This is a genomic window from Pseudomonas sp. SIMBA_067, from assembly GCF_046534675.1.
In the GTDB taxonomy this organism is placed as follows: domain Bacteria; phylum Pseudomonadota; class Gammaproteobacteria; order Pseudomonadales; family Pseudomonadaceae; genus Aquipseudomonas; species Aquipseudomonas putida.
In genome coordinates, this window is record NZ_JAWRYH010000007.1 from 57672 (window position 1) to 115342 (window position 57671).

35 protein-coding genes and 1 pseudogene (1 of these 36 only partly in view) are annotated in these 57671 nt (G+C 64.3%); 22 read left to right on the forward strand and 14 right to left on the reverse strand.

What is annotated here, in order from left to right:
• The 4 genes from SB765_RS16630 to SB765_RS16645 all read right to left on the reverse strand — a co-directional run.
• A protein-coding gene (locus SB765_RS16630) for an isochorismatase family protein (protein ID WP_410931619.1) crosses the window boundary here: on the reverse strand, positions 1–204 show its beginning. The gene continues 282 nt to the left of window position 1, outside the view; the window shows 204 of its 486 coding nt (coding positions 1–204); its start codon is at positions 202–204; its stop codon lies off the left edge, out of view.
• A 59-nt stretch (positions 205–263) separates the two neighbouring features.
• Positions 264–2750: a TonB-dependent siderophore receptor gene (locus tag SB765_RS16635; protein WP_410931620.1), complete on the reverse strand. Its 2487-nt coding sequence runs from the start codon at positions 2748–2750 to the stop codon at positions 264–266.
• A 176-nt stretch (positions 2751–2926) separates the two neighbouring features.
• Positions 2927–3874, reverse strand: a complete 948-nt coding sequence (locus SB765_RS16640) for a FecR domain-containing protein (protein ID WP_341798285.1) — start codon at positions 3872–3874, stop codon at positions 2927–2929.
• Positions 3875–3877: 3 nt separating this feature from the next.
• On the reverse strand, positions 3878–4387 hold the full coding sequence (locus SB765_RS16645) for a sigma-70 family RNA polymerase sigma factor (protein ID WP_410931700.1): 510 nt from the start codon (positions 4385–4387) through the stop codon (positions 3878–3880).
• Between the two features lie 67 nt (positions 4388–4454).
• Between SB765_RS16645 and SB765_RS16650 the strand changes: the two are divergent.
• A pseudogene (locus tag SB765_RS16650) lies at positions 4455–4561 on the forward strand (IS5/IS1182 family transposase); the annotation flags it as partial.
• Positions 4562–4715: 154 nt separating this feature from the next.
• Complete coding sequence (locus SB765_RS16655; protein WP_341798284.1) at positions 4716–5759, forward strand: RHS repeat-associated core domain-containing protein; 1044 nt, start codon at positions 4716–4718, stop codon at positions 5757–5759.
• A gap of 113 nt (positions 5760–5872) precedes the next feature.
• Here the strand turns inward: SB765_RS16655 and SB765_RS16660 are convergent, their stop codons facing one another.
• Positions 5873–6784: a LysR substrate-binding domain-containing protein gene (locus SB765_RS16660; RefSeq protein WP_341798283.1), complete on the reverse strand. Its 912-nt coding sequence runs from the start codon at positions 6782–6784 to the stop codon at positions 5873–5875.
• Positions 6785–6978: 194 nt separating this feature from the next.
• Between SB765_RS16660 and SB765_RS16665 the strand changes: the two genes are divergently transcribed.
• From SB765_RS16665 to ttdB, 3 genes are read left to right on the forward strand one after another with little or no spacing between them, the layout of a single operon-like run.
• On the forward strand, positions 6979–8310 hold the full coding sequence (locus tag SB765_RS16665) for a dicarboxylate/amino acid:cation symporter (RefSeq protein WP_016500366.1): 1332 nt from the start codon (positions 6979–6981) through the stop codon (positions 8308–8310).
• A 53-nt stretch (positions 8311–8363) separates the two neighbouring features.
• On the forward strand, positions 8364–9263 hold the full coding sequence (gene ttdA, locus SB765_RS16670) for a L(+)-tartrate dehydratase subunit alpha (RefSeq protein WP_016500367.1): 900 nt from the start codon (positions 8364–8366) through the stop codon (positions 9261–9263).
• Complete coding sequence (ttdB, locus tag SB765_RS16675; protein ID WP_003259286.1) at positions 9260–9868, forward strand: L(+)-tartrate dehydratase subunit beta; 609 nt, start codon at positions 9260–9262, stop codon at positions 9866–9868. The genes ttdA and ttdB overlap by 4 nt, the downstream gene beginning before the upstream one ends.
• Before the next feature lie 170 nt (positions 9869–10038).
• Here the strand turns inward: ttdB and SB765_RS16680 are convergent, their stop codons facing one another.
• A complete protein-coding gene (locus SB765_RS16680) occupies positions 10039–11097 on the reverse strand; it encodes a sigma-54 interaction domain-containing protein (RefSeq protein ID WP_341798282.1) in 1059 nt (352 codons plus the stop codon).
• A 292-nt stretch (positions 11098–11389) separates the two neighbouring features.
• Between SB765_RS16680 and SB765_RS16685 the strand changes: the two genes are divergently transcribed.
• The 6 genes from SB765_RS16685 (at position 11390) to SB765_RS16710 (ending at position 20288) form a co-directional block, all read left to right on the forward strand.
• Positions 11390–12463, forward strand: a complete 1074-nt coding sequence (locus tag SB765_RS16685) for an ABC transporter substrate-binding protein (RefSeq protein WP_410931621.1) — start codon at positions 11390–11392, stop codon at positions 12461–12463.
• An 11-nt stretch (positions 12464–12474) separates the two neighbouring features.
• Complete coding sequence (locus SB765_RS16690; RefSeq protein ID WP_174371186.1) at positions 12475–13698, forward strand: lipase family protein; 1224 nt, start codon at positions 12475–12477, stop codon at positions 13696–13698.
• A gap of 12 nt (positions 13699–13710) precedes the next feature.
• A complete protein-coding gene (locus SB765_RS16695) occupies positions 13711–14910 on the forward strand; it encodes an LLM class flavin-dependent oxidoreductase (RefSeq protein WP_341798280.1) in 1200 nt (399 codons plus the stop codon).
• A gap of 4 nt (positions 14911–14914) precedes the next feature.
• Positions 14915–16468, forward strand: a complete 1554-nt coding sequence (locus SB765_RS16700; RefSeq protein ID WP_410931622.1) for an ABC transporter substrate-binding protein — start codon at positions 14915–14917, stop codon at positions 16466–16468.
• Between the two features lie 127 nt (positions 16469–16595).
• Positions 16596–19172: a TonB-dependent receptor gene (locus SB765_RS16705; protein ID WP_410931623.1), complete on the forward strand. Its 2577-nt coding sequence runs from the start codon at positions 16596–16598 to the stop codon at positions 19170–19172.
• A 27-nt stretch (positions 19173–19199) separates the two neighbouring features.
• Positions 19200–20288, forward strand: coding sequence for an LLM class flavin-dependent oxidoreductase (locus SB765_RS16710; RefSeq protein ID WP_410931624.1), 1089 nt, complete (start codon positions 19200–19202; stop codon positions 20286–20288).
• 323 nt (positions 20289–20611) lie between these two features.
• Here SB765_RS16710 and SB765_RS16715 read toward each other — a convergent pair whose 3' ends face one another.
• From SB765_RS16715 to SB765_RS16745, 7 genes are all read right to left on the reverse strand, one after another.
• The gene (locus SB765_RS16715; RefSeq protein WP_410931625.1) at positions 20612–22396 is read right to left on the reverse strand and encodes a dipeptide ABC transporter ATP-binding protein; all 1785 of its coding nucleotides are present in this window, start codon (positions 22394–22396) and stop codon (positions 20612–20614) included.
• Entirely contained in the window at positions 22393–23220 is an 828-nt protein-coding gene (locus SB765_RS16720) for an ABC transporter permease (RefSeq protein WP_341798276.1), read from the reverse strand. The genes SB765_RS16715 and SB765_RS16720 overlap by 4 nt, the downstream gene beginning before the upstream one ends.
• Positions 23213–24289 carry an ABC transporter permease gene (locus SB765_RS16725; protein ID WP_410931626.1) on the reverse strand — a complete coding sequence of 359 codons (1077 nt, stop codon included), beginning with the start codon at positions 24287–24289 and terminating at the stop codon, positions 23213–23215. The genes SB765_RS16720 and SB765_RS16725 overlap by 8 nt, the downstream gene beginning before the upstream one ends.
• A complete protein-coding gene (locus tag SB765_RS16730) occupies positions 24282–25856 on the reverse strand; it encodes an ABC transporter substrate-binding protein (RefSeq protein WP_410931627.1) in 1575 nt (524 codons plus the stop codon). The genes SB765_RS16725 and SB765_RS16730 overlap by 8 nt, the downstream gene beginning before the upstream one ends.
• A 10-nt stretch (positions 25857–25866) precedes the next feature.
• A complete protein-coding gene (locus SB765_RS16735; protein WP_410911216.1) occupies positions 25867–27054 on the reverse strand; it encodes an LLM class flavin-dependent oxidoreductase in 1188 nt (395 codons plus the stop codon).
• A 168-nt stretch (positions 27055–27222) separates the two neighbouring features.
• The gene (locus SB765_RS16740; protein ID WP_410931628.1) at positions 27223–27954 is read right to left on the reverse strand and encodes a class II aldolase/adducin family protein; all 732 of its coding nucleotides are present in this window, start codon (positions 27952–27954) and stop codon (positions 27223–27225) included.
• A gap of 18 nt (positions 27955–27972) precedes the next feature.
• Positions 27973–29034, reverse strand: a complete 1062-nt coding sequence (locus SB765_RS16745; protein ID WP_341798271.1) for an ABC transporter substrate-binding protein — start codon at positions 29032–29034, stop codon at positions 27973–27975.
• Between the two features lie 315 nt (positions 29035–29349).
• Between SB765_RS16745 and SB765_RS16750 the strand changes: the two genes are divergently transcribed.
• The 11 genes from SB765_RS16750 (at position 29350) to SB765_RS16800 (ending at position 45497) form a co-directional block, all read left to right on the forward strand.
• Positions 29350–30582: an acyl-CoA dehydrogenase family protein gene (locus tag SB765_RS16750; RefSeq protein ID WP_410931629.1), complete on the forward strand. Its 1233-nt coding sequence runs from the start codon at positions 29350–29352 to the stop codon at positions 30580–30582.
• A 91-nt stretch (positions 30583–30673) separates the two neighbouring features.
• Entirely contained in the window at positions 30674–32449 is a 1776-nt protein-coding gene (locus tag SB765_RS16755) for an ABC transporter ATP-binding protein (protein WP_410931630.1), read from the forward strand.
• The gene (locus SB765_RS16760; protein ID WP_410931631.1) at positions 32442–34292 is read left to right on the forward strand and encodes an ABC transporter ATP-binding protein; all 1851 of its coding nucleotides are present in this window, start codon (positions 32442–32444) and stop codon (positions 34290–34292) included. Before SB765_RS16755 ends, SB765_RS16760 begins: the two co-directional genes overlap by 8 nt.
• 271 nt (positions 34293–34563) lie before the next feature.
• Entirely contained in the window at positions 34564–35715 is a 1152-nt protein-coding gene (locus SB765_RS16765; RefSeq protein WP_410911218.1) for an LLM class flavin-dependent oxidoreductase, read from the forward strand.
• Between the two features lie 17 nt (positions 35716–35732).
• Entirely contained in the window at positions 35733–36797 is a 1065-nt protein-coding gene (locus SB765_RS16770) for an ABC transporter substrate-binding protein (protein ID WP_341798266.1), read from the forward strand.
• Positions 36794–37852, forward strand: coding sequence for an ABC transporter substrate-binding protein (locus tag SB765_RS16775; protein ID WP_341798265.1), 1059 nt, complete (start codon positions 36794–36796; stop codon positions 37850–37852). The genes SB765_RS16770 and SB765_RS16775 overlap by 4 nt, the downstream gene beginning before the upstream one ends.
• Before the next feature lie 298 nt (positions 37853–38150).
• Complete coding sequence (locus SB765_RS16780) at positions 38151–40394, forward strand: TonB-dependent receptor (RefSeq protein ID WP_410931632.1); 2244 nt, start codon at positions 38151–38153, stop codon at positions 40392–40394.
• Between the two features lie 58 nt (positions 40395–40452).
• Positions 40453–42900, forward strand: coding sequence for a TonB-dependent receptor plug domain-containing protein (locus SB765_RS16785; RefSeq protein ID WP_410931633.1), 2448 nt, complete (start codon positions 40453–40455; stop codon positions 42898–42900).
• 257 nt (positions 42901–43157) lie between these two features.
• Positions 43158–43910 carry an ABC transporter permease gene (locus tag SB765_RS16790; RefSeq protein WP_341798262.1) on the forward strand — a complete coding sequence of 251 codons (753 nt, stop codon included), beginning with the start codon at positions 43158–43160 and terminating at the stop codon, positions 43908–43910.
• A 10-nt stretch (positions 43911–43920) separates the two neighbouring features.
• Entirely contained in the window at positions 43921–44676 is a 756-nt protein-coding gene (locus tag SB765_RS16795) for an ABC transporter permease (protein ID WP_410931634.1), read from the forward strand.
• Positions 44677–44687: 11 nt separating this feature from the next.
• Positions 44688–45497, forward strand: a complete 810-nt coding sequence (locus tag SB765_RS16800; RefSeq protein ID WP_410911222.1) for an ABC transporter ATP-binding protein — start codon at positions 44688–44690, stop codon at positions 45495–45497.
• Between the two features lie 182 nt (positions 45498–45679).
• Here the strand turns inward: SB765_RS16800 and SB765_RS16805 are convergent, their stop codons facing one another.
• Positions 45680–57436: a peroxidase family protein gene (locus SB765_RS16805; RefSeq protein ID WP_410931635.1), complete on the reverse strand. Its 11757-nt coding sequence runs from the start codon at positions 57434–57436 to the stop codon at positions 45680–45682.
• Positions 57437–57671: the final 235 nt, after the last annotated feature.

Consider the following 57671-nt stretch of genomic DNA (forward strand, 5'->3'; position numbering starts at 1 on the left):
CACCTGGTCGGCCTCGACCAGGCTTTCGTCCTCGGCCGCCGGGTGCCAGCCGAGCTGCCGCTCGAACGGCGTGACCTGTTCGTCGTGCAACTCGACCGAGGCAATGGTAGGAATGTTCGCTGACAACCGCCGCAAGCCATCGACCAGCCACTCGGGCGGGCTGAAGGTGGACTGGACATCGACGATGAGCAAAACCTGGCGCATAGCGTTCTCCCGCCATTGGCAAAATGGCGCGGAGTATACCGCGTGGCGCGGGGGCTTGATCACCAGTCGTAGGTCATCTCTACCGACGCAACCCGCTCCTGTCCGTAATAGCAGCCAAACGCATAGTTGCAGTCGGATACGTACTCGCGATCGAAGATGTTTTGCACATTCACGCTGGCCTGCAGGCCGCGCAGGCTTGGGTCGAGCTTGGCAAGGTCGTAGCTGACGGTGGCGTCATACACGGCATAAGCCGGTACTTCGAAGGTATTGGCCGAGTTACCCTGTTTGCGGCCGGTGTAACGTGCGCCGGCGCCAAACGTCAGGCCATTGAGAGTGGCCTGGGTGAAGTGGTAATCCACCCACAATGTGGCAGACACCGGGGCCTGCGCCTCGTTGCGGTTGCCCTGGTCGCCATAGGTGCTCTTGGTATAGAACGAGTCGATGTAGGTGGCAGCGGCCAGTACATCGACATGCTCGATGCTGGATTTGAGTTCTAGCTCCACCCCACGCGAGCGCACCTCGCCATTTTGCGCCTGGTACTGCGGGTACTCGGTATCACCCGTCAGCATGTTCTTCTGTTTCACCTGGAACACCGAAGCCGTGAACAAGGTGCCGTCGACTGGCTGGTACTTCAGCCCCACCTCGTATTGCTCGCCTTCGCTTGGCTCGAACGCCTTGCCGCCGCGCTCGGGCGCTGCCGTGCCCACGGTTGGCAAGAACGACTGGGAATAGCTGACATACGGCGCCAGGCCAAACTCGGTGACATAGGTCAGGCCGATGCGCCCGGTGAACTTGGTGTCGCGTTGGGAGGCAATGCTGTGCGCCAGCAGGTCCTTGTTGTCGACTTCCGCCCAGTCCTGGCGTCCGCCTACCGTCAGGATCCAGTTGTCCAGCTTGATCTGGTCCTGCACGTACAGCCCCGTCTGGCGCAGGGTGTTGTCCCAACGGGTATCCAGCACCGGCGTTACATTGCTGGTGGGGTAGTTGTTCTTGCCATACAGGTCGACCGGCAACACGTTGTAGGCGTTGTAACCATCGTACTTGCGCGAGAAGTGACGGTAGTCCGCGCCGGCCAGCAAAGTGTGCCGCAGTGCGCCCGTGTCAAAGGTGTACTCCAGGTTGTTATCGATGGTGTAGGCGATGTTGTGCTGGCGCCAGTCAAGCTTGACCCGGTTGGCGCGGGTGTAGTCGACCACATCGCCATCCGTCACAAAGCTGCGCAGGTAGAAGCCCTTGTAGCGGTCGCGCACATCGGTGTATCGCGCCGTTGAGCGCCAGGCCAGGTCTTCGTTGAAACGGTGGCTGAAGTCATAGCCAAAAATATACTGGTTGCGCTTGTAATCGTTGTACCGCGAGTCCCCTGAAAAGAAGTCCCGGTCGATATGCTGGCCTGTCGGGCCACGCTTGAGCGAGCCGATCATCGGCAACGTCTGATAATCGGGCAGGCCATCATCACGCTGGATTTGTGCGAGCAGCGTCAGGGACGTGTCTTCGTTTGGCGCCCAGGTCAGGCTCGGCGCCAGCAACAAGCGCTCGCTGTGCGAGTGAGCGACCATCTCGTTGCCTTTGTCAGCAACGCCGACCAGGCGATAGGTAAACGCCTTCTGCTCGTCCAGCGGGCCGCTGGTATCGAAGGCACCGTTGACCCTGTTGTAGCTGCCAGCGCCAAGTTTCACCTGGCTACGCTGCTCGCGGGTGGGGCGCTTGGAGACCATGTTGATCAGCCCGCCCGGCTGGTTTTGCCCGTACAGCACCGAAGAAGGGCCTTTGAGCACTTCGATACGCTCCAGCGTGTAGGGGTCGATCTGAGGTGCGCCCCCAAGGCTACCGGCATACGGCAGGTACGCGCCGTCCAGGTAGAGCGGGGTCGGGGCAAACCCGCGGCTGGTGATTTCGTCGGCAATGCTGTTGCGATCGGTAAAGCCGCCGGTAGCCAGGCCCGGGGTGTAGCGCAGCGCCTGGGTCAGGTTGCGCGCGCCCTGGGCTTGCACTTGGTCGGCGGTGACCACGTTGATGGCCTGGGGGATCTCCAGGATGGGCGTGTCAGTCTTGGTGCCGGTGGCACTGCGGCTGGCAACGTAGCCATTCACCGGCCCATAGGCGGACTCCACGGCCGCGCCGGTCACGCTGGTGGTATCAAGCTGCAGGGTCGAATCGTCACCGACCATGGGCAGCAGCGAGTAGCTGCCATTGGCCTGCTTCAATACCTGCAACCGGTTACCCGCCAGCAACTGGCGCAGGCCGGCATCGGGGCTGTAGCGGCCATGCAGGCCGGGCGACTTCAGCGCCTGCACCGAAGACGGTTCAAAGGACACCGTTACCCCCGCTGCCGAAGCAAATTGGGTAAGCGTCGTGGCCAGCGGGCCGGCGGCGATATCAAACGAAGCTTCAGCCTGGCTTTGCGCAACCGCAGGGCTGGCGACCATCACCGTTGCCAATGGCGCGGCCAGCGCCACACTGAACAATGCGCGATGCACTGCACGCGCCAGTCTGGTTTTGGTCGAGTTGATCAAGAGGATGCGGTTGCAATCGTTGACAGCGAGCATGCGGTTTCCTTTCGCCCTGCGGCAGTTTTTTCATTGCGCTTGGTGCGCGTCTACCTACAAGTCGAACGAGAACGACAATCGATAACCCCCCAGGAAAAAAAATCGCCAGCCTTCAGGCCATGACACTCAATCAAGCATTTTGGGGCCGCGTTGCGGCCCATCGCCGGCATCAGGCTTCAGGCAGCCTCGACGCGCGTCCAGTAGCGGCTGAAGCGACGAATGCGCACAGGCAGCGTGGTGGTCAGGTTTTGCAGGACAATATCGATGTCGCCCAAGTGAAAGGCCCCGGACAGTCGCAACCCGCCCACGGCCTCATCGCAGCCCAGGTACCCGGGCCGATACCGCTGCAGCTCGCTCACCACATCGGCGAGGCGCCAGTCATCCACGATCAACATCTCGCGGGACCAGGCGTCTGCCATCACCGCTAGCGGTGTCACGTTGCCCATCTTTTCGGTGCTGAATTGCAACTGTTGCCCGGCCTCTACCCGCACAGCCGCCATGCTCTGTGCACTGCGCACTTGCACCGCATGCTGCAGCACGCACACCCGCGTAACGTCGGCGTCGCAGCGCACGATAAAACGCGTACCCAGTGCGCGGACACTCCCCTGGCCGGTATGCACGATGAACGGGCGGGATAATGCATCCGATGCGGTCTGCACCAGGATCTCCCCTTTCAGCAACTCAAGTGCGCGCCACTGGCCGTCGTAGCGAATATCAACAGCAGTGTCGGTGTTCAATTGCAACTGGCTGCCATCGTCCAGCCGCAACGAACGCTGCTCGCCAACGCCTGTACGCACGTCGGCCATCAACCGCGCAACGCCGCCATCACGCAACACCACACCGCCTGTCGCGCCCGTGACCAACAACAGCGACAACACCTTGAGCACCTCACGCCGCTTGGCCCTGGCACTGCTTAACGTCGGCCGTGCAATACCGGGTGTGACCTGCGCCAGCTTGCCCTGCAAGCGTGCCAGGCGCTCCCAGGCCTGCAGGTGTCGCGGGTCACTCAACAACCAGCGCTGATGCGCCGCTCGCGTGCTGTCATCCGCTTGGCAGCGCAGCTCGACATACCAGCGTGCGGCAGCCTCCAGGGTATTGCGGTCCAACGGTTCAGCCCCCGCCATCGTTCACGCCTCGGCCAGCATCAGGCAATGGGTCAGCGCCCGCACTGCATGCTTTTTGACGGTAGTGAGCGAAACATCCAGGCGCCGCGCGATTTCCACATAGCTCAGGCCATCGAGCTGGGCCATCAGGAAGATCTCGCGGGGGCGCGTGCCCAGGCCATCGAGTAGCCGATCGATTTCCAGCAGGGTCTCGATAATCAGCAGGCGCGCCTCGGGCGAAACCTCTACCTGCTCGGGCCGTGCCGCGAGGGTTTCCAGGTAGGCCTGCTCCACGGCACGGCGCCGGAACATGTCGATCATCAGGCTGCGGGCCACGCTGCTCAGATAAGCCCGTGGCTGTTGCAGCTCCGCGGCCTTGCGCAGGGTCAGCACCCGTATGAACGTGTCCTGGGCCAGGTCGGCCGCATGCTCCATGCACCCGAGCTTGCTGCGCAGCCATCCGCACAGCCAGGAATGATGGTCCTCGTAGAGCGTGTGCACGGCTTTTTGCAGGGAAGGGTCAGCACAGGACATGGTAGAACCGATCAGGGCGTCTTTAGTAATGACTCTCATTTAACCCGAGTCTGACCGGATTTCGCAAGCCACTGACATCAGCTACGGCCATCCACTGCTTGACGACGTCAGCTTTCCATCGACCAGCGTGGTCGCCCGCGTAAACGCTGTAAGTGGTTGCTTACCGACAAGGGCTAGGACGCCGAGGCGCTAGCCGGGCAACCCATCATCCCCATGCGCTCGATGAAGCGCATCGTACAGATGCCTAGCAGTTCTGCTAGGTAGACAGCGTGGGACAACTGGGCAAGGATAATAGTCAAGTACAGGGAGCTTTCAGGGAGCCCAACCCATGCCGACGAACCCGGATACCGTACTTTCCTTCTACCGTAATGACGCACCGGATCGTCTGACAGCGTGTAGGCCATCGAAGCAGGCGAACATTCAACGCTTTTACCAGAAAAGCCGCCTGGCCACCGAGGTACAAGGCTTGCTGACGCGTTCGATCTTCCAGCACGACGATCAACTGTTGGCCGAGCATCAGAGCCAGGGCGATGGGATTAAATCGACCTTGCTCGCTACCGATCAGCAACGCTCGGGGTTAAATGTACTCGACGCAATGCAGCTTCATACCCTTGTGTACACACCTTATGGCCACCGAACAGCGGAAGGCGACTTACTGAGCATGCTGGGCTTCAATGGAGAATGTCCAGACCCGGTAACCGGGCATTACGTATTGGGTAATGGATACCGAGCGTTTAATCCGGTATTGATGCGTTTCAACAGTCCTGACAGTTGGAGTCCGTTTGGTAATGGGGGGTTAAATTTATATGCGTATTGCCTAGGTGATCCCATTAACTATAGCGACCCAACGGGCCACTCAAAATTTACGGAATTTATAAATACTCTTACCCAGTGGGCAGGTAATGCGGCCGCGAAACTGCGATTATCGTCGAGATCCAGTTCCACTGGCAAAGGGCACATGCAGAGCGATGTCGGACAAAAGCCACTACCTAAACTCGACCATATGCCATGGCATGTTCAGCGTAAAATAATCGGGCAATTGTCTAGCCAAGATGCACTCAGTCTCGCCGGAACCTCCAGATCATTGAAAGCCTCTGTATACCAGGCGTCAGAGGCAAATTTTGCCATTGCGTTTAACCAAGAACCACGTCAAGGCTTGATAAAACACGTTAAAGATAAGCCAAATTCGCCCGTTTTCTATCATCAAATCACCGTAATTGACAAAGCTGGGACCGGCCAATTAATGGGGGTCCTGCCGCGTGAAGCTGTGAATTCAAACTTTTCTCCTAAAACTATTCGAGAGAACTGGCCGCATCCAGAGGCAAGGATTAGAAACGGGAAATTTGTTCGTTTTGGCGGTGTAGTCGTTTAAGCATCGTATTTGATTTAATCAAGCTGTACGAGCATTTCTTGGCAGTATGGGAAACCAAGTTTTTCAGCAAGGCCCAAGAATACTGAGTCGACGGTACGAATGGGTAACCCGGCTCAGTTCCACGCTGCCAAGGTTTCTCCCTGGCAAAAGAACGTTCTCAAGTGCTCGACAAAACACGACACCTTGGCCGACAGGTTCAGGCGCTCCAGGTACACCGCATAGATATCCGCAGGCGGGGTGTGGTAATCACCCAGCACTTCCACCAGCCGCCCACTGCGCAGGTGGTCAGCCAGGTTCCACTCGGCCCGCATCAGGATGCCCTGCCCATCGAGGGCCCAGTTCAGGGCGACCTCGCCATCGTTTGTGCTCAGGCTGCCGCGCACTTTCACCGACTCGCTCTGCTTGCCACGGCTGAGCCGCCAGATGCCGAACGCGGCATCGTTCTGGCGCAACACGATGCAGTTGTGGCTGGCCAGGTCTTTTGGCGCTTCTGGGGTGCCGTGGGCCTCCAGGTAAGCGGGCGCCGCGCACAACCGGCGGCGGTTGGCAGCGATCTTGCGGGCGATCAGACGCGAATCAGGCAGCTCACCAAAGCGGATGGCCACATCGATAGCGTCGTTCGGCAGGGCGATTGGGCGGTCGGTGAGGTGCAACTGCACCTCCACCTCGGGGTAGCGCCTGGCAAACGACGACACTGCCGGCCCCACATGCGTACGACCAAAACCCAGCGGTGCATTGACCCGTAGCAGGCCCTTGGGCTCGGCACGGCTGCTGGAAACCTGGCGCTCCATTTCCTCGATCTCACCCAGTATCCGCCGGGCATTCACCAGGTAGGTCTCGCCCTCGGCGGTAAGGCTGATGCTGCGTGTTGTGCGGTTAAGCAAACGCACACCCAGGCGCTGTTCCAGCTGCGCCAGGCGCTTGGAGACTGCAGGCGGCGTCAGGTTCAGTTCGCGCGCAGTACCCGCCAGGCTGCCCACCCTGATCAGCTGGGTGAAGAACGCCAGCTCCGATACCGGATTCATAATTAACCTGAGGGAAACAATGAGTTGAATTTCATTGTATTACAGCATTTTTGAAAAACCATTACCTTTTGCCCTGCGTGATTAACCACAAAGAAGCTGGGCTTTTCGGCCGCCAAGGCCAGGTGTGACCTGCACCCCACGATCAGCCCGGCCGCCAGATAAATCCGACTCACAACAATAATTCGGAGACGGCAATGGCCAAGCGATTGTTCGGCAAGCTTTATGTACAGGTATTGATCGGCGTAACCCTCGGGGTGCTGATCGGGGTGTTCTGGCCACAGGTGGGCGCAGACTTGAAGCCCATCGGCGACGCCTTCATCAAACTGATCAAGATGGTCTTCGCCCCCATCATCTTCGCCACGGTGGTGCTGGGCATCGCCAAGATGGAAAACATGAAGGAACTCGGCCGCGTGGGTGTGCGTGCGCTGATCTACTTCGAAGTGCTCTCCACCTTTGCCCTGGTACTGGGGTTGGTAGTAGTCAACATCGTACAGCCCGGCCAAGGCATGAACGTCGACCCTGCCACCCTCGACGCCAAGAGCATCTCGACCTACACCGCTGCCGCAGCCGGGAACAGCGGCGGCTTCATCGACTTCATGCTGCATGTGATACCCGGCAGCGTGACCGACGCCTTCGCCAAGAACGAGATCCTGCCGATCCTGCTGTTCAGCACCCTGTTCGGCATCGCCCTCTCGCACCTGGGCCCTCGTGGCAAGCCCATGGTGGATGTGCTGGAGGCGTTCTCCCACGGCATGTTCTTCATCGTCGGCATGATCATGCGTGTAGCCCCGCTGGCAGCCTGCGGCGCCATGGCCTTCACCGTCGGCAAATACGGCCTGGGCTCCATCGTGTCGTTGGGCAAGCTGATGGCAACCATGTACCTGACCTGCTTCCTGTTCGTGGTGATCGTGCTGGGCACCATTGCCAGGTTGTCCGGCTTCAACTTGTGGAAGTTCCTCAAGTACCTGAAGGAAGAGCTGTTCACGGTGCTGGGCACCAGCTCGTCCGAATCGGTGGTGCCACAACTGATGAACAAGCTGGAAAAGGTCGGCGTGTCCAAACCGGTGGTGGGCCTGGTGATCCCCTCGGGCCTTACCTTCAACCCGGATGGCCAGTGCATCTACTACACCATGGCCGCCATCTTCATCGCCCAGGCCACCAACACCCCGTTGACCCTGATGGACCAACTGCTCGTGCTCGGCGTGCTGCTGCTCACCTCCAAGGGCTCCGCAGGGGTGACCGGTTCGGGCTTCATCACCCTGGCCGCAACCCTGGCGACCATGGACAACATCCCGGTGGCCGGCATGGTGCTGCTGCTGGGCGTGGACCGCTTCATGTCCGAGGCCCGCGCCATCACCAACACCATCGGCAATGCCGTCGGCACCGTGGCTATCGCCAACTGGGTCGGTGCACTGGACAAGCAACGCATGGCCCAGGCCCTGGACGGCCAGCTACCGGCAGAACCACAACCCACCGATACCCGCCCTGCCCTTGCACAACTGGAGGCCGGCACGCCCACACCCTGACCTTTCGATAACAGCAAAAAGAACCCGCCTTGTGATGCAGTGAGGAAATAATCATGGACAAAGAAACCGCCGTGTCATCGCTTACCGACGTGATGGCCAAGTTCACCGCCTATATCGGCAAACGCCTGCCCAAAGACGTGAAGGAAAAGACCGCCAAGTTACGCGCCGCCGAAACCAACCCGCTGGCCATCGCCGTGTACGACTCGATGGCCGACAACCAGGAGTACGCCGACAAGCTCAACCGGCCCAGCTGCCAGGATACCGGCGTGATCCAGTACTTCGTCTCGGCTGGGGCGCGCTTCCCGCTGCTGGGTGAAATGGAAAGCATCCTCGAAAACGCCACCAAGGAAGCCACCATCCAGGGGCCGTTGCGCCACAACGCGGTGGAAACCTTCATCGAGAAGAACACCGGCACCAACACCGGCTCGAAAATCCCGTGGCTGGACTGGGAAATCATCCCCGATGCCGACTACGCCATCGTCGATGTGTACATGGCCGGTGGCGGCTGCACCTTGCCAGGTTCGGCCAAGGTGCTGATGCCGGGGCAAGGCTATGAAGGGGTGACCGAGTTCGTTTTCGATGTGATCACCTCTCGCGGGGTCAACGCCTGCCCGCCGTTGCTGGTGGGGGTCGGGGTTTCGACCTCGGTAGAGACAGCAGCACGCCTGTCGAAGAAGGCCATCCTGCGCGAGGTGGACTCCAGCCACCCCAACGAAAGCGCAGCAATGATGGAAAAGCTGCTGGAGGACGGGCTGAACGAAATCGGCATCGGCCCGCAGGGGCTCACCGGCAACAGCAGCGTAATGGGCGTGAACATCGAGTCCTCGGCCCGCCACCCCTCCACCATCGGCGTGGCAGTGTCCACCGGTTGCTGGGCGCACCGCCGCGGCAAGATCCGCATCAACGCCGACCTGACCTACGACATCCTCTCGCACGAAGGGGTAGTACTGTGAAAAAGATCCTGAGCACACCGATCAGCGACGAAGACCTGGCCAACCTCAACGTCGGTGACGTCGTCTACCTCACCGGCCAACTGGTGACCTGCCGTGACGTGGCACACCGGCGCCTCATCGAATTGGGCCGCGAACTGCCGGTTGACCTGCGTGGCGGTGCGATTTTCCATGCAGGCCCCATCGTCAGGAAGAAGGATGATGGCAGCTTCGAGATGGTTTCCATTGGCCCGACCACCAGCATGCGCATGGAAAAGTTCGAGAAGCAGTTCATCGAGCAGACCGGTGTGAAGCTGATTGTCGGCAAAGGTGGCATGGGGCCGGAAACCACCACCGGCTGCCTGGAAAACAAGGCGGTGCATGCGGTGTTCCCGGGCGGTTGCGCAGTGCTGGCAGCAACCCAGGTGGAAGAGATCGAGCGTGCGGAGTGGCAGGACCTGGGCATGCCGGAGACCCTTTGGGTGAACCGTGTTCGCGAGTTCGGGCCGCTGATCATCTCCATCGATACCAAAGGCAACAACCTGTTCGAGCAGAACAAGGCCCGCTTCAACGAGCGTAAAGGGGCAGTGATCGAGAAGATCAACAGCCAGGTGCGCTTCATCAAATAAACCTCGGCTGCTGGCTACGCGGTTCCACCTGACCTGTATTTCAAGGCAAACACAGGCCCGGTAGGAGCAGCCTTGTGCTGCGAAAAGGCCGGTAAAGATCACATAACAGTATGATCCGTACCGGCCTCTTCGCAGCACAAGGCTGCTCCTACAGGGGTGGGCCGCGCCCATTACGCTTTTGTCAGTTCGCCGATCTTCTCCAGCCGCGCCCGCACGATGTTGCGGCTGATGTTCAGCAACCGCCCTGTCTGCAACTGGTTACCGTGGCAGTACCGATACGCCGCCCTGAACACCGTCTCCTCGATATGCTCATACAAATTCGGCACATTCTGCTCGAACAACGCCAGCAACGCGCTTTCCAGGTCAGGCGGTGCCGCGCTCGCTGCCGGCAGATACGCATGCGCCACCGGCGCCGACACCTGTGGCCGCATATCGACCAGGTGCAGGTCCGCCGGCGCCACCACCTGATACCGGCACACCAGCAACGCATGGTGAATGGCATTTTCTAGCTCGCGGATGTTGCCCGGCCAGCTATGCGCCAACAATTTGCGTTCGGCATCCGGGCTCAACGCAGCACGCTCGTAACCCAGGCGTCGGCAATGCTCCTCGATGAAAAACTCCGCCAGCGGCAGGATATCCCCCGGCCGTTCACGCAGCGGCGGCAAGCGAATCGTCGCCACATGCAGGCGGTAGAACAGGTCCTCTCGAAAATGCCCCGCCACCACCGCATCGGCCAGGTTGACGTTGGTCGCCGCCACCAGCCGCACGTTGATCGGGATCGGCGTACGTGAGCCCAGGCGCACCACTTCCCGCTCCTGCAGCACCCGCAGCAACTTCACCTGCATGTTCAGCGGCAGGTCGCCGATTTCATCAAGGAACAACGTGCCGCCATTGGCCGCTTCGAACCAGCCGGCCTTGTTGCTGGTGGCGCCTGTAAACGCGCCTTTCTCGTGGCCGAACAGCTCGCTCTCCACGAGGGTTTCGGCAAAGGCACCGCAGTTCACCGCCACGAATGGCTCACGCCCACGGCGGCTGAGGTGGTGGATATGACGGGCAACCAGCTCCTTGCCGGTGCCGGTTTCGCCGATGATCAGGGTGTTGGCCTCACTGGGCGCCAGGCGCTCGATGCGGCTGAGCAGCTCCTGGGAGCGCGGGTCCTTGAACACGAGCACGGTGGCACGTACCGACTTGGTCAGCTCGCGGGCATTGGGGTGGGTGATCAGCGACATTGGGGCATTCCTGGCAGTTGACGCGCCGGCCCATAGTGCATGAAACAAATTAGATCAAAAAATTATTAATTAATATTTAGATATTCGAATTAAGAATATTGAAATTTTCAGCAACCCATTGCTGCCACAGCAGCAACCCGTCAGCACTCCCTGCCCGTCGATCAGCAGACCTTTCCTCGCACACCAACGTATTCATGGCGGGAGCCCTTGTAAATAGGGGGCTTCAGCCACTTCAAGGCATGCTGGCATGCATTTCGCTCCTGGCCTGTAGAACCTTTGCCTGGAGCTGCACATGAACAATCCCTGGCGTAATGCCCTCGCCCTGCTGGGCGGCCTGTTCCTTAGCCTGGCTGCGCTGGCAGCCGAGCCACCGGCGGCGGTGCGCATCGCCATCGTCGCCTTCACCCAGGGCGGTGCGCCGGTGTTCGGCGGTATCCCCGGGCGGGTGATCGAAGAAGGCTGGCTGGAACAGCAACTGGCCGCCCGCGGCGTGAAACTGCAATGGACCGCCCTGCCCCATGCCGGCGCCGGGCCGCAAATCAACGAAGGCTTCAGCAACGACAGCCTGGACTTTGCCGTACGCGGCGACCTGCCTTCGGTCATCGCTGGTGCCGGCCAGGTGCCGGGCAAGCTGGTGGTACCGGGTGGCAGCGGCAACAACATCTACCTGGTTGTACCGAGCAACTCGACGGTGCGCAGCATCCAGGACCTCAAAGGCAAGCGCCTGGCCTTGCACCGCGGCCGCCCGTGGGAGTTCGCCTTCAGCAATTTCCTGCAAAGCCAGGGCCTGGCACTCAGTGATTTCAAGATCGCCAACCTCAACCCGCAAGTAGGCGCCGCTGCGGTGTCCGCCGGCAAGGTCGACGCCGCCGTGCTGCTCAACGAAGCCTATGCCCTGGAAGACAAAGGCGTGGCGCGCATCCTCTGGTCGACCAAGCAAGGCGCCAACGACTGGCGGCTGGTGTCGGACCTGTGGGGCACTGACCGCTTCGTGCAGCAGCACGCCGACCTGACGCAACTGGTGGCCACCGCCTGGGTGCGCGCGGCTTGGTGGATCTCCCAAGAGCAGAACCGCGACGCCTACTACGGGTTGTCTTCGCGTGCCGGTGTGAGCGAAAGCGTGCTGCGCCGGGACGATCAGGACGACCCGGTCGCGTGGAAGGCACGCTGGGCGCCGAAAAGCGATGCCCAGCTCAAGGCCCACTACGACGCCCTGGGCCAGTACGCCCTTGCCAACCGGCTGATCCGAACGCCCTACGACATCACCAGCGACCTGGCCACGGGCTTTACCCGCCAGGCGCTGATCGACCTGCAACTGACCCACTACTGGCCGTCCCTCGACGCCCAGATCAGCCAACAACCTTGAGAGCCTTACCCATGAAACTGCCTGCTTCGCTCGTCTTCGGCCTCAGCGCCCTGGCCCTGTCCGTCGGTGCCATGGCCGCCGAAACCTACGCGCCCAAACCCGACCCGCAGCAGGGCGATGGCCGTGTGTCGGCCTTCTACACCTGGAGCAAGGCCATCCCCGCCACTCCCGGGAAACTGCTGCGCAGCGAGCCGTTGGACCAGGCGCTTAGCCTGCCCAATGCGGCCAGCGCGCAACGCATTCTCTACACCTCGCTGGATGGCATCGACGGCAAGACCCCGATCGTGGTTTCCGGCGCATTGTTCATACCCAAAGGCAAGGCACCTGCGGGCGGCTGGCCGGTCGCCAGCTGGGGCCACGGCACCGTCGGCGTGGCAGATATCTGCGCGCCGTCCTGGGCTGGCCGCAGCTACCGCGACGTGCAATACCTCAACCGCTGGCTCGATGAAGGCTACGCCATCGTCGCCACCGACTACCAAGGCCTCGGTGTACCGGGCGGCCACCCGCTGCTGAACAACCGCATGGCGGCCTACGGCATTCTCGATGCTGCCAAGGCTGTGGTAGCCGGTGTGCCAGGGCTGGCAGACAAAGTGCTGATCATAGGCCAGTCGCAAGGTGGCGCGGGGGCCTTTGCCGCGGGTGCCTATGCGGCGACCTACGCGCCCAAGCTGGGCGTCAAGGGCAGTATCGGCACGGGGGTGATCTACACCGTGGGCTCGAAGAATGTCGGTGAACAGGACCAGGACAAGGTCGACCCGGCCCTGGCCTATGGCTTCTACACCCTGCTGGCAGCGCAGCAGTACGACCCAAGCATCGACCCGCGCGACTTCTACACCGACAAGGCCTTGCCGCTGTTCGAACAGGCGCGCACCAGCTGCCTGTCAGCCTTGGTCAGCGACGTGGTGGGCACAGGCCTGACCCCGGCCAACGCCAAGAAAGACTATAAGGGCGACCAGCTCAAGCCATGGCTGGCGCAGGTGTCGTACCCGACCCTGAAACTGGCCCAGCCGATCTTCATCGGCACCGGCGCCGAGGACAAGACCCCCGCCGCCGCCACCCAGGTGGCGCTGATGCAGGACGCCTGCAAGGCCGGCTCGGTGGTGCAGGGCCACTTGTACAAGGGCCTGGGCCACAGCGAAACGGTGAATGCCTCGCTGAAGGACTCGATCCCCTTCGCCCGCCAGGTCATCAGCGGCCAGCCAGTTACCCCCAATTGCAGCCCAAGCGTCCAGTAAGGAGGCCAGCCCATGAGCATCGAATTCTTCACCCGCCTGCCCTTGCATGGCGAAACCCAGTTCCTCCCCGGCGACCCACGCAACCGCGGCGACTGGCATGCGGGCGGGGCCAGCACCGGCGCGGTGTCGGGGTTTGCCGTGGGTGATCACTTCACCTATATCGACTACCTCGGTCAAATCGCCCGGGCCGCAGAAATAAACGGCTTTGGCGGCGCGCTGATGGTCAACGCCCCCACCGGCGAAGAGCCATGGACGGTGTGCTCGCTGCTGGCCCGGGAAACCCGCACGCTGAAATTCGTCACCGCGTTCCAGCCCTATCACTACACCCCGTGGGTGGCTGTGCAACAGGCCGCGACCTACCAGCGCGCCACCGGCAACCGCCTGGTGTGGAACATCATCAACGGCGGCTCCGATGCCCTTCAGCGCCAGGTCGGCGACTTTGAAGAGCATGACCAACGCTACGCCCGTGCCACCGAATTCATGGACGTGGTGCGCGGTTATTGGCACAACGAGCAGTTCCACTACGAAGGCACCTACTACCGCGCTGAAGGCGGAGGCCTGCGCGGCCCGCTGAAAAAGGCCGAGCTGCCGCTGATCTGCACCGCTGGCTCGTCAGTGGCAGCGCGCGAGTTCGCCGCCAAGCACGCCGATTTCTACCTGATGCGCGCCGAGCACCCGGACGAGATCGCCGCGCTGATCGCCGACATCCGCGCCCGTGCGCTGAAGTGGGGCCGTACCGACATTCGCTTTGGCCTGTCCATCGACGTGATCGCACGCGAGACCGAAGCAGCCGCGCTGGCCGAGGCCAAGCGCTTCTTCGACGAAGGCGTGGCCAAAGGCACGGTCAAGGCCCGCGCCGCTCACGCGGGCCTGCGCACGGCGCGCAAGCTGAGCTACGAGCACGGCTACAGCGACCAGGACGAGCAGCAGGCCTTCGACGACTTCTTCATCCACCCCAATGTGTGGACCGGTTTCGGTTACATCGGCATCCCGCCGGGCTGCGCACTGGTGGGCAGCTACAGCAACGTGGTGGCGCGTATCCGCGAGTATCACGGCATCGGTGTCGATCTGTTCTTCCTCGCCGGCTACCCGCACCTGGAAGAGGCCTACCGCATCGGCGAGCACATCCTGCCGCACTTCCGTGCGCAGCGCGCAGCCCTTGCCCGCCCGCTAGCCGAACCCGTGCAACTGCACGCCAGCAACGGGGCCTGACGCCATGGCCAAGGACGGTTACCCACTGAGCCGGCGCGGCTTCCTCGGCCACGCCGGCGTGCTGGCGGGCGGGCTGCTGGCTGGCTGCGGCCAGGCCGACAGCCCGCCCCATGCTGCTGCCGACCAGCCCCGCCATGGCGGGCGCCTGCGCCTGGGCATCATCGACGGCAACCAGAGCGGCAACCTCGACGCCCACAAGCCCATTGGCAGCGGCATCGTGCGGGGCTTTGCCCTGTACAGCAAACTGTGGGAATGGGACGAGCAGATGCAGCCGCGCCTGGCCCTGGCCGAGTTCGCCGAGCCCAATGCCGACGCCAGCAGCTGGACCTTGCGGCTGAAACCTGGGCTGGAATTCCACCACGGCAAGACCATCGACGCCGATGACTTGATCTTCTCCATCCGCCGCCTCACCGACCCGCAGCTGGCCTCGCCCTATGCGGCGCTGCTGCACTGGGTGGACCGCGACAACCTGGTCAAGCTGGACGACCGCACCGTGCGCCTGGGCTTTCGCGAAGGGCGCAGCTACCTGCCGCTGCCGGAAACCTGGGTCAACTTCGGCGGCATCGTGCCGGTGGATTACCACCCGGTCACCAACCCGGTCGGTGCCGGGCCGTACAAGCTGAAAAGCTTCACCCCGGGCCAGCGCTCACTGTTCACCCGCTTCGACAACTACTACAAACCTGGCAAGCCCTATGCCGATGAACTGGAGGTCATCGATTTCAAAGACCAGACCGGCCGCCTGGCGGCGTTGCGTGCCGGGCAGATCGACATGGCCAACGTCATGTCCACAGAGCACCTGCAGGTGCTGCAGGCCGACCCACGGCTGCGCCTGCTGAAGTCGGTGAGCGGCAACTGGCTGTCGTTCGACATGAACACCGCCAAGGCGCCGTTCGACGACCCGCGCGTGCGGGAGGCATTCCGCCTGCTGGCCGACCGCGAAGAACTGGTGCGCCGTGCGCTGAATGGCCAGGGCCGGGTAGCCAACGACCTGTATGCACCGTTCGACCCCACCTTCGACCACAGCATCGGCCCGCGCCCCTACGACCCGCTGCGGGCAGCGCAGTTGCTGCGCGAAGCCGGCCATGAACAGTTGCAGGTGGACCTGGTGACCACACCAGGGCCGGGGCTGGCGTCGGCCCTGGTATTGGCCGAGCAGGCCCGACGTATCGGCGTAACCGTCAACGTGCGCCAGGTCGACCTGGCCACCTTCCAGGGCCCGCAGCGCGACGACTGGACCTTGAGCACCGGCGGCAGCATCGGTGCCCCGTACCTGGCCAGTGCCATCCACACCGACGCGCCGTTCGCAGTAGCCAACAAGACCCACTTCCACGACCCCGAATTCAGTGAGGCCTTCCTCGCTGCCATGGCCCAGCCGGACCTGGAACAACGCAAGGCGCTGGTGCACCGCGCGCAACGCATTCAGTACGAGCGCGGCGGCATGCTGATCTGGGGCTTTGCCGACCTGCTCGACAGTGTCAGCACACGTGTGGGTGGTGCACAGGCGGAGCAGTCGCTGTTCAGTACATGGCGGTTCGAGAGCCTGTGGCTCAGAAGTTGACCTGCAGGCCCTCTACCGCCTGTCCCGGCGATAGGGCCGGGACAAACAACACACAAAACAAACCAACCGCAGGCGCGGCTGCGCCCTCGTTTCTCCCACATTCCTGCTATTGAACGAGGCCCAGCCAATGCCACGCGTTACCTTGCTGCCCCCCAAATTCCAGCCCAGCGCACTGGCGCTGGCCATTCTGGCCGCCAGCGCGCCGCTGGCCCACGCCGAAGACACCCAGCTGCAAACCGTCACCGTGCAGGCCGAACAGCCCGATGACGACGCCCTGCCCAGCCGCCCGCCAGCCTCGATCTACGGCGGCCTGGAAGCCAAGGTGCTGGACACCCCGCGCTCGGTCACCCAGATCAACGCCGGGCAACTGGCCAACGACCCGATCCGCAGCTCCGACGACCTGGTCAAGTACGCCCCCGGCATCACCCGCGGCGGTGGCCAGAACGCCGGCATCGCCCCGCAGATGCGCGGGCAGAATACCGAGGTGTTCCAGGATGGCCAGCGCGCCTACGGGGTGCGCCACCCGGCCAACTTCAACGCCTACGAAGGCGCCGACATCGTCGCCGGGCCTTCGTCGGTGACCTACGGCTCGGTCAGCGGCAGTGGCGGCTACGTCAACTACCTGAGCAAGAAGCCCGATTTCAACCGTTTCCGCACCAGGCTCAGCGGCGAAATCGGCAGCTGGATCCCCGATGGTGAATCACGCGATGCCACCAAATTCAGCATCGACAACACCGGCCCGCTGACGGACAACCTGGCTTACCGGGTGAGCATCACCCGCCAGCGCCAGGAAGACTTCTACGACAACGTCGAGAACAACTTCGACGCCTTCTACGGTGCCCTCGCCTGGCGCAACGACAACCTTCGGGTCGACTGGAACGCCGCCTACGATGACTACTACGACTACAACATCACCCACGGCTGGAACCGCGCCACCCAGGACCTGGTAGACCACGGCAAGTACTACGCCGGCCGCGCCACCCCAATCATCCAGAACGGCAACACCTTGTGGTCACCGGTGCTGTCGTCCGGTGCAGCCGACGCCCAGGTGCTCGGCTGGGTGCAGCGCCAGCGCAATGCCCAGGGCCAGTACCCGGTGGTCAACGGCAGCTTCCAGGGCGCGTCGCCCAACACCCAGGCCAACCCCGGCAGCCTGCGTGGCTGGGTCTATGACCCGTCGCTGGCGGGCAACGGCCTGACCTCGTTATCGTCACAAACCGGCCAGCGCGCGCAGGACGAAAACCGTTCGCGGCGCTTTACCACGCAACTGCGCGTCGAAGGCGACCTGACCCCGTCGATCACCGTGGCCAACAGCACCTTCTACCAGCACTCCACCGACACCACCGATGCCGTCGGGGCGTTCCAGGTGCAGGGCAAGGACGACATTTTCGACAACCGCTTCGAGTTCCGCGGCCGTGGCCAATTTCAGCTGGGCGACCTGACCCTGATCGACGACAGCAACACCGGGCTGATCTATCGCCGCGAGCGCAACGAGTCGATCGCCGCCAACAACAGCTTCGGCAGCACCATCAACGCCTATGACCTGACCCTCGACCCTACCTTAAAGAACCCCGGCGACCTGCTCGGCCTGAGCAGCCGCAACCCCGCCGGTGGCAACGCTGCCTGGATCGGCCAACCCGGTATGCCGCAGCTTTCCAGCTACTACGGCTGGCTCAACCTGCCCGCCATGTACCCGGCAGGGCATGGCCTGTATGCCGAATCGGTGGCGCCCTACACCGCCGACAGCACCTGGACCACCAAAACCCTGTTCAGCCAGCACAACCTGCGCCTGGGCGAGCGCGTGGGCCTGAACGTGGGTGCCAGCCGCAGCTGGATCGACGCGCGCATCGAAAACCCCTTCGTGCTGCCCGGCGGCAACCCGCGCAAGGACTCGGACAACTACCGGCTGTTCTCGGTGCAGGTCAGCCCCTATTTCAAACCTACTGAAAACAGCACGCTGTATTACACGTTCGACCGCTCGCTGGCGGTGAATACCGGTTTCTTCACCAACGGCCTGGGCTGGGGCAGCGGCACGGGGGCCAACCAGCTCAACCCGCTCGCCTTCGAGAGCCTGAGCGTGTTGCATGAGGTCGGGTTGAAGGTGGAGGCTGTGCCCGACCAGCTGTTTTTCACCCTGGCTGCCTACAAGCAGGCCCGCGACCAGTCGCCGGACAGCAACAACAACATCGCCCGGCTGATCGTCAAAGGCTGGGAAGCGACCCTGCGCTACCAGGACCAGCACCTGCGCGGCGGCCTCAACCTCAGCCGCATCAGCGCCTACAACGAGTTCACCAGCCAGGCCGGGTTCGCCTCGGCCGGCTTTATCCCCGACAACGGCACCGTATTCGGCGACAACAACAGCCTCAACCAGCGCCCGTCCGGCAAGTTCGATGCGGTGCAGATCCCCGAATACAACGCCGGCGGGTATGTCGACTACCGCTTCGACTCAGGGTTTGGCGTCGAGCTTTCCGGCTGGTGGACCAGCAGTTGGTACCTGAACCTGAGCAAGACGGTGAAAGTGCCGGACGAATACAACCTCGACCTTGCCGTGTACTACCGCCAGCCGCAGTGGGGCGTGACGGTGCGCATGCTCAACGTTACCGACGAGCTGAATTTCGTCAGCGGCCTGGCTGGCTCCACCAACACCTTCCTGCAACCGATGCCGGGCCGCACGCTGCTGGCCCAGGTCGATTACCAGTTCTGATCACCCTCAACCTGAAAGGTCTCAGCCATGTCCATCGAATTTGTCGGCATGATCTTCCCCCGCCAGTGGTCCGAGACCCGTGGCGTACGCACACCGGACTTCGACCTGCCGTTCATCCGTCACCACGCCCGCGCCCATGAGCATGCCGGGTTCGACCGGGTGCTGATCGCCAGCGGCCCTGGTAGCGCCGACAGCCTGCAGATAGCCGCCTATGCTGCCGCGCACACCGAACGCCTGGGTTTCATGATTGCCCACCGCCCGGCCCTGACCGCGCCCACGGTGGCCGCACGGGCATTCGCCACCCTCGACCACACCACCGGCGGCGGGCGCATCCGCCTGCATGCGATCACCGGTATCACCGCCGAGCCGCAAGAGGGGGACACGCTGCTGGACAAGACCGAGCGCTACCGGCGTGCCGACGAATACCTGGAGATTGTCCGTCGCACCTGGACGGCCGAGGATCCGTTCGACTTCGAGGGCCGCTACTTCAATATCAAGGGCGCCTTTTCACCGGTGAAGCCGCTGCAGCAGCCGCATATCCCGATTTCCTTCGGAGGCTCGTCCGACATCGCCTACCAGATCGCCGTCAAGCATGCGGATCTGTATGCCCTGTGGGGTGAGCCGCTGAGCGGCGTCGCCGAACAAATCGGCAAACTCAAGGCTGCCGCCAACGCCGCAGGCGTAGCGGCGCCGAGGGTCAGCCTGTCGGTACGGCTGATCCTGGGTGCCACCGAGGAGCAGGCCTGGCAGCGTGCCGAACAGATCCTCGCGCAGATCAAGGCCAACCCACAGTTTGCAGCGGACAGCCCTTGGCAGAAGCGCATCAAGGGCACCGGCTCCGAACGCCTGTTGGCCGCTGCCGCCCGCGCCGACCGGCATGACCGGGCGTTGTGGATGCCGACGGCGACTGCGGTGGGCGCCTATGGCGATACCACCGCGCTGGTGGGCACGCCGGAGACCGTGGCCCAGGCGCTGCTCGATTATGTCGACCTTGGGGTGACCACGTTTCTCAACCGGGGCTATGACCCGCTGTATGACACGGTGGATTACGGGCGCTGGGTGATTCCAGCGGTGCGCGAGGAAGTTCGGCGGCGCCAGGCCCGGCTTGTGGGGTGAAGGTGGGGGGTATGGCTTTGGGGTGCATCTGGGTTGCCGGGTGCATGCCTTGGGTTGTTTGGCGCCTGTGAGATCGAGCGCCGCCCGCGCGGCGCTTCGCAGCACAAGGCTGCTCCTACATCTGTTTCGGGCCAGTGACGCCTGCACCAACGCGCGCGGCCGCCTTGTTCGTCCGGCACCATATCGAGGTGGACGCAAAGGGGCCGCGCGCCACCTTCACAGGAGAAATTGGCCCGAAACAAATGTAGGAGCAGCCTTGTGCTGCGAAGCGCCGCGCGGGCGGCGCTCGGTCTCACAGGCACTGCATACCCCAAGGCAAGCACCTAGAGGCCAACCCGCAACCTCGGCGAATGCTCCACCAGCGTGCGGGTATAAGCATCCACCGGTCGCCCCAGAACCTGATCGGCAATACCCTGCTCCACCACCCGCCCTTGGCGCAACACCAGCACGCGGTCGGCAATCGCCCGCACCACCCCAAGGTCATGGGTGACGAACAACAAGGTCAGCCCCTCCCCCTGCAGGCGCTGCAGCAAGGCCAGTATCGATGCCTGCACCGACACATCCAGCGCGGAAGTGATCTCGTCACACACCAGCAGCTTCGGCTCGCAGATCAACGCCCGGGCAATCGCCACGCGCTGGCGCTCGCCACCGGACAAGCTATGCGGATACAAGTCGGCCACACGCGCCGGTAGCGACACCCGCTCCAGCACGGCCTCGACCCGCTCGCGCGCTTCACCGCCGCGTACCCCGAAAAAGTGCGCCAACGGCGCGCTGAGCGTTTGCCCGATGGTCTGCCTTGGGTTCAACGCCCGATAGGGGTTCTGGAACACATACTGGATCTGGTGACGCAGCCGGGCATCGCGTTCGCGCGCGGCAAACGCCAAAGGCTCGCCGGCGTAGCTCATTTGCCCCTGAACGTTTTCGCCCAGCCCGGCAATGGCCCTGGCCAGGCTGGTCTTGCCCGAACCCGACTCGCCCACCAGCGCCAGGCACTCACCTTGGCCCACCCGCAAAGACACATCGAACAACACCTGGCGATCGTAAGCTACATCCAGCCCACGGACCTCCAGTAACACCGCTTCGCCCGGCGCAGCAGCAGCCTCGACAGCCACCTCACCCATGGGCAGCGGCTCTCGGTGCGGCACCAGGCAGGCCACCCGATGCCCGCCGTCATGCGTCAGCAAAGACGGCTCGATCACTGAACACTCTGCACGACGCCTGCCGCAGCGCGGCGCAAATGCACAGCCGTCCGGGCGCTGTCCTGGTGCCGGCGCATGCCCGGCAATTGCCTGTAACGGCTGGCGCCGGCCGATGTCGGGAATGGCCGCGAGCAACGCGCGGGTGTAGGGATGCAGCGGTGCGCGGAACAACCCTTCGCGCCCGGCCACTTCCACCAGGCGCCCGGCGTACATCACCATCACCCGGTCGACCAGGTCACGCACCACCGCCAGGTCATGGGTAACGTACAGCGCCGCCACACCTTGGTCACGGCACAGGCGCTTGAGGGTCTGCAGCACATGGGCCTGGGTAGTCACGTCCAGCGCCGTGGTGGGCTCGTCGAGTACGATCAGCTTTGGCCGCAAGACGAACGCCAGCGCCAGCATCACCCGCTGCTGCTGCCCGCCAGACAGTTGATGCGGGAACCGCCGCAGGAAGGCGTCGTCATCGGGCAGCCCCACATCCAGCAGGGTTTGGCCGATGCGCTGGCGCACCGCTTCACGCGACAGCGCAGGCTGGTGCGCCAACAAGGTTTCACGCAGCAAGGCCCGCAGGCGCAGCGCAGGGTTCAGCGCCGTGGCCGGGTCCTGGGCCACGTAGCCGACCAGCCCGCCACGGGCCAGGCGCAAGGCCTCGCCTTCGAGTTCGAGCAGCGACTGCCCGGCCACCACCACTCGCCCGCCAACGATGCGCGCGCCCTGCCGGGCATGGCGCAGCAACGCCGTGGCCAGGGTGGTCTTGCCCGAGCCGGACTCACCCACCAGGCCAACAATTTCGCCTGCCGCAACGCTGAACGACACCTCGGCCAGCACATCGACCTGCCCGGCCAGCTCTACCCGCAGGTCGCTGACTTGCAACACTTCACTGGCCACATCCAACAGCGCGCTCATGGCTGCTTCTCCCCGATCCGGGCACTCGCCCGGCCAATCCCTTCGGCCAGGATGTTGGTGCCATAGGCAAACACCCCGATCAGCAATGCAGGTGCCAGTACGGCCCACGGCTGCACCAGCAGGCCGGCCTGGTTTTCGTTGATCATCAGGCCCCAGTCGGCCGCTGGCGGTGCCACCCCGTAGCCCAGAAAACTCAAGCCGGACAGCATGCCCACCGCCCAGGTCAGCATGTTGCCGAAGTGCACCAGCAGGGGCGTGAGGATGTTCGGCAGGATTTCATGAAAGAGGATGCGCCAACGCGGGTAACCCATCATCTGCGCCGCCTCGACGTACTCCTGCCCGGCCACCGCCACGGCACTGCCACGGGCCAGACGGACCACCCCCGGGGTAAAGGCGATGGCCACGGTCAACACGATCAGCCAAGGTGCACGGCCGAGCATGGACACGATCAGCAGCACCAGGATCAGGTCCGGAAACGCCAGCGATACGTCCGCCGCCCAGCTGATCGCCTGGTCCAGGCGCCTGCGCGAGAACCCGGCCAACAGGCCCAGGCTGCCGCCAACCAGCAATGCGAGGGTGGCTGCTGCCACCGACATCCACAGCACCGACAGGCCGCCGCTGAGCAACCGCGAGAGCAGGTCATGGCCCAGAAAGTCGTGCCCCAACGGTGCCCCGTCAGCCGGTGGGCCGTACACCGGCCCGATCATCGCCGTGGGAGCATGGGGTGCCAGCCAGGGGCCGAAAGCGGCCAGCAGCGCCACCAGCAAGGTGATCACGGCGCCACGGCGCACCTGTGGGTCGGCCAGCCAACGGGATTCAATCATGGGTCGCCTCCTGGGCAGGGGTGCTGCGCACGCGTCGCCACCAGGGCCGAATGCCGCGCCGGATACGGCGGATCATCCGCACCCGGCGCGCCGTGCGCAGCTTGGGAGTGAGCAATACCGTCAACAGGTCGGCCAGCAGGTTGATCAACACCACCGCCAGGGTAATGACCAGCACCGCGCCTTGGACCATCGGCAGGTCGCGCATCTGTATCGCCGCGTTCAATGCAGTGCCGATACCCGGGTAGCTGAAGATCACCTCGGCCAGCAGCGCACCGCCGACCAGGGTGCGCAGGGTCAGTGCCACGCCCTGGATCGCCGGGGTCAAGGCATTGGGCAACGTGTGACGCCAGACGATGCGCCGCTCGGGGACACCCCGCAGGCGCGCGGCGATCACATACTCGGACTCCAGCGCCTCGATCATCGAAGCCCGTACCATACGCGTCAGGTACGGCAGGGCCGTCAGGCTCAGCGCCAGCACCGGCAGCACCAGCGACGGCCACTGCCGCCACAGCGGCAACTGTGGGTCGAGGATCGACACCGCCGGCAGCCAGCCCATGCCCGGCATGGAGAACAGCAGCACCAGGCCGATGGCCAGCAGAAAGCCCGGCGTGGCCTTGAGCAGTATCAGCGTCGACAGGCCCCAGCGGTCCAGCCGGCTGTCACGCCGCAGGGCCAGGCTCACCCCCAGCAGCAGGGCCACCGGCCCCACCAGCGTCAACACCCCGACCAGCAGGGCCAGGGTATGGCCCAACCGGCCGAACAGCAGCTGCGCCACCGGGACCTGTGAGTCCAGCGAAATGCCCAGGTCCCCGCGTAATGCTGCGCCTAGCCAGCGCAGGTACTGCACCAGGATCGGCTGGTCGAGGCCCAGTTGCCGTTGCAGGGTGAGGATGCTTTCCAGCGGCGCATCCGGGCCGAGGATCACCCGTGCCGGGTCCGAAGGCAGCGCCTGGGTGGCGATGAACACCACCAGGCTGATCACCCAGGCGGTCAGCAGCCCGTAACCGAGGCGGCCGATGAACCAGGCCAGCCAGGCCGGCGTGCGTGGCGTGTGTCGAGGATCAGGCATTGGGGTTCAACCAGAGTTCGTCAAAGCGCCAGGATGCGAAAGTGGTCTGTTCCGGGGCAAGCCCGCCAACCTTGGCCGACGCCGCATCGAGCACGTCGGAAAAGCCCCAGATAAGCAACCCGCCACGTTCATGCTGGATGGCCTGGGCTTCGTGAACCAAGGCCGTGCGCCGTGCCAGGTCGGGCTGGGCCAGGGCCTGCTGGAACAGTTCGGTGAAGCGCGGGTCGTGGAAGTTGCTGCGGTTGTAAATGGCCTGCGGTGCATCGTTGTGCAGCGCCGAGGCAAGAAAGCCGCGCGCCGGGGTCGAGCCCGGCGACAGCTGCCATTGCTCGCGTTGCGGGCCGTTGAAGACCGAGCCGTCCACTTGATTGACCTTCACCTGCACCCCGGCCTTCAAGGCCTGCTGGGCAAACACCAGCGCGGCGTTGACGCCAGGCCCTGGCGTGGTGGTCAGTTCCACACGCAAATCGTCCTGCCCCGCCTGGCGCAGCAGCGAGCGGGCCTGGTCCAGGTCGTACGGGCGCTGGGCAATGGCGTGGTTGTAGGTGGGGTCGTGGGGCGAATACAGGTCATTGGCCACCCGTCCAAAGCCATTGAGCCCGCGTGCCACCAGTTCCTGGCGGTCGGCCAGCAGGCGAAATGCCTGGCGTACCCGTACGTCCTGGAACGGCGCCTTGGCCAGGTTCAGGTTAAAGCCGGTGAACGAGGTGCTCGGTGAGGCATACAGGCGCAGCCGTGGGTCGGCCTTGAGCAACGCGCTGTGCTCTGCCTGCACACCACTGGCCACGTCGATCTGACCGGCGCGCAGCGCTGCGGCCCGCGACACCTGGTCCTTGAATTCGATGATTTCCAGTTCATCGGCATAGGGGCGGTTGGGCTTGTAGTAGTTTTCAAAACGGGTGTAGAGCGAGCGCTGCCCAGGTATGAAACTTTTCAGCCGGTATGGCCCCGCGCCCACCGGGTTGGTCACCGGGTGGTAGTCGGTGGGCACGATGCCGCCGAAGCTGATCAACGTTTCGTCCAGCGGGTAGAAGCTTTGCCCGTGCTTGAAACGTATTTCAATAGTGCGCTCGTCCAGTTTGCGCAGGGCCTGCCGATCGATAGCGCCGACCAGCCCGGCGAATGGCGAGGCCAACTGCGGGTCGGTCAGGCGCAGAATCGAGAACAGCATGTCGTCGGCGGTGATGCTTTTGCCGTGGTGAAACTCCAGCCCAGGCTTGAGGCGAATGGTCCAGGCGCTGGCGTCGGCATTCGGCTCGGCGAACTCGGCCAGTGCCAGGCGCGTGCTGACGTCGGCGTTCCATTCCCAGAACTTGGCGTAAAGCGCCCAGCCACGGATGATGCCGCCGCCCACCGGCTTGTGCGCATCAAGGTTGCCGGCCTGGTCGCCATCGATAATGCCCACCCGCAAGCGCCCACCGCGCACCCGCGTACCCGGCAGCGCCGCACTGGCGGCTGCCGGCGCGCCGTTGTCGCAGCCACTGAGCAGCCCGCCGCCGAGCAGCAGGCCGCCGCCAACGGCCAGGCTGTTGCCGAGAAACACCCGGCGCGAAAACAACTCGCTCATCACCCTCTCCTTACGCCGGTTGCGCCACGCCGGGCTTGCTGACTGCGCCCAGGCGCGGCACCTCGAAGCCATGGTCCAGGTCCAGTAGCGGGAACAGCAGGTCTGCCACCCGGTGCGCCTCATCGATCAGCGGGAAGCCTGACAGGATGAATGCCGACGTGCCCTGGGCCTCGTATTCACGAATGCGTTCGGCGACCTGTTCGGCGCTGCCGACCAGGTAAGTGCCGGCTGCAGGGCCGAGGATGTTGAAACCGAACAGGCTGGGGCCCAGCCAGACGTTGGGGTAGATTTCCAGCTCGCGGGCTGTGGGCAGGCGCCCGGCGCGGAGGCTGTCGAGATTGCGCTGGATACGCGGGTCGTCGCTGACGTAGCTCTCGAAGGTTTGCCCGGCAGGCAACTGGCGTTCGATGGCCGCGCGCGCGGTGGCCAGCGAGGTGCGCTGCAACAGGCGCTGTGCATGGGCCCAGGCCTCTTCCTCGGTTTCGCGCACGATCACTTGCAGGCGGGTGCCGTAGGTCAGCTCACGGCCGATCTTCGCCGCCTCGGCCGCCACCCGGCGGAACTTGTCGCCGAGCTTTTGCGGGGTGTCGGCGAAGCTCAGGTACACGTCCAGCAACTGCACCGAATGGGCTACGCCCGGTGCGGAAGTACCGGCACCCCATAGCGGGATGCCGGGCTTTTGCTTGGGTGGGTGCCAACCGCCCAGCGGGTGATGGGCAGCGGCGGGTGCACGGGGTGACAGCTTGACGTAGCGGCCGTCGTAACCCGCCGTTTCGCCGGCGTAGAAGCTTTGAAAAGCGCGCCAGTACTCCAGGCTGAAGTCGTAGCGTTCATCGTGCGGGTAATGTACGCCCAGGGTAGCCAGGCCGGCGTCGTTGCCGTTGACCACGTTGAACAGCAGGCGGCCGTTGGAGAACTGGTCAAAGGTGAGCGCCCATTTGGCCAGCACCGCTGGCGACAGCTCGCCCGGGTGCTGGGCTACCAGAAAGCGCAGGCGCTTGGTGGCGTCGATCAGCGCTGCCGACACGGCCAGGCTTTCGTTGGGGCTGGAGCCGAGCAGCGAGCCGTAGTAGCCCAGGCGGTCCGCGGCGATGGCCAGTTGCTTGAGGTGTTCGAAATCGGTGTGCCAGCGGCCTTCGGGCTCCCAGGGGTAGGGGCCGTCGGGGGTGGTGAGGTACCAGAGTATTTTTACTGCCATGGGGCGGGTCCTTGCTTGGAATGGTTGATCAGGCTGCCAACGCGGTCCTGTAGGAGCAGCCTTGTGCTGCGAAGAGGCCGGTACTACCGATGCAGATGCAGTGCCTGGACTGGCCCTTTCGCAGCACAAGGCTGCTCCTACAGAGTGCGTGGGCGGGCTGAAACGGGGTCAGTTGCGCCGATCGATGCCTGGCACCAAGCCCAGTTCGGTCGCACGGTCGTACAACCCGCTCATCTTCCACTGCTGGGTCAGCACCCCCGGCCCGTAAGGCCGCGACCCGCCCAGGGCATCGGCCAGCAACTGGATCTGCGCCCCCTCCTCCAGCAACAGGATGAACTCCGCCGTGGCCCGCAGCCCCTGCTTGCCCCACACCGTGGCGCCGCCGTTGGCTTCCAGGATTGCCAGGTTGAACGGGTTCTCGGCGATCTTGTCGAGGATGAAGTCCACCTCGGCCTGGCGCCGGTCGATGTACACCGGCAGCTCGCGGGCCAGTTGGTAGCGCTGCACCGGCACGTAGTGGAACGGCAAGGTGCGGTGGGTTTGCGCCCAGGCACCCAGGTACGGGCTGTGCACGTGCGACACGGTGGTGACATCGGCGTGGGTCTGGAACAGCTTGGTGTAACGGCCCAAACCGCCTTTGCCCTTGCCGACGATGACGTTGCCGTCAAAGTCGGTGACGGTGGCCTGCAGCGGCTTGCGGTGGTTCCACGGCCCGCCGTAGTTCACCGACACCAGCAGCTCTTCACCCGGCACACGCTCGATGAAACCGACCGTGCCATTGGCGGTGATGGTGTTGGTTTCGCGAAAGACGCTGAAGGCCGCTTCGGCTTCGGCCACTACCTGGTCGATGAAGGCTTGCAGTTCGGCAGTGACGGGGCGTTCGTTGATCAGTACGGTCATGTTCAATCTCCGGTCAGGTCAGGCGCGGCGTTGGGCCAGCAGTTCATGGGCAGCTTGCAGAGGCCGCGGGTCGACCCAGTCGGCAATGTCGAAATCGGCTTCGAGGAAACCGTGCAGGTACAGGAAGTCTTTTTGTGTGCCGAGGAAGGCCAGGCGCTGTGCGGACAGGTCCGGCGCCAAGGTGGTGTGGAAGTCACCGCGGTAGGCCTCGGCCACGCCCTGGCTGCCCGCGCGGGTTTCGTCTTCGAGAATACGGTTGAGCGCGTCGCGGTTGCCGGCGGCCCATTCGGCGGCACGCAAGGTCTGGGCAAGGAAGCGCACCACCAGGTCGAAATGGTTGTCGAGCAGGCGCTGATGCACGGTGATCGGCCGGGGGGTGCCGTTGTTGATGCGGTGGCGCGGATCGGGCAGCAGGTCGAGGTCGACGCCGACCACCAGGCCCAGCCGGCGTGCGGCGTCGGCTGCTGCCGCGCCCTTCACGTACACGGCATCGACTTCACCGCGCGCCAGGTATTCCAGCCCCGACCATAGCCGCTGCAAGCCCAACGCCGGGGTGGCGGCACTGGCCTGGTCGAGCAAGGCCACTTCCACCAGTTGCACGTCATCTAGGTGCAGCCCCGCCGAGGCCAGGGCGCCTTTGTACCCATGAAGGCTCATGGCCCGGGCAATGCTGCCAGGCCGGCTGTCGCCCCAGGCCGGCAGCGCCAGGCGCTTGCCGCGCAAGTCGGCGGCGCTGCGGATGCCGGAATCCGGGCGGACCAGGATGGTTTGCCATTCCTCGATCCAGGTCAGGCCGATCAGCCGGCTGGGCGAACCGGCCGCACGTGCCGCCAGCGCTGGCACGTTGCCGCCCTCGCGAAACAGCCCGGGCAACTGGTGATCGTAGTGGTGATGGCCTAACTGGCGGGCCTCCTGCAGGGTCGAGACTGGCAAGCCATCGGCAGCGAATTCTTGCTCAAGCCAGCCGAGCTTGTAGGCCAGGCCTGAGGCGGTGGGCACCGGGCAACGCGTGAACCAGATGCGTTCCAGGGCGGATGGGTCGTCTGCCAGGCGTTTTGCTGTGGGGGTTGCGAAGGTCATGGGGTGGCTCCTTGGGCGTCGTGCAAGCACCATTGCAGTGTGCGTGCCAACCGCTGGAGGCCTTGATTTACCTGGGATTGGTTGTTTCGCCAGGTGGTTGGGTGCTTGGCTGGGAGCAGGATTGCGGGCGGGGTGCTGCCAGATCAGCAACATGACTGCTGCTGAGGCAGCAAAATGCTGTGGAAGCCGCGCAGGATGCGGTCTGAGGAGGGGTGGCAAAGATATTGCTCAGGAGGTTGGGACCGCAGCCTCTGTGGGAGCGGGCAAGCCCGCGAAACAGGCGCACTGGCCCTTCAGACAATCCGAGACCCCACCATGAGTGCCATAGAACCCTCCCCCGCCCGTCGGCTGACCAGCGAAGCCGACGCCATCGAAACCGCCCGACAGGTCGCCGCGCACATCGCCGGACTGGCCGCCGACCCGCGCAACAACGGCCAGCTCCCCCATCGCCAGGCCGAGCTGTTGTCCAGCAGCGGCCTGACCGCCATCGCGGTGCCCGCCCAGTTCGGCGGCCTCGGTGCCTCGGTGCAGACCGTGGTCGAAACCGTGCGCCTGATCTCCATCGCCGACGGCGGTGTCGGCCAGTTGCTGCAGATTCACAACGTGATGCTGCGCGGCATCTTTACCGGCTACCCCGATGAAGTACGCGACCGGCTGATTGCCGACGTGCTCGCAGGCAAGCGCTTCGGCAACGCGCTGGCCGAAGTCGGCGGCAAGAACAAGTTCGCCCTCAAGACCCGCGTCGAGCGCCGCGCCGATGGCCAGTGGGTACTCAACGGCAGCAAGTTCTACTCCACAGGCTCCTACCTGGCCGAGTGGATCTCGCTGACCGCCGCCAGCGAAGACGGCGGCGTCGGCGTGCTGCTGCACCGCGACACCCCCGGGCTGACCCTGATCGATGACTGGCAAGCCTTCGGCCAGCAGAACTCGGTAAGCGGTACGGTAAATTTCGACAACATCGTGCTCGATGAGCGCTACCTGACCCGCCGTAGCGGGCCGATGAAACGCACCGGCCTGACCTTCCCGCAGATCCTCCACGCCGCCATCGACACCGGCATCGCCGCTGGCGCCTTGCAGGCGGCTGTCGAGTACCTGCGCGAGCATGCCCGGGCCTGGGTGGAGAGCGGCGTAGAGCGCGCCAGTGACGAGCCGCATGTCATTCGCCAGATCGGTGAGTATGCCGTGGCGCTGCGCGGTGCAGAGTCGGTGCTGCGCGAGGCGGCGCGGGTGTTCGACGAACACGAGCGCGACCCGGAGAACAAGGCGTTGCAGGATGAGCTGATCTTGTCGGTAGCTACCGCCCGTGCGCATTCCGATGCTGCATCGCTGAAGATTTCCAGTGACTTGTTCTCGTTGCTGGGGGCCAGCGCTTCGCTGAGCAAGTGGAACCTCGACCGCTTCTGGCGCAATGCCCGGGTGCACACCACCCACGACCCGATCCGCTGGCGGCTGCATAACGTGGGCAACTACTACCTGAACGGGGCAGACCCAGGGGAGTACACGGCGGTGCTTAATGCCAAGGAGAGCCAGGGCGCTACCCGCCGTTGAATCCATTTGGGGCCGAGGGGCGCGTCGCGCCCCATTCGCGGCACAAGGCCGCTCCTACAAGGGCGGTGTCGCATTCTGATCGAGCATCTACATGAACCACCCGCTTCTTCGGGCATTGGCCATCTACCGCGAAATGCCTTGGCGCTTTGCTCTGGTCGCTGCCTTGTACATTGCCGGCAACCTCGGCCTGGCCTGGCAACAGTGGCTGATCGGCCATGCGGTCGATGATGTCAGCGCCGGCCGCGCCGTGCTGCGCCTGGCCGACAGCAGCCTGGACGCCAGCGTGGCCTGGCACTGGTTGTGGCTGCTGCTGGCCATCGCCCTGGGCCGCGGCCTGCTGCAATACGCCGCCGCCGTGCTGTCGCTGGTGCTAAGCCAGGCCCTGCTCACGCGCCTGCGTGAGCGCATCCTCAGCCAGGTGCAGCGCTTGCATCTGGGCTATCACTGGCACCACGGCATGGGCGAACTGGTCACCCGCACCACCCGCGATGCCGACAAGGTGCGCGACGCGCTGATCACCTTCTGGCGGCAGATCATCGAAACCCCGCTGGTGGTGATCGTCGCGGTGGGCCTGCTGAGTTGGTACGACCCGCTGCTGGGGCTGGTACCACTGCTGCTGACCGGCGCCGGGCTATGGCTGTTCGTGGTGCAGACCGATCGCCTGGTCACCCTCGACCGTGCCGTGGGCGCCGCCTATGACCAGGTCAGCCAGGACCTCGCCGAAGGCATCGGGGGTGTGCGGGTAATCAAGGCATTTGGCCTGGAACAGCAGCGCATTGCCCGCTTCGCCCGACAAGTCGAGGTGTTCACCGGCCATGCCCGCGCTGCCCTTGCCTACGCCAGCTCGCGAATTCCGCTGCCGCAGGCGGTGGTGGCGCTGGGGCATGTGTGGATCCTGGTGTACGGTGCCCATCGCGTGGCGGCCGGCGCGCTGGGTATCGGTGAGCTGGTCACTTCGCTGCTGGTGGCCACCACGCTGGTGTTCCGCATCGAAGGCATTGGCCGGGTGATGCAGACTTTCGCCGATGCCCGCGCCAGTGCCGAACGCATCTGGCAGCTGCTGGACGAACGCCCGGCCATCGTCGGCGGCCATGCCACCCTGCCCGAAGGGCCGTTGGGGCTGAAGCTGAACCAGGTGCAAGTTAGTGCAGCAGAAGCTGGCCGGCCTATCCTGCAAGATTGCTCGCTGACCCTGCTGCCCGGTGAGGTGGTGGCGCTGGTCGGCGCCACAGGCACGGGTAAAAGCCTGCTGGCCAGCCTGCTGCCACGTTTGGCCGATGTACAGCACGGCAGCGTCCAGGTCGGCAGCGATGCTGCAGGTTGGCACGACGTGCGTGACCTCGACCTGGCCGACCTGCGCCGCCGCGTGCAAGTGCTGCCGCAGGAGAGCTTTCTGTTCTCCGACAGCCTGGCGGCCAACCTGCGCCTGGCGGCAGCGCAAGCCAGCGACGCCCAGTTGCGTGAAGGTATGCGCCTGGCCGCCGCTGAGGACGTGCTGGAACGCCTGCCCCACGGCCTCGACACGCCGCTGGGCGACCGCGGCGTGACCCTGTCCGGCGGCCAGCGCCAGCGCCTGTGCCTGGCCCGCGCGCTGCTCGGCGCGCCGGACATCCTCTGCCTCGACGACGCCACCAGCGCCCTGGATGCCCTGGGCGAACGCCAAGTGCTGCACAACATCCGCCGCCTGCACAGCGCCAGCGGCCAAGGCCCGACCTTGCTGCTGATCACCAGTCGCCTCTCCACCCTGCTGCTGGCCGACCGCGTGCTGATGCTGGAAAACGGCCGCATCACTGCCAACGGCAGCCATGCCGAGCTGTGCACGAACAACGCCCGTTACCGCGACTTGCTGGGGATCGACCATGACTGATGCGCAGCACACCCCCGCCAGCGATATCGACATCGAACAACGCCTGGCCCGCCAGGCGCTGGACCGGGGCATGTTCCACCGCTTGCTGCCGCTGTTGCAGCCCATTCGCGGGCAGATCCTTGCCGTGATCGGCATCGAGCTGCTGCTGGTATTTACCGTGTTCCTGCGCCCGTGGTTCGTGCGGGAACTGCTGGACAAGGGCCTGGTGCCCAGCGCCGACCACTGGCTGCTCGACGAGCGCCTGGTACTGTGGTTGGGCCTGGGGCTGGCCGCGAGCTGGCTGGGGCGCTTTCTGCTGGCCGGGGTGTCACAGTTCATTGCCGGGCGCGCAGCGATCGGCGTGCTCAACGCCTTACGGGTGAAAGTGTTCGCCCATGTGCAGGCGCTGTCGGTGAGCTACTTCGACCAGACCCGCGCCGGGCGCATCATTTCCCGTGCCGACCGGGACGTGGATGCGCTGGAGCCCTTGCTGGTGCAGGGCCCGCCCGAGCTGCTCGGCGCCTTGCTGCGCTGCGGCCTGGCAGCGGTAATGCTGTGGCGCATCGACCCCAGCTTCTTCTACAGCCTGGCTGCCACGGTACCGTTGCTGGTCGTGGCCACCTGGCTCTTCAAACGGGTTTCGCAGCGCAATTGGGCCAAGGTGGCCGAGCAGCGCAGCCGCTTCACCGCACACCTGGTGGAAAGTGTGAGCGGGGTGCGGCTGATCCAACAGTGCGGGCAAGAGCAGACCAACCAGGCACGTTACCGACGCCTGCTGGAAGACTTCAACCAGGCGCTGATCCGCGGCAGCCTGCGCGCCGGGTGGTTCGCCCCGTTTACCGCATTGCTCAGCACCGCCGGCATGGCCGTACTGTTGCTGGTGGGTGCTCATGGCCTGGCCGAGGGTAAGGTCAGCGTGGGCCAGGTGGCCGAGAGCCTGTTCTACGTGTTCCTGTTCCTTGGGCCACTGCAAGAGCTGTCGGACCTGTTCGAGCGCTACGCCACCGGCAGCGCTTCAGCCCAGCGCATTTTCCTGCTGCTCGACACCCGCCCACAAGTGCTCGACCCGCCAGCGCCACACGCCCTGACCAAGGCGCGCGGCCAGGTGGACTTCGACGCGGTCGGCTTTGCCTATACCCCGAACAGCTCGCGCCCGGTGATCGACGGGCTCGACCTGCATATCCGCGCAGGTGAAGTGCTGGCCATCGTCGGCCCTTCCGGGCACGGCAAGAGCACCCTGGTGCAGTTACTGACGCGCTTCTACGAAGTGCAGCACGGCGCCGTGAAGCTGGACGGCATCGACCTGCGTGCGCTGGCCCAGCATGACTTACGGCGCAACGTGGGCGTGGTGCTGCAGGACAACGTGCTGTTCAGCGGCAGCATCCTCGACAACCTGCGCCTGGCCGCGCCATCTGCCGACGATGCACAACTGGTGGCCGCAGCCCGTGAGCTGGGTGCCGACGAGGTGCTGGAGCGCCTGCCGCAGCGTTACGAAACCGAAGTCGGCCCACTGGGCGCGCACCTGAGCCATGGCCAGCGCCAGTTGGTGTGCCTGGTGCGGGCCTACCTGGCCGACCCGGCGGTGCTGGTGCTGGACGAAGCCACCTCGGCAGTGGACGTGCACACCGAGCGACGTATCCAGCGCGCGCTGCGCAGGCTGTGCCAGGGGCGGACTGCGATCATCATCGCCCACCGCCTGGCGACCATTCGCGATGCCGACCGGATTGCCGTGGTGAAGCATGGGCGGGTGGTGGAGCAAGGGGCGCATGCCGATCTGATCGGGCGTAATGGCGCCTATGCGGCGCTGTACGACGCGTACCTGCGCAGTGCTGGAGAGGTTGTAACCGAGGGGATCGAAGTCTGACTTGCCGGCCTCTTCGCGGGTAAACCCGCTCCCACAGGATCACCACAGCATTCAATACCTGTGAGGTACCTGTGGGAGCGGGTTCACCCGCGAAGAGGCCGGGCCTGTTCATGCTGCTACCCCAGCATCCATTGCTGCCGCACTGCTGCCACAGCAGCAGCCCTCTGCCCGTCTACTCCTCAAACCCCCGCCCTACAGGCCACGCGCCACGCATGGCACAGCCGTTGCACCGCCGTCCCCATCCGCACAACCTCCCCCTTCAGGAGCCCCCATGACCACCGAATTCTTCTGGCGCCTGCCCTTGGGCACCGATGGCCCACAGCTGTCCACCGACCGCCACAACCGCGGCAACCCCGCGCACCGCCCCGGCAATATCGCCCCCGGCCGCCTGCCCGATGGCCAGGCCGATGGTTTCACCTACATCGACTACATCGCCCAGGTGGCCAAGGCCGCCGAGCTGGCCGGGTTCGAAGGCGCGCTGCTGCCCACCGGCCCGGAGCCTTGGATCGCGGCCGCCGCGCTGGCCCGCGAAACCCGGCGCATCCGCTTCCTGATCGCTTTCCAGGCCACCTGGACCCTGCCCGCCTACGCCGCCCAGCAGGCGGCAATCCTGCAGAACCTCAGCGGTGGCCGGCTGGACTGGAACATCATCACCGGCGGCAACCCGGCCAGCCAACGGTCCAATGGCGACTTCCTGGAGCATGACCTGCGCTACAAGCGCACCGGCGAATTCCTCGACGTGATCCAGGGCCTATGGACACAGGAAAAGTTCTCCTACGAAGGCGATATCTACCGCCTGGAAAACGGCAGCCTGCCGCCGGGCCTGCAACACGAACGCAAACCGGGCGTGTACTTTTCCGGTTTTTCCGACGCGGCGCTAGACGTGGCTGCGCGGCACGCCGATGTGTACCTGAACTGGGCCGAGCCGATCGACAAGCTCAAGCCGCATATCGAACGCGTGCGCGAACTGGCCGACAAACAGGGCCGCACGGTGCGTTTCGGCCTGCGTGTCGACCTGTTCGCCCGCGAGACCGAGGAGCAAGCCTGGCGCGAGCTGCGCCAGCAGTTCGAGCGCCTGGAAGGCAAGGCCAGCGCCAGTGCCAAGGGCTTCGTGACCGGCTCGGACTCTGTCGGCGGTGCACGCCAGGCAGCCTACCACCAAGGCTTGCAGGGCTTCGACGAACTGATCCTGGCACGCAACCTGTGGGCCGGCTTCGCCAAGGCCAAGCCCGGCCCCACCGTGGGTCTGGTGGGTAGCCATCAGAACATCGCCGAACGCCTGGCCGAATACCGCGATGCCGGTTTCAGCACCTTCATCCTCGCCGCCAACCCGCACCTGGAAGAGGCCCTGCGCATCGGCCAGGAAGTGTTGCCGCTGGTGCAGCAGGCTGCCACCACCACCCCTTTGCAGGCCAGCGCCTGAGCCGACCGGAGCTGAACATGAGCCAACCCCTCGATACCCTGTGGTACACCCGTTGTCCGGTGCCCACCGGCCTGGGCATCGCCGTGCAGCAAGGCTGGCTGCAGGAAGACCTGGCCGGCCTCGGCACCCAGGTGCAGTCCCTGCGTGAAGCCGACCAGCAGGCGGTGCGCGAATCGCACTTCGACCACAGCCTGCTCAATTCGGTACGCCACGGCGGCAGCATCCCGGCCATCTGGGCCCGCGCCCAGGGCCGCGACACCCGCGTGATCGGCCTGTCGTGGGCCGATGAGGCGCAGTTGATACTGACCCGCCAAGACAGCGGCATCTACACCGTAAAAGACCTCAAGGGCCGCCGCTTCGGCCTGCCCGACTGGGCCGCCGCACAGATCGACTTCACCCGCGCGCAAGCCCTGCGCGGGCTGGAAAACGCCCTCAAGCTGGCAGGCTTGCAAGTGGGCGACGTGGACCTGGTCAACTACCGCTACGACGGCACCTTCAGCGACCGCCCGGTGCGCAACGTGGCCGGCACGCCGGTGTCCAGCACCCAGAGCGAAGGCCGCAACCTGGAGCTGGCCGGCCTGCTGCGCGGCGAGGTCGATGCAATCTTCCTCAAGGGCGCCAGCGCCGTGCAACTGGCCCACGCCTTTGCCCTGCACACGGTGATCGACACCGGCAGCCACCCCGACCCGCTGATCCGCAGCAACAACGGCACGCCACGCACCCTGGCGGTAGACAGCCACCTGCTGGCGCAGCACCCGCAAGTGGTGCGCACCCTGCTCGGCTCGGTGCTGCGCGCCGAACGCTGGGCCCACCAGCACGCCGACGAAACCCGCCGCTACCTGGCGCGGGAAACCAACAGCAGCGAGTACTGGGTGCAAGTGGCTTACGGCACCGACGCCCACCTGCGCCTGAGCACGCGCCTGGACGAACAGGCCATTGATGCCTTGCAGGACTTTGTCGAGTTCCTCAAGCGCTGGCGCTTCATCCCAGCGCGCTTCGAGGTGCGCGACTGGATCACTCGCCAACCACTGGACCAACTGCTGGCCCCCCTCCACATGGACAGGAAACCCGTTACCCCATGACCAAGCCCCTGGAAACGCTCTGGTACACCCACAGCCCCGTGCCCACCGGCCTCGGCATCGCCGTGCAGTCGGGGCGGCTGGCCGAGGCCTTCACGCCGTTTGGCACCAATATCCAGTCGCTGCGCGAGTCCAGCGAACGCGAGGTGCGCGAAGCCCACTACGACCATCACCTGCAGAACTCGGTGCGCCACGGCGGTAACATCCCGGCAATCTGGGCCTACGCCAGCGGCGTCGAGACCCGCGTGCTGGGGCTGTCGTGGAGTGATGAGGTGCAGTTGATCCTCACCACCGAAGAAAGCGGCGTACGCAGCATTCGCGACCTGAAGAACCGCCGTTTCGGCATACCCAAGTGGGCCAACGTCCAGATCGACTTCACCCGTGCCCAGGCCCTGCGCGGGCTGGAAAACGCCCTGAAGCTCGAAGGCCTGGCGGTGGCCGATGTGGAGCTGGTCGACTACCCCTACGGCGGCACCTACAGCGACGACGCCAAGCAGCACCTGTACGGTGCCGAAGTGAGCCTGGACACCAGCCGCTTCAGCCGCCGCAACAATGAGCTGATCGGCCTGCTGCGGGGCGATATCGACGCCATCTTCCTGAAGGGTGCGCACGCGGTGCACCTGGCCCATGAGTTCGGCCTGCGCGTGGTGGTCGATACCGGCAGCCACCCCGACCCGCTGATCCGCAGCAACAATGGCACCCCGCGCACGCTGACCGTGGACCGGCATTTGCTGGAAAACCACTTCGATGCCAGCCGTACGCTGGTCGACACGGTGCTGCGCACCGAGCAATGGGCCTGGGCCAACCCGGAAGACACTCGGCGCTTTTTGGCGCGCGAACTGAACACCAGCGAGTACTGGGTGGCAGCGGCCTATGGCGACGACGCGCACCGGCGCTTGCGCACCACCCTGGACAGCCGCTCGATCGAGGCGCTGCAGGACTTTACCGAGTTCCTGTTCAGGTGGGGGTTCATTCCACGGCGTTTCGATGTGCGGGAGTGGATTGATTTTCGCGTGCTGGAGAGTGTGATCGGTTCGACTTCGCGGTTGGCGGTTTGAGATTTTTGGGGCTGCTGCGCAGCCCTTTCGCGGCACAAGGCCGCTCCTACAAGGGCCTGGCTTACGCTGAACAATTGTAGGAGCGGCCTTGTGCCGCGAAAGGGCCGCAAAGCGGCCCCAACAATCTCAGCCCCACCACTGCTGCCCCAGCAGCACCCGCCCAGCACCCCACTGCTGCCCAATCTGCAACACCCTCTCAAAAATCGAATAAAATCCTTATATTTCAATGATTTGACAACATGGCACAGTCCCTGCTCTAGCTCTCCCCAACAACGCTTTACATACGGGGAGATCCACCATGCACCAGCTCAATCCACTCGCCCGCCAGATCAGCCTCGCGCTGCTGCTGGCCGGTACCGGCAGCCAGGCCATCGCCGCCAACGAAGTCAATAAAACCGAACCGGCCCTGGAAACCGTCACGGTCACCGCCCAGCACCGCGAGCAGACCTTGCAGGAAGTCCCGGTGGCCGTGTCGGCCATCAAAGGCACCAGCATCACCGCCGATGGCGTGCGCTCGATGGGCGACATCACCACCTTCGTGCCCAACGCCTCGGCCAAGAACCCCGACGGCGACGGCCGCCCGCGTTGGTACATCCGCGGCCTGGGCACCGGCGACACAGGCGCGGCAACGGTCTTCCCGGTGGGCATCTACGCCGATGACGTCTACCTAAACGCCCCCATCGCAGGCGGTGGGCCGCTGTTTGACCTGGAGCGCATCGAAATACTGCGTGGGCCCCAAGGCACCCTGTATGGCAAGAACACCACTGCCGGTGCAGTGAACGTGATCTCGAAGAAGCCCACCTTCGACACCGACGGTTATGGCACTGTCGGCTTTGGCAGCAAGAACGAACGCATCGTCACCGGCGCCATCGGCGGCGCGCTCGTGGACGAAAAACTGGCCGGGCGAGTGGCGCTGTATTCCGAGGAGCGTGACGGCTTCCAGAACAACGACTTCAACGGCAACACCTATGGCGATGTGAACAAGAAAGCCATCCGCCTGCAGTTCCTGGGCCAGCTCAACCCCGACCTGGACGCCCTGCTCAAGGTCCACAGCCGCCAGTTCAAGGGCGACGGCAGCAATGGTTCGCTGCCCGTGGGCCGCTACTACAACGTCGGCTACGAACGCCCGCATGGCCGCGACATCTCGCTGAACGTCAACGAAGACTACCGCCTGGACCACGACGGCGCCTCGCTGACGTTCAACTACTACCTGGGCGACTACACGCTGACCTCGATCAGCGCCTACGACTACATCCGCAACCGCTCCACCAGCGACGCCGACTACACCCCCTACGAGGTCAACGGCGCGTCGATCACCGACAACAGCTACCGCCAATGGTCGCAGGAGTTTCGCCTGGCCTCGCCGGAAGACCGCCCGCTGCACTGGCTGCTGGGTGCGCACTACTTCCACGAAGACCTCGACAGCTCGGCACAGCGGGTGGTCACCCCCGGGCCGACGCCAAACGGTACCGGCTCGAATCAGGTGGGCACCACGGCTTTCCGCGACATGGGCTTTGACCACCGCACCGACAGCTACGCGCTGTTTGGCAACCTGACCTATGACTTCACCGATGACTTCAGCGTCACCGGTGGCCTGCGCTGGACCCAGGAGAAAAAGGACATCGACCTGGACCTGGTGCAGCTTACCCGCGCCACCGCCAACGGTCCGCTGGTCCCGCTGGGTGGCGTGGGCACCAACGGCAATCGCCAGGAAGACAAGACCTGGGAGGCCTGGACCTACGACCTGACGCCCGAGTACCGCATCAACGACAACCTGCGGGTGTTCTTCCGCTACGCCCACGGCTTCCGCTCGGGCGGCTTCAACACCGGGCTGTCGACCAGCCTGGCGCAACTGACCACGGTCGACCCGGAAGAGCTGGATGCCTATGAGCTGGGGCTGAAGTCGGAGTGGTTCGACCGCCGCCTTACCGTCAACGCCAACCTCTTCTACTACGACTACTCCGACATCCAGGTGAACCTGCTGACGGTGAACAATGGCGTGCTCACCACCGCACTGACCAACGGCGCCAAGGGCAAGGTCAAGGGTGCGGAGCTGGAGATCGAAGGCCAGCCGACCGAGCGCCTGCACCTGCGCGCGGCGGTGTCGTTCCTTGACACCGAATACACCGACTTCAAGAACACCAACCCCACCACTGGCGCGGTAACCGGCGATTACAGCGGCAACAGCTTCGTGCGTTCGCCGCGCAACGTGGTGTCGCTGGGTGCCGACTACACCATTGCGCTGGAAGTGGGCGGCAAGCTGGTGGCAGGGGGGGACGTGAGCTTCCGTGACAAGGAGTACTTCCTGGCCGACCGCCAGAGCAGCGCCGACGAAACCCTCAGCCAGCCCCACTACACGTTGGCCAACGCCCGCCTGAGCTGGTTCAGCCACGACGAAAAGCTGAGCGTGACCGGTTTCGTCAACAACCTCACCGACCGCCGCTACCAGGTGCACGGCCGGCCCAACGGTACCGCCGGGCAGTACGTGATCACCTACGGCGACCCGCGCACCGTCGGGTTCAGCGTTACCAGCCGGTTCTAGGTTGCCCTTTCGGCCTTATCGCCGGCACTGCCAATACATCATTCAGCAGGAACACCCCATGCCCCACCACACCCCCTTGGCCAGCGCCATCGCTTTGGCCATCGCCGGCCTGGCCATGCCCGCATTCGCCGCCGAACCCGCCGACCGCCTCGACACCGTGGTTGTGGTCGGCACCCACCGCAGCGACGTCACCGCCCTGCAAAGCGCCGCGCCGGTCGATGTGCTGAGCGGTGAAAAACTCCAGGAAACCGGCGCCAGCGACCTGTCCGCGGCACTCACTGCGCTTTCGCCTTCGTTCAGCTTCCCGCAGTCGCCCCAGGGCGCCTTTGCCGGTTCGATTGCCCAGGGCGCCTCGCTGCGCGGCCTGGCCTCCGACCAGGTGCTGGTGCTGGTGAACGGCAAGCGCCGCCACACCAGCGCCAACGTCACCCGCCAGGGCCTGGTCAACGCCCGTGGCGCGGCGGCCGTGGACCTCAGCCTGATCCCGCTGTCGGCCATCGAACGGGTAGAAATCCTGCGCGATGGTGCGGCCGCCCAGTACGGCTCGGACGCCATTGCCGGGGTGATCAACATCGTGCTCAAGGAGCGCGACGAAGGCGGTAACGCCGGCTACCGCTTCGGCGGCTACAAGAAAGGCGACGGCCTGCAGCGCAAGCTCAGCGGCTGGAAGGGCTTTGCACTGCCCAACGACGGCTTCCTGACCCTGGCCTTCGACGCCGGCAGCCAAGACCCCGCCAGCGATACCCGCGACGACAACCGCCTGTTCTACCCCGGCTCCACCAGCATCGACACCGCGCGCGAGCAGAACAACCGTTACCGCAACTGGCGCTGGGGTTCGGGCAATGTCTCGGACCAGTACAACTTCACCGCCAACGCCGAGATGGGTTTGAGCGAGGGGCTAAGTGCCTACGGTTTTGCCACCTATGCGCACAAGAATACGGATGCCGAGAACTTCTTCGACCCGCCCACCACATTGCGCAACAACTACGGCAGCGTAGCCCTGGCGCGCTACCCGGACGGCCGTCTACCGGTCACCCGCTACGGCCTGGAAGACTTTGCCGTCACCGGTGGCCTGCGCTTCGAGGACCAGGCCCTGGGCAAATTCGACTTGGCGCTGAACTACGGCAATAACCGCGTCGACTCCACCGACCGCGACGCCATCAACCCCAGCTGGGGCACCGCCAGCCCGTCGACCATCTACACCGGTCGCCGCGAAGCCGACCAGACCAACCTGACCCTGGACTGGACCCGCGACTTCGCCAACGACTGGCTGTTCAAGCCGCTGACCGTTTCCGCCGGGCTGGCCTGGCGCCAGGAAAACTACGACCTCAGCGAAGGTGACGCCGCCGGCTGGTCAAACGGGCCGCTGTTCAACACCATCGACCCTGTCTCCGGCAGGCGCATACCCGGTTACTACTCGGGCATCACCCAGGTCGATGCCGTGTCGCTGGACCGCCGCGTGATCGGTGCCTACTTTGATGTCGAAGCCCAGCTGAGCGAAAAGTTGCAGGCCGGCGTGGCCGTGCGCAGCGAGCACTATTCGGACTTCGGCGACACTACCAATGGCAAGTTGTCGTTGCGCTACGACTTCACCCCGCAGATTGCCGCGCGCGCCAGCGCCAGTACCGGCTACCGTGCGCCTTCGCTGGTGCAGAGCGGGTTATCGTCGTTTAGCGTACAGGTGGTGGAACAGCCCCCAGGCAGTGGCAACTGGGTCGAGGTGCAGCAGCGCACCCTGCGTGCCGACAGCCCGGAAGCGGCCCTGCTTGGCGGCAAGGCGCTGAAACCTGAAGAATCGACCAACTTCTCCGTGGGCCTGGTCTGGCGGCCATTGCCCAACGCCTCGGTCACACTCGACGCCTATCGTATCGACATCGACAACCGCATCACCCTGTCCGACCAATTACCTGCATCGGTAGTGGGTCCGATCTTCGCAGGTACCCCTTACGCCAACATCCAGAGCGCGGCGTTCTACACCAACATTGCCGACACACGCACCGATGGCTTCGAATTGGCCGGCCATTACCAGCTGGATGCAGGCCGCTGGGGGCGCGTGGACTTCAACGGTGGCTACGCGCGCAACAACACCCGTATAACCGGACTGGATGATGTGGGCGGCATCCCTGGCAGCCAGATCATCGGCCGCAACACTCAGGGGCTGATCGAAGACGGCACCCCCGAGGACAAGCTGACCCTCAGTGCCAACTGGCTGTATGACGGCTGGAGCGTCACCGTCGCCCAGCGCCGGTATGGGGAATGGAAGAACCGCAACGCCGCCAACCCGACGCTGGACCAGACCTTCAGCCCGCAATGGGTGACCGACCTGGATGTGTCGTACCGCTTCGACCTGGGCCTGACCTTGTCGGCGGGCGCGATCAACCTGTTCGACAGCCACCCGGACAAGCTCGAGGGCGCACAGTTGTACGGCGTGCCCAAATACTCCATCACCAGCCCGGAAGGGGCGCAGGGGGCGTTCTACTACACCAGCGTGAGTTACGACTTCTAAGCTGAAACCGGGTTGCCTTCTTCGCGGGCTTGCCCGCTCCCACAGGTCCTGCACAGGTTCGCAGACAGGTGCCATCCTGTGGGAGCGGGCAAGCCCGCGAAGAAGCCAGCACCGATGCTGCTGACTGACTGCTGCTCTGGCAGCACCTCGCTGCTGCTCAAGCATCACACTCACCCTCCAGCCCCGCAATCCGGGGCTTGCGCCCCTGGCACAGCTCTTGCGATACACCTCTACCTTCTGCTTTCCCAAGGCCAGCCATGCGCGTGCTTTCTCGTCTTTCCTGGTTCATCTCCCCCCTGGCCCTGCTTATCTGCTGGGCCGTGGTGGCCTATGCCGGGCTGTTTCCGGCCAACCTGCTTATACCGCCGCTGGAGGTGTGGCACAGCCTCACCGACCTGCTGGCCACCGGCGAGTTGCAAGAGCACTTGGCCGGCAGCCTGTCGCGACTGGCCTTGGGCTTTACCGGCGGCGCACTGGCCGGCCTTGGTTTCGGCGCGGCGCTGGCCTTGTCGAAGACCGTGGAGGCCTACTGCGCCCCGCTGTTCCACACCCTGCGCCAGGTGCCCAGCATCGCGTTGATCCCGATGTTCGTGCTGCTGTTTGGGGTGGATGAAACCTTCAAGGTGATCATCGTCGCCAAGACTGCGTTTTTCCCGGTGGCACTGGCCACCTGCGAAGGTATCCGCGCGATCCCTCGCAGCCATTTCGAAGTGGCTGCGGTATACCGCCTGCGCTGGCCCACGCTGGTATGGCGGATCGCCCTGCCCGCTGCGGTGCCGGCGATCGTCACCGGTATCCGCGTGGCCCTGACCCGTGCCTGGGTAGTGCTGGTGGCTTGCGAGCTGCTGGCGGCCGACAGCGGTCTGGGGCAGATGATCGAGATGGGCCGGCAAATGCTGCGCATCGATGTAGTGATGGTCGGCGTTGTGCTGACCGGGCTGATCGGCTTCACCCTGGACTTCACCCTGCGCCGCGTGGAACGACACTTGTCCGCCTGGCAGAGCCGCTGAGGAGGCTGTGATGAAACGACTTGATTTGCGTGGCCTGGTACTGCCGCTGTTGCTGCTCGGCGCCTGGGAGTACGCCTCGCGCCAAGGTGCAGCCGGGGCCTATGCGTTCGTGCCACTGGCGCAGGTGGGCACAGCATTGGCCGAACTGCTGGGCAGCGGCGAACTGCTGGTCAACCTGTGGGCGAGCCTGTTACGTACCTGCAGCGGCCTTGCCATCGGCATTGTCGGCGGTGTCGGGCTGGGTACGTTGATGGCCCTGTCCTCCCCCGCCAACCGCCTGATCGCGCCGCTGTTCCATGCCTTGCGCCAGGTGCCGATGCTGGGCTGGATCCCGCTGATCGCCTTGTGGCTGGGGAACGGCGAAGGCGCCAAGCTGCTGATCGTCAGCCTGGCAGCGTTGTACCCGATGGTGCTCAACACCTTCGAGAGCCTGCGCCAGGTCGCCGGCCAGCACCGCGAAGCGGCACGGGTGCTGATGCTCGGCCGCTGGCAGCAGCTTTGGCTGATCCTGTTGCCCGCCGCACTGCCCGGCATTGCCGCCGGGGTGCTGCAAGCCTTGGCCTTTGCCTGGGTAACCTCGGTGGGCAGCGAGCTGTTTTTGTCTGCCGGGGCTGGCCTTGGCAGCCTGATGATGAACGCCGAAGCTGCGGCGCGCATGGAGATCATCGTGGTCTGCGTGCTGTGCATCGGCCTGAGTGGCTACCTGATGTCCTGGCTGTGCACCCTGCTCACCCGCCGCCTGCTGCGCTGGCGCACCAACCATTGAAAGGCCCGACCATGAACGCCATCGCCCACGTTTTACCCACCACCGCCAGCACCGGCGCGCTGACCATTCGCGGCCTGAACAAGGCGTACCCGCTCAAGGGCAAGCAGGTGCCAGTGCTCGAAGGCATCGATCTGGATATCCGCCCGGGCGAATTCGTCAGCATCCTCGGCGCCAGCGGCTGTGGCAAATCCACGCTGCTGCGGCTGATTGTCGGCCTCGACCAGGACTACCAGGGCCAGATCCTGCTGGACCGGCAACCCGTGCGCGGGCCGGGCCTGGAGCGCGGTATCGTGTTCCAGGACCATCGTCTGTTCCCGTGGATGACCCTGCAGCAGAACATTGCCTTGGCCTTGAAAAACCATGCGCTACCCGCAGCCGAGAAGAACAGGTTGGTGGCCGAGCACATCGAACTGGTAGGCCTGAGTGGTTACGAGCAGGCCTACCCGCACCAGCTGTCCGGCGGCATGGCCCAGCGCGCGGCAATTGCCCGGGCGCTGGTGAACAAGCCCAAGGTGCTGTTGCTGGACGAACCGCTCGGCGCGCTGGACGCCCTGACCCGGGTACGGTTGCAGCAGGAGTTGCAGCGCATCTGGGTGCAGGAGCGTTGCACGGTAATCATGGTGACCCATGACATCGAGGAAGCGCTGTACCTGGGGGACCGGGTGATCGTGATGGACGCGCACCCGGGGCGGATTCGCGAGGACTTGCGCATTGATCTGCCACACCCACGACAGCGGGACAGCCAGGTGTTGCAGGGGTACAAGCAGCGCTTGCTGGGGGAGCTGGTGGGGCATTGCGGGGGAGACGGGCGCCTCGCCTGAGGTGGTGGAACGGGTCTCCCGAAGGATGATTGCGGCGTGCTTAGCCGGGGCCGCTTTGCGGCCCATCGCGACACAAGGCCGCTCCTACAGAGATGTGCAATCCCCTGTAGGAGCGGCCTTGTGTCGCGATGGGCTGCGCAGCAGCCCCTGCATTTCAAGCCAACAGCTGGTCCCTCTGGCCCTCAACCCACCAAGGTGAAGTCCGCTGCAGTCACTGTGGTTGCATCCGCCACCCCTACCAGGCGAATGGAGTCGGTAGCACCGATGCTGACCAGCGTATCGTCGCCAACATCGGCGATGGTGACGCTGGCGGCGAAGGTCGCCGCGGTAATGTTGAAGGCCGTGATATCCAGCAGGTCCTGGCCACCGGTCGCGTTGCTGTCGAAGTTGATGATCAGGTCATTGCCGAAGCCGGCAGCAAACTGGAACACATCATTGCCATCAGTGGCCATCATCGTGTCATCGCCTGCACCGCCGTTGACCGTGTCGTCGCCCACCTCACCGTTGAGGAAGTCGTTGCCACTGCCACCCGACAGGATGTCGTTGCCAGCATCACCGAACAGCGTGTCGCTGCCTGTACCACCGTTGAGGATGTCATTGCCAAGACCGCCATCGAGGCTGTCGTTGTCGTCGCCACCGTTCAAGGTGTCGTTGCCACTGCCACCTAGCAGCTGGTCGTTGCCTGCGCCACCGTTGAGGGTGTCATCACCAGAATTACCGGTGATGACGTTGTCCAAGCCATTGCCGTTACCCGTGAAGTTGGCGACGCCGAAGTACCTCAGGTTTTCCAGGTTGTTGCCCAGCGTCCAGCTGGTCAGCGTGGTACGCACAAGGTCCGTGCCACCTCCTGCCAGTTCCACCATCACGTCCCCGGTATTGTCGACCACATAACTGTCATTGCCGGCACCGCCCACCATCTGGTCGGCACCTGCACCACCGTTAAGGAAGTCGTTGCCAGCACCGCCGATGATGGTATTGCCCAGGGCATTGCCCGTACCGGTGAAATTGCCAGTACCGGTGAAGGTCAGGTTCTCGAGAGTGGCCCCCAGTGTGTAGGTGGCCAGGGTGGTCTGCACTAGGTCCGTGCCGCCGCCGGACGCTTCAGTGACAATGTCGCCCACGTTGTCGACAACATAGATATCGTTGCCCGCACCGCCAATCAGGGTGTCCGCGCCAGCCCCACCGTTGAGGACATCGTTGCCTGTGTTACCGCTGATGACGTTGTTCAGACTGTTGCCCGTACCGATGAAGTTAGCGGTGCCGAAGTACCTCAAGTCCTCCAGGTTGCTACCCAGTGTCCAACTGGTCAGCGTAGTGCGCACCAGGTCGGTACCACCACCTGCCTGTTCCACGAGCACGTCTGCGGCATTGTCGACCACGTAACTGTCGTTGCCGGCCCCCCCCACCAAGAGGTCGTCACCACCGCCACCGTTGAGGAAGTCGTTACCGGCACCACCGACGATGGTGTTGACCAGGCCGTTACCCACACCCGTGAAGTTGCCGGTGCCAGTAAAGCTCAGGTTCTCCAGGGTGGCAGCGAGGGTGTAGTTCGACAGGCTGGTGCGCACCAGATCGTTGCCCCCTCCCAACGCCTCGCTGACGATGTCTGCGGCGTTGTCGACAACAAAGGTGTCATCACCCGCACCGCCGATCATGATGTCTGCACCAAGCCCGCCATTGAGTGTGTCGTTGCCAGCATTGCCGGTGAGGGTGTCATTACCTGAACCGCCGGTGATGACGTTGTCCAGGCCGTTACCGGTACCGACGAAGTTGGCGGCGCCGAAGTAGGTCAGGTTTTCCAGGTTGCTACCCAGCGTCCAGCTGGTCAGCGTGGTACGCACCAGGTCGGTGCCCTGCCCTGCCTGTTCCACAATCACATCCGCGGCATTGTCGACTACATAGCTGTCGTTACCAGCGCCACCCACCAGTTGGTCGATACCCCCACCACCATTGAGGAAGTCGTTGCCAGCACCGCCGACGATGGTGTTGGCCAGAGTGTTACCCACCCCCGCGAAGTTGCCACTGCCGGTAAAGGTCAGGTTCTCCAGATTGGCCCCCAAGGTGTAGCTGGCGAGGTTGGTCTGCACCAGGTCCGTGCCCCCACCAGTTGCCTCGCTGACGGTGTCGCCAGCATTGTCGACGACGAATGTGTCGTTGCCCGCGCCACCGGTCATGGCATCTGTACCCAATCCACCGTTGAGTACGTCATTGCCGGTGCCGCCAATCAAGGTGTCGGTACCCAAGCCACCGTTGAGCGTGTCATTACCGGTACCGCCGTCGAGGGTGTCGTTGCCTTCACCGCCATCAAGGCTGTCGTCGCCATCACCGCCAAACAACTGGTCGAATCCGGCCAGTCCAATGAGGGTGTCGTTACCTGCCAGACCGAGCAGAACATCGTCGCCCACGGTACCCGTCAGGGTGTCTGCAGCAGTTGTACCCACCAGCACCACACCTGGCACCGCCGGCACCTCGGCCGTTGCTGCGGATGTCAGCGTTTCCAGCGCGCCAAAGCCATCGGTGTAGTGCACCAACACGCGCAGCTGGGTGTGAGCCTGGGACGCCCCTGGGGTGAAGGTCGCAGAGGTCGCACCGGCAATGTCGGTGAACGTCGTACCGCTACCTTGCTGCCACTGGAAGCTGAACGCCCCCAGCCCGTCAATGTCGGCAATACTGCCGGTCAGTGCCGTCAGCGTCTGCCCGATATCCGGCGTGGTGTCGCTGATCAGCAGTGCACCGGTCGGTGCATCGTTGACGTTGGCCACCGGGTCGAGGATGTCGGAGGCGATGCTTTCCTGCACACCAAAGTCATCCACGTAGCTGACCACCACGCGCATGTTCTGCCCCACTTGCTCCTGGGTCAGGACAAAGGTGCTGCTGATGGCGCCAACAATGTTGACCCAGCCCACACCCCGGTTGGACTGCCACTGGAAGGTGAACTGCGGGTTGCTCAGGCCGTCGGCATCGACGATGGTCGCCGGGTTGGCAGTGAGCGTCTGGTTCTGCACCAGCAGCCCGGTCACGGTCGGCCCGGCACTCGGTGCGCTGTTCGCCGACGAATCGACGATTTCCAGCGTGCCCTTGGCGTCCTGGTACACCGCACGTACGCGGATGCTCAGGCCAGCCACATCGTCCGTGACCCGGTAGGTGGCGCCCGTCGCCCGCTGGACCTCACCTGCGGCGACAAAGGTGATGTCTTCATAGACACCCGAACCCGGCAGCGTCTCGACTTGCCAGTAATAGGCCACAGGGCCGTTGACCGCGCCGGTCGTGTTAGCCGCGCTGACGTTGTCCGCATCGTGTACCGCCAGCGGTGTAACGCGCAGCAGCTGGCCGCTGATCGGCGTGTCGTCACGCAACCCGGTGGCAGCGTCCAGGATCGCCAGGTGCCCCGTGGGGCCAGCGTTGACGGCGGTACCCACGCCAGAGGCCTGGGAGCGGTCAGAGAACTGCAGCCGCTCGATACCGGTCAGGTGGTCGACACCATCACGCCCGGCCACCAGGTCGGTGACGATCACCGCATTGCCATCGACCACCACGCTGTAGTCGGTGGCTACCCCCGAGAACACCGCCGTGTCGTAGTTGTCGGTGCCGTTGAGGATCTCCCGCACGATCACCAGCTGGCCTGGGTTGTAGGTGCCGTTGAGCATCAGCGGCACCATGGGCTCCATGCTGTCGTAACTGGCGATTTCCGGGCCAGTGCCATCGAGGTTGGCGCGCACGCTGATGCGCACGTTCAGCCACTTGTCACCGTCAAGGATGTCGTCGCCGCCACGGCCTTCGATCAGGTCGCTGCCGCTGCCGCCGAGGATGATGTTGCCGCCATCGTAGAACGTTGCACCGGCGGCCAGCAGGCTGGACAGGCCATTGATCAGGTTGATGTTGGTCAGCACGCTGCCAGTGGCACCCGCGGTGGGCAGCGAAGTGGCATCTTCGTTGTCACCGCGCAGGAAGTCGCCATGGGCCGAGCCCGACAGGCCTTCCATGATGTCGAAGCGGACCAGCGCCGAAGCGCCAGAGCCCGGTACTGGCGGCACGTCGAAGAAGCGGTCGGTATAGTCGATGGTCACACCCTGGGCCAGGCCCTTGAAGGTTGCCCAGTCGTAGCCCGAGCCACCGATGTAACGGTCGCCAAAGCCCAGGCTGCCGACCATGATGTCGTCGCCGCCTTCACCGTTGAACTTGTCGTTCTCGTTGCCGCCGATAAACACGTCGTGGCCGATGATGGGGTCGTTGCCGAGCGGGTCGAAGTTGTCGCCAGGCGCACCGTCCGAGGTGCCCTTCTCGATCCAGTCGTCACCTTCGTTACCCATGTCCTGCTCGTTGGCCTTGCTGCCCAGGATAAAGTCGTTGCCCTGGCCGCCAATGGCTTCGGAGGCATCTTCACCGGTGACGATGAAGTCGTTGCCGAAACCGCCGATGATCAGGTTGACGCCATTGCCGCCGTGCAGCACGTCGTTGCCGTCGCCGCCCTGGATGTTGTCGTCACCGCCCATGTCGCTGATGATGTCGTCGCCGGCACCACCGCGCAGCTGGTCGTTGCCGTCACCCCCCTCGATGCGGTCGTTGCCGCCATCGCCCCAGACCGTGTCGTCACCCTCGCTGGACACCAGGATATCGTCACCGTCGGTGCCGCCCAGCACGATGTGCTCGGCACCGGCATAGCGGATGTAGTTGGTGTCCGGGCCAGCCGTCAGCGGGCTGTCGCGGAACACCACCTGCTCGCCGTTTTCGCCCAGTGGGTCGACGTTGCCCAGGCCTGCGTTGAACTGCTTGCTCTGGTCGACTTCCAGGTAGAAGCCCGGGTCGGAGAACACCAGGCCCGGCAGGTGGGTGGCGGAGGTGTTGGCCATGATCAGTTTGGCGAAGGAATTGCTTTCCAGCTCGGCGTTCATCGACAGGCCGGAGGTGCGCTCCAGGTAGTAGAAGCGGTCGCCGTCCTGCAATTTCTCCATCTGGTTTTCGAACACGAAGTTGAAGGTACTGCCGAGCATGCCGCCGAACGGGGTCTTCTCTTCGGCCAGGCCGCCGATCCACAGGTCGATGGCATCGACACCGGTAATGGTTACCGCCTTCAGGTCATCGGCGGTGCCCAGCACGCCATCCTTGCCAGGCAAGGTCACATTGGCCCAGGTGCCGCTGCTGTTGAGGAAGTCCAGGCGGTCGGCCGGCGCGCCATCGCCACCGAACACCAGGGCCATGGCCGCAGCGCGTTTTTCCAGCAGTGTGGTGGCCCCGGTGATGGTGCTGTGGGTGCCATAGGCCGCAATGAAGTTGATCAGCGACTCGGGGTGCTTCAGGTGCTGCACCAAGTCGACCCAGCTGGTATACGGCTTGAGCTGGGTATCACCGGTTTGCCCGTAGATGTCGCGGCGCACGGCGTTCAGCGAAGGGATGCCGACGTCGCGGCCACGGGCAATGTTGATCGCCGGCAAGTCCAGCGGCAGGCCGAGCAGGTTGTTGCGCAACGCCTCGGTGACGAACTCGTCGATTTCGTTGCCACCCTGGCGGGTGACCCCGCGGACGATGGCGCTTGTGGCATCCTCGGGGGTAACACCACTGGCCGCATAGGCCAGCGGGTTGAGAAACGCTGCAATCAGGCCCAGTTGCTGGTCAGGGTTGGCGCTGGCCGGGTCCTTGATGACGTTGAAGTCGATGTCGTAACGATCGACAGTCTCGGTCAGCATCGAGTGGCCGAAGCGGTACACGGTGTGGGCGAACTCGGCCACGATCGATGCATCGAGGTCGACGTCGTACACCTGGGTCGGGGCAAAGAACAGGTCGACCCGTGGTTGCACGGTACGGGCGAACTCCTCGAACACCAGGTGCTGGTACTGCATCTCGGTACCGAACTTGGCCGCCTGGAACAGCCGCTCGCCGTTCCATACCAATGCGCCGATCTCGGCCGGGGTAACCGGCAATGCGGTTACCGGGTTGAGCAGCCATTCGTTGAGGAAGGCCAGGTCGTGCGAGTCGAGCACGGTGTCCATGGTCTGCGCCACCAGCCGGTTGTGCTCGGAGTGGAAGATCGCATGCACGGCTGTCAGGCCGATGTTCTCGTTGACCCGACCGTCGCCGGCGACGTAATGCGCGTCCAGCAGTTCGTTGTCGTAGGCCAGGTTGGCCCCGGTCTGTGGGTTGACCGGCACAGCGTTGCCGGCAACGTTGTCGGCATCCGGCGCCAACACGCCGCCACTGAACACGGGTACTGCGTTATGAGCAATGTCGGCGAGGAACTGGTGCCCCGTGCGCACGGCGTTGGTCAGGTCGAGCGGCGCCAGCGGGTTGCCTTCGACCTGTTGGTCATCGGCAGTGCCGGCAATGCCGTCGAGGCCCTTCATCACCACCATCGGGTAGCCGTTCGGCCCCTTGATGAAGTTGCCGTATGCGTCGGTTGCCAGCAACGGCACGTTGTCGACGTCGGCATCGGTCAGGTTGATGCCAAGCACGTCGCGGGCCTGGGCCTTGAGTACTTTCCAGGTGGCCATGCCACCGATCTCGGTGTCGTCGGCAGTGCCGAACTTGCCATCGGCGCCCAGGTCACGGTTGGTGATCAGCCGGCCAGTGGCAACAGGGCCGTCGTCGGTCAACAGGTAGGCACGCAGGAACACCTGGTGCGACGGGTGCGAGCTGTAGGTCTGGTTCTGGTCCACGAACGGCGTGGTGGTGTTGGTGTGTTCGTGAACGTCATCGGCGTTGCCGAGGATGCCATCCGGCCCTGGCAGGTTGGTGGCACGGGTCACCACCATGAAGTTGGTGAAACCACCCTCCACGTAGAGCGGGTCATCGGGTTGCAGCGGGATGTAGATAGTCCCCGAACCACCCTTGGTGACCAGGTCCAGGCCATGGTCGAAGAACTGCCCGAAGAACGTCATCCAGGCGTTGAACGGCGCAGACAGGCCGGCATCGGCAGCGGTGTTTTCGAACAGGTATACATCGTGGTCGTCCGTGGTGCCGAACTGGCCATCCATGCCCGGGCTGGCGACGATGCGCACGCCGTCCTTGAGCACGTCGTCGTTACCGGGCGTGCCGAAGTTGAGCACGCCATCGGCACCTGGGTCATACGCGGTGGCATAGGCTGCCGGGTTGTTGGAGGTCTGGTCGACGATCAGGTTACTGATGGTGCGCGGCTGCGAGTCGAACACCGGGCCGCTGGTCTGCTGGTACGACGAGCCCGGAATGGCCGGCGAGCCAGGGCCGAAGAAGCCGGCCGGTGCACCTTCTGCCGGGTTGAACACCGGGTCGGTCAGGCGCGGGAAGACATTGTCGGCAGCACCGAACTGGGTGTTGTTGTTGCCGTTGAGGTTCATCAGGTTGTTGTTCGAGCCATCGACCGCACGCAGGCCCAAGGGTGCGCGGATGTTGGGGATCAGCGAGAGGATGTCCTGCCCGGCGGCATCGGCCTCGGCGATCTTGATCTGGTCGAGGATGAAGTTGAGGTCAGAGCGCACCATGTGCAGCCCCTCGCCCCCTGCCGTGGCATCCACGACCGGAGTGGCCGGCGTTGGCACCACCGGTGCGCCCGGCTGCACCACCGCCGTGGGTGCGGAATACAACACCTCGGTTGTGCCATGGGCGTCCTGGTAGATCGCCTTGACCCGCAGGCTCAGCCCGGCCAGGTCTGGCGACACCTTGAACGCGGTGCCATCGGCGCTCTGGAACGCCAGGTCACCGGCCGGTAGCAGGATGATGTCCTCGAACACACCACTGCCCGGGTCGGCCTCGAATTGCCAGTAGTACGACACTGAACGGTCGGCAAGCGTGCCTGTCGGGTTGCCCGCACTGATATTGTCGGCATCGAGCACGCCCGCCACGCTCACCGTCAGCATATCGCCCACCGTGATCGCACCGCCGTTGCCATCGGTGACGGTCGGGCTGCCCGTGGGCTGCGCGTTCACCCCTGCCACCAGCACGCGTTGGCTGTCGGAGAACTGCAGGCGTTCGATATGCAACAGCGTATCGACGCCATCGCGGCCGTCCACAGTATCGGTCACCGTCCACACATCGTCCGCGACATCGGCCGTGCCTTTGGTGTTCTGGGTTACCACGTACTCGCTCTGCACCCCCGCATACACAGCCGTGTCGAAGGCCGCCCCGCCAGTGGAGGTACCCGGCAGGATTTCCCGCACGGCTTTCAGCTGGCCAGGGTTGTAGGTGCGGTCGAGCATGAACGGGATCATGTCGACCATGCTGTCGAAGCTGGCGATCTCTGGCCCGGTGTGGTTGACGTCGCCAGGGGCGTACACGGCGATGCGCACGTTCAGCCATTTGTCGCCGTCGATCAGGTCATCGCCGCCACGGCCCTCGATCAGGTCGCTGCCATTGCCGCCAAGCATGATGTTGCCGGTGGCAAAGCCCGTGGTCGGCAACCCGGCATCCGCCAGGAACTGCTGCAGCCCACGGATCAGCGCCACGTTGGTCAGCGCACTGCCCGTGGCACCGCCATGGTTGAGGATGGTCACGGCATCGACGTCATCGCCCTTGAGCACATCGGCGTAGTCCGAACCGGACACCCCTTCGACCTCGGCAAAGCGGTCGAGGATGCTGGCCGGCGAGGCGCCGACCGGGTTGAATACCCCGGCGTTCTGGTTTGGCGCATTGCCGTGGGGCTGGGCCAGCGCTGCCAGGCTCAGGTCAACGGTGACGCCGACCTTGTCGTTCTTGTTGGTGATCCAGTCGAAGCCGGACATGCCGTCCATCTTGTCTTGGGCATCGCTGCCGACAAAGATGTCGTCACCGCCCTCGCCGATCATTTCGTCAAAGCCACCGCCACCGACGAAGATGTCGTTGCCGACCACTTCGTCACCCAGCAGTGGCGCAAAGTTGTCACCAGGCGCACCGTCCTGGGTACCCTTCTCGATCCAGTCATCGCCCTCGTTGCCGGTGGGTGGCAGGTTGGTCTTGGCGCCGAGGATGAAGTCATCGCCCTGGCCACCGAAGGTGGTAGAAATGTCCTCGGTGGTGATGATGAAGTCCTGGCCGTCGCCCCCCAGGATCAGGTTGCCAGCCGCCAGCATGCTGCCGGCGACGATCACGTCGTTACCAGCGTTACCCTCCAGGCGGTTGTCGCCGAACGAGTCGGTGATGATGTCGTCGCCTGCACCACCCAGCACTGCGTCGTTGCCGGCGCCACCTTCGAGCACGTCGTCGCCGGCATCGCCGTAAACGGTATCGTCGCCTTCGCCCGAGATGATGATGTCGTTGCCGGCCGTGCCGCCCAGCACCACATGGTCTTCACCGGTGTAGTGCAGGTAGTTGGCGTCAGGGCCCACGGTGTCGGGGTTGTCGCGAATCACCAGCGGCAGGATTTCAACCCCGTTTATCTCGATGCCCCCCGTCGGGTCGGCCTTGCCGTCGGCACCCAGCCCGGTGAACTGATTGGCCTGGTTCACTTCCAGGGTGAAGGTAGGCGTGAGGAACACGGTGTTGGACAGGTGGGTGACGTCGGAGTTGAGCATGATCAGCTTGGCAAAGGAGTTGTTCTCCAGTTCCGTACCGAAGTTCATGCCCGCCGTACGCGAGAGGTAGTAGAAACGGTCGCCGTTCTGCAGCGCTTCCAGCTGGGTCTCGAAGACGAAGTTGAAGCTGGACCCGAGCATGCCGCCGAAGGGCATTTTCTTCTCGGCCAGGCCGCCGACCCAGAAGTCGATGGCATCCACCCCGGTCACGGTCACGCCGGTAATGTCGTCGGCCGTGCCGGCGATGCCGTCTTTGCCGGCCCGCGTCACGTTGGCATAGGCGCCGGTGCCGTTGAGGAAGTCCAGGCGGTCGAGTGGTGAACCGCTACCGCCAAGCACCAGCGCCACTGCGGCGGCGCGCTTGTCCGCTTCGGTGGTTGCCCCGGTGATGGTGGCGTGAGTACCGTAGGCAGCGATGAAGTTGATCAGCGATGCCGGGTGCTTGAGGTGGTCGGCAAAGTCGGCCCAGCTGATGTAGGGCTTGAGCTGGCTGTCGCCCGTTGCCGCATAGAACTCGCGACGCGCCTCGTTCAGGCTGGGGATGCCGGTATCACGACCCCGGGCTATGTTCAGCGCGGGCAGGTCCAGCGGCAGGCCGAGCAGGTTGTTGCGCAGGGCTTCGGTGACGAACTCGTCGATTTCGTTGCCCAGCTGGCGGGTAACACCGCGGATGATCGCACCGGCCGCTTCGTCGGCGGTGGCACCGCTGCCAGCGAACGCCAGCGGGTTGAGGAAGGCGGCAATCAGGCCCAGTTGCTGGTCAGGGTTGTCGGGGTCGGCAGACACCGGGTTGAACGACGGGTCGAAGCGGTCGACGGTTTCGGTCAGCATCGAGTGGCCGAAGCGGTACACCACATGGGCGAACTCGGCGAGGATGGCCGGGTTGATCGAGGTGTCGTAGCCATTAGGAGCGAGGAACTCGTCGATCTGCGGCTGGATGGTGCGGGCGAACTCTTCGAACACCAGGTGCTGGTACTGCATTTCGGTGCCGAACTTGGCCGCCTGGAACAGCCGCTCGCCGTCCCACACCAGCGCGGCGATGCCAGCAGGCGTGGTGGGGATGGCGGTAACATCGTCGATAAGCCACTCGTTGAGGAACGCCAGGTCGCCTGCGGCCAGCAGGGTGTCCTTGGTCTGCTGCACCAGCCGGTTGTGCTCGGAGTGGAACACGTGGTGCACAGCGGTCAGGCCGATATTCTCGTTCACCCGACCGTCGCCAGCGATGTAGTGGGCGTCGAGCAGTTCGTTGTCGTATGTCAGGTTGTTGCCGCCCGGGCCCACAGGCTGCGCGTTGCCGATGGCGGTGTCGGCGTCGGCTTGCAGCACGCCCCCCACTACCACGGGGGCGGCGTTATGGGCGATGTCGTCCAGGAAGCCATGCCCGGTGCCCACGGCATTGGCCAGGCTGATGGGCGCGGCGCGGTTGCCTTCGACCAGTTGAGTGACGTCATCGGCAGTACCGGCAATGCCGTCGGCGCCGTTGTTCACGCGCATCACCACCTGCGGCATGCCGTTGGGCCCGCGCAGGAAGTTGCCGTAGGCATCGGTGGCCAGCAATGGCACGCTGTGCACGTCGGCATCGGTCAGGTTGATACCCAGCAGGTCACGGGCCTGGGCCTTGACCACCGCCCAGGTGGCCATGCCCCCGTTTCCGCTGTCGCCATCGTCGGCGGTGCCGAATTTGCCATCCGCGCCAAGGTCGCGGTTGGTGATCAGCCGGCCTGTGGCCACCGGGTCACCGGCGCCATCGAGCATGTACTCGCGCAGGAATACCTGGTGCGAGGGGTGCGAACTGTAGGTCTGGCTCTGGTCAACGAACGGCGAGGTGGTGTTGGGCTGACTATCGTCGGCCGTGCCCACCACGCCATCGGCGCCGGCGGTGCGTACGGCGCGTGACAGCACCATGAAGTTGGTCGGGCTGCCGGCCACGTACAGCGGGTCATCCGGGCGCAGCGGTATGAACACGATGTCGGTGCTGCTCTTGCTGACCAGGTCCAGGCCGTGGTCGAAGAACTGCCCGAAGAAGGTCATCCAGGCGTTGAAGCCCGCCGTAAGGCCCGCGTCCGGCGAGACGTTGGGGATGAAGAACACCGGCTTGTCGTCGGCGGTGCCGAACACCCCGTCGATACCGGGGCTTATCACCGGGGCTGCGCCACCATTGGCTTCGACGGCCGCCGGGTTGTTGGCGGTCTGGTCGACGATCAGGTTGCTGATGGTGCGCGGTTGCGAATCGACGACGTTGCCGGTGCCCACGTAGTTGGCACGGTAGGAGGTATCGAGCAGGCGCAGGAACGAATTGTCGGCAGCGCCGAACTCGCTTTGCCCGGCCACCAGGTTGTTGAAACTGCCATCGACGGTGCGCAGGCCGAACGGTACCTGGCTGTTGGGCAGCAGGTCACTCAGGCTGGCGCCGTCAGCATGGGCTTCGGCGATGAAGATTTGTTTGAGAATGAATTCCAGGTCCGACTTGCTGAAATTGGCCATTGCAATTGCCCTCGATCTTTCCGGAGAAATCACAGGGCAACAGGGTCCTTCCCGCGCCCAGTCAGTGTTGACTTGCGCAGTATCTGGTTCGTGGTTCTGGGCTCGGTGGCGCAACGTTTGTGTGCTGGCGACTCGGCCTCATTGCTGGCAATCCGGCCCCACCGTTCCGGGATGGGACCCTGTTAATCGTGCGCAACAGGTGTAACGCACGTGTATCGACCCCAGCTCGCACAGG

Coding starts and splice junctions, on each gene's coding strand:
- SB765_RS16635 (WP_410931620.1), bottom strand. CDS start 2,750: ATGCTCGCTGTCAACGATTGCAACCGCATCCTCTTGATCAACTCGACC.
- SB765_RS16640 (WP_341798285.1), bottom strand. CDS start 3,874: ATGGCGGGGGCTGAACCGTTGGACCGCAATACCCTGGAGGCTGCCGCA.
- SB765_RS16645 (WP_410931700.1), bottom strand. CDS start 4,387: ATGTCCTGTGCTGACCCTTCCCTGCAAAAAGCCGTGCACACGCTCTAC.
- SB765_RS16655 (WP_341798284.1), top strand. CDS start 4,716: ATGCCGACGAACCCGGATACCGTACTTTCCTTCTACCGTAATGACGCA.
- SB765_RS16660 (WP_341798283.1), bottom strand. CDS start 6,784: ATGAATCCGGTATCGGAGCTGGCGTTCTTCACCCAGCTGATCAGGGTG.
- SB765_RS16665 (WP_016500366.1), top strand. CDS start 6,979: ATGGCCAAGCGATTGTTCGGCAAGCTTTATGTACAGGTATTGATCGGC.
- ttdA (WP_016500367.1), top strand. CDS start 8,364: ATGGACAAAGAAACCGCCGTGTCATCGCTTACCGACGTGATGGCCAAG.
- SB765_RS16680 (WP_341798282.1), bottom strand. CDS start 11,097: ATGTCGCTGATCACCCACCCCAATGCCCGCGAGCTGACCAAGTCGGTA.
- SB765_RS16685 (WP_410931621.1), top strand. CDS start 11,390: ATGAACAATCCCTGGCGTAATGCCCTCGCCCTGCTGGGCGGCCTGTTC.
- SB765_RS16690 (WP_174371186.1), top strand. CDS start 12,475: ATGAAACTGCCTGCTTCGCTCGTCTTCGGCCTCAGCGCCCTGGCCCTG.
- SB765_RS16695 (WP_341798280.1), top strand. CDS start 13,711: ATGAGCATCGAATTCTTCACCCGCCTGCCCTTGCATGGCGAAACCCAG.
- SB765_RS16700 (WP_410931622.1), top strand. CDS start 14,915: ATGGCCAAGGACGGTTACCCACTGAGCCGGCGCGGCTTCCTCGGCCAC.
- SB765_RS16705 (WP_410931623.1), top strand. CDS start 16,596: ATGCCACGCGTTACCTTGCTGCCCCCCAAATTCCAGCCCAGCGCACTG.
- SB765_RS16710 (WP_410931624.1), top strand. CDS start 19,200: ATGTCCATCGAATTTGTCGGCATGATCTTCCCCCGCCAGTGGTCCGAG.
- SB765_RS16715 (WP_410931625.1), bottom strand. CDS start 22,396: ATGAGCGCGCTGTTGGATGTGGCCAGTGAAGTGTTGCAAGTCAGCGAC.
- SB765_RS16720 (WP_341798276.1), bottom strand. CDS start 23,220: ATGATTGAATCCCGTTGGCTGGCCGACCCACAGGTGCGCCGTGGCGCC.
- SB765_RS16725 (WP_410931626.1), bottom strand. CDS start 24,289: ATGCCTGATCCTCGACACACGCCACGCACGCCGGCCTGGCTGGCCTGG.
- SB765_RS16730 (WP_410931627.1), bottom strand. CDS start 25,856: ATGAGCGAGTTGTTTTCGCGCCGGGTGTTTCTCGGCAACAGCCTGGCC.
- SB765_RS16735 (WP_410911216.1), bottom strand. CDS start 27,054: ATGGCAGTAAAAATACTCTGGTACCTCACCACCCCCGACGGCCCCTAC.
- SB765_RS16740 (WP_410931628.1), bottom strand. CDS start 27,954: ATGACCGTACTGATCAACGAACGCCCCGTCACTGCCGAACTGCAAGCC.
- SB765_RS16745 (WP_341798271.1), bottom strand. CDS start 29,034: ATGACCTTCGCAACCCCCACAGCAAAACGCCTGGCAGACGACCCATCC.
- SB765_RS16750 (WP_410931629.1), top strand. CDS start 29,350: ATGAGTGCCATAGAACCCTCCCCCGCCCGTCGGCTGACCAGCGAAGCC.
- SB765_RS16755 (WP_410931630.1), top strand. CDS start 30,674: ATGAACCACCCGCTTCTTCGGGCATTGGCCATCTACCGCGAAATGCCT.
- SB765_RS16760 (WP_410931631.1), top strand. CDS start 32,442: ATGACTGATGCGCAGCACACCCCCGCCAGCGATATCGACATCGAACAA.
- SB765_RS16765 (WP_410911218.1), top strand. CDS start 34,564: ATGACCACCGAATTCTTCTGGCGCCTGCCCTTGGGCACCGATGGCCCA.
- SB765_RS16770 (WP_341798266.1), top strand. CDS start 35,733: ATGAGCCAACCCCTCGATACCCTGTGGTACACCCGTTGTCCGGTGCCC.
- SB765_RS16775 (WP_341798265.1), top strand. CDS start 36,794: ATGACCAAGCCCCTGGAAACGCTCTGGTACACCCACAGCCCCGTGCCC.
- SB765_RS16780 (WP_410931632.1), top strand. CDS start 38,151: ATGCACCAGCTCAATCCACTCGCCCGCCAGATCAGCCTCGCGCTGCTG.
- SB765_RS16785 (WP_410931633.1), top strand. CDS start 40,453: ATGCCCCACCACACCCCCTTGGCCAGCGCCATCGCTTTGGCCATCGCC.
- SB765_RS16790 (WP_341798262.1), top strand. CDS start 43,158: ATGCGCGTGCTTTCTCGTCTTTCCTGGTTCATCTCCCCCCTGGCCCTG.
- SB765_RS16795 (WP_410931634.1), top strand. CDS start 43,921: ATGAAACGACTTGATTTGCGTGGCCTGGTACTGCCGCTGTTGCTGCTC.
- SB765_RS16800 (WP_410911222.1), top strand. CDS start 44,688: ATGAACGCCATCGCCCACGTTTTACCCACCACCGCCAGCACCGGCGCG.
- SB765_RS16805 (WP_410931635.1), bottom strand. CDS start 57,436: ATGGCCAATTTCAGCAAGTCGGACCTGGAATTCATTCTCAAACAAATC.